Here is a 42,363-nt window from a genome sequence, read left to right on the forward strand (position 1 = left end):
TATATGTCTCGCAGATAACATCTCTTAATGGATTAATTTCTTTATAACGCCATCCTGGATAACTTGAATCTGTTGACATTGAATATTCAAACAAATCACATAACTCTTTAATTGAATATGTCATTTCATCAATGCTCTCATTATAAGCACTTCTTAATGATAGGTGAATTACAATTGACACTTCATTACATGAAATAACACCCACATTTAATGAAGTTAATGTAAGTCCTGGAATATTCATACTCTTTGAAATCAAACCATTTGGAAGTAAGTACAAGAAACGAATAAATTGTTTTGTATTATATTTTGACATGGATTGACTTACTGTCTCTTCTTCAACTGACAATTTAAAGCCAGCATCTGAAAATTCTAATAGCGCGAATATATCTTCTTCTTGTTTTTTGATTATCGCAAGAACTTGATCATGGTCTTTTTCATCATAGGCAATTACTGCATCATTTTCTCTAGGAATGGCATTGTCTTTAGAACCTCCCTCAATAGATACTAAGCGAATATCTACTGCCTTTTGGAGGTGATATAAAACTCTACCCATAATTTTATTACTATTTCCTAATTCTTTATCAATACTGCCACCACTATGTCCACCTTGTAAACCACGTACCATAATACGTAATCCCTTTGTGTGAACCGGTTGACAGCCCATTGGTATTTTTATTTCAACACGTCTTCCGCCAGCAGATGAAAGAAGTGTCTTTTCATCGCCACCATCTAAACTAATCGCATTCTTAGCTTTAAAATATTCTGCTTTTAGATTCATTGCTCCAAATAAACCAACTTCTTCTTGAACTGTAAAGACACACTCCAAAGCTGGATGTTCCAATGTTTTGTCTTCTAGAATCGCAAGCATATAAGCAGTACCTATACCATCATCTGCACCTAGAGTTGTTCCATTTGCTTTAATCCATCCATCTTCCATTTCGATAATTTCAATAGAATCTTTGGTAAAGTCATGATTACTTTCTTTATTTTTTTCATCCACCATATCCATATGTGCTTGAAGCATAAGTGTATCGTGATCTTCATATCCTGGTGTTGCATCTTTGTAGATTACAACATTGAACATATCATCTTGAATTACTTTTAAATCATTCTTTTTAGCGAACTCAACTAAGTAATCACTTAATTGTTTTTCATTATATGAACCATGTGGAAACTTGCATGTTTCCTTAAAAAAATCATAACAACGTGTCATTATTTCACCCTCACTAGCATCAATTCTTGTTGCGGAGGAACTAGCCATTCGCATCCATCTTTTGTAATCACAACCATTTCTTCAATACCAATACGTCCACGTGATGTTTCAACACCAGGCTCTATTGTGAAGACATTTCCTTCATCTAATGGTTGATCAATTAATTCTGGTCGGTTATAACGCGGGCGACGATTTGCAAGGATATATCCTCCATCATGTGTTTCATGTCCCACTTGATGTCCAAGTGCAGCATTCCAAGAATCATATCCTTCACTGACAACATGGCTTCTTGCAATCTTATCAATTTGATAACCAGTCACACCTGGTTTCATCGCATCTTTTGCCATTTTTATTGCATCACGCACAGTATAGAATGCTCGTTTCACTTCTTCTGGTGCATCATCTTCATCATCTTTTAAGATGTAATACATCCTTTGGATATCACTACAATATCCATCTTTTGATACACCATAATCAATATTAATTACATATCCTTTAACGATAGGTGTTTCAATAATTCCCATATGTCCTGCAGGTACATTTGGATCAACACTAACTCCTGGACATTGTGATGGTGTCCAAGACATTCCATATCCATCATTATATGCAACTTCATGTAAATAATTGAATATGTCTAATGAAGTTGTTCCATCTTTTAACATTGTTGGAACACTTTCTAAATATTTCAAAGCAACTTCAGCAGTATGCTTAATTTTCTTAATTTGTTCAGCGGTTTTTTGCCCACGAACTTTCGCAATTAAATTAACTGCACTTACAAGTTCACCTTCAAAGCCAACTTCTTTAAGCTGTCTTTCAAGTTTTAACTTCATCCCATAAGTTAGTCCATCAGCACTCGCATCATTTTTAGAGAAATTCAATCCTAGTTTCTTTGGATTTAATTCTTTTATCTTCTTCGCAACTGGAACCATAAGATCCCCTGTGTACGTTATAATTTCATCAATACCTTCAATTAATTTGTAGCCTTCTTCATCTAGTGTACTTACAACCGCAATTATTTTATCTTGAGTAAAAATTAATCCTGTAGCGATAATGAAATCCATATCCCCTAATACAGGAAGAATAGGTTCACTCTTCATAATTGTTTCTCGACCTAATACACACCACGCATCAAGTTCGTTTTCTTTTAAAGCATTTTTAATAATTGGTAATTTATCTTTATTGAGTTCCATCCTAACCTCCTATGAGAGAAGAGGTGTTAATATCATCAACTAACACCTCTAAAATTTTTGATTATTGTACTTTTGTGTAACGGAAGTTAACAGCTCCATCTGGAGAAGTTTCAATTCCAGTGATTCCTTGACGTAATAATTCTGGATTAGTATATCCAAATAAAGGAATAATATAAGCCATTTCATTAACGAAATAGTTTTCAGCTTCATGTAATTTTTCTAAACGTACTTTAGGATCACTTTCAGCATTAGCTGCAGCAATTAAATCTTCATATTTTTGATCATCAACTGCTTTTGTAGTTCCTTGTCCTGCACGCATATACATTTCTAAATAGATCATTGGATCTAGGTAGTCAGCAGAGTTTGCATGACGAGCAAGTTCAAAGTTTGCATTTGTACGATCATCAAAGAATACACGTACTTCAGCTGTTTTTAATTCAACATTCACACCGATACGTTTCCATTGTTCTTGTAATACTTGTGCAACTGTTCTATGTAAATCAGAATCGTTGTAGTAGTAAGTAAGTGTTAATGGATTAGTTTCATCATAACCCGCTGTAGCCATTAATGCTTTTGCTTCTTCAACATTTGTATCAGAAAGTTTTAATACAGCATCTTGTTCTTCACGGAAGTCACCATTTACACCAGCCATTCCTCTAGGAATGAAACCGTATAATGGATAATATGTGTCACCAGCATCAATAATTGCAATTAATTCATCTCTATCAACTGCCATTGATAATGCTTTACGTACATTTGCATCTTGCAATGCTTCTGGTGCATTGCTTCCAGCATTAACTGTTACAAAGTAATTAATTACATATGGATCAATTGTAAATAATTCTGGTTTACCTTCATAAGTTTTTGCAGTTTCAGGAGAAGGTGCCATTGCAAAATCTAATTCACCTGCTTTAAATGCATTTAATTGTGCAACACCATCAGGCATGATTTTGAAAGTAATTTTTTCTAAAGTTACTTGATCTGCATTACGATAGTTAGGGTTTTTAACCAATACAATTTCTTCATTGGCATTTCTTGATTCAAACATAAATGCACCACTTACTGGAACATCTTTACTATCTGCCCAAGCACTTACTTTTTCTTCCGCAAAATCAGAACGGATTGGGTAAGTTGCGCCTTGAACTAATAATTGATTGAAATAAGGAACTGGTTTTTCTAGAGTAATTTCTAATGTTTTATCATCTAAAGCCTTAATTCCTAATTCAGGTAGTTCTTCGATTAATACTTGTCCAGCTGCATCAACAACTGCACTTGCTTCAGCTCCACCCTTAACAGTTTTAGTTAAGAATGAACCATAATATGCATCGGCAGAACCGTAAGCAATTGAACGTTTCATACCATATACAAAGTCTTCTGCTGTAATTGGTTGCCCATCGCTCCAATTAGCATCAGTAAGTGTATATGTATACACTAGACCATCTTCACTTACTGTGAATGATTCACAAAGTTCATTTTGAAGTGATCCATCAGGTTTAACTGAGAATAAACCTTCATACATTTGTTTTGTTACATAGTTACTTACAGCATCACCTGCAATTGCTGGATCCAAATATGTTGGTTCTCCACCGATTGCAACAACTAATTCGTTAGCTGCTGTTTTACCTGTGTTTGTATTCGCGTCGCCAGCATCTTTTTTAGGTGCACTTGAACATCCTGTAAGAATACCAACCACTAATGCAAATACACCCATTAGTTTTAATAGTTTTTTCATCTTTCTTTCCTCCTAGTTTTTATCTCTCATATAAAAAGCAAGCAACTTCTCTTGTTCCTACCTTCGTTAACTTAGGCACTTCGTTTGCGCATCTTTCTGTTGCATGTGGACAACGTAAACGAAATGTACAGCCTGAAGGCGGATTGATAGGACTTGGAAGCTCACCTTCCAATACAATACGTTTCTTTGTTTTCGCAATTTTTGGATCTGGTATTGGTACAGATGACAAAAGTGCTCTTGTATATGGGTGAAGAGGATTACTGTATAAATCATCACTCTCGCCAAGTTCTACAATTCTTCCCAAATACATTACGCCAATGCGATCACTAATATGTTTAACCATACTTAAGTCATGGGCAATGAATAAGTAGGCAACATCCATTTCTTTTTGAATCTTTTCTAATAAGTTAATAACTTGTGCTTGAATGGAAACATCCAATGCAGATATTGGTTCATCACAAACAATAAATTCTGGATTAAGTGCTAAAGCACGTGCTATTCCAATACGTTGACGTTGTCCTCCTGAAAATTCATGTGGATAACGACGAATGTGATCTGGTTTTAATCCAACAATTTGCAATAACTCTTGAACACGCTTTGTACGTTCTTCTTTTGTATCATAAATCTTATGAATATCCATTGGTTCACGAATAATTTCACCAACAGTCATACGTGGATCTAATGATGCATATGGATCTTGGAAAATCATTTGTGAAGCTTTACGATAATCTTTTAATTCTTTATTTTTCTTTGTCGCAATATCAACACCGTTGAAGATGATACTTCCTTCAGTTGGATCATAAATTCTTACGATACAACGTCCAAGTGTACTCTTACCACAGCCTGATTCACCTACAAGTCCTAAAGTTTCTCCACGTTTGATTGAAAAACTTATATCATCAACTGCTTTGACATATTTTTTAGCTTGAAAGGCTTTTGAAACATCAAAGTACATCTTTAAATTTTTAACTTCTAAGATTGTATCACTCATGGTTCATCATCCCTTCCTTTTGTAGTAGCCAACATGAACAGAATTGTGTTTTTGTTATTTCTGTTAGTGGTGGTTCTTGATCCTTACAAATCTTCATCGCTTTTTCACAGCGGTCAACAAATGGACATCCTACTGGCGGATGCAATAAATCCGGTGGTGATCCAGGAATTGGTTTTAATTCCGTCTTCTCTTTATTTTCAGGATTATTTACACTTTCAAGTAATCCGAGCGTGTAAGGATGTTTTGCTTCATAAAATATTTCATTGTCTGTTCCTTGTTCAACAATTTTCCCACCATACATAATTACAATACGATCACACATATTCGCAACTACTCCTAAATCATGAGTAATCATAATAATTGATGTATTTTGTTCTTTTTGTAAACTTTGAATTAACTCCAATACTTGTGCTTGAATAGTTACATCAAGAGCTGTAGTAGGTTCATCTGCAATAATCAATTTAGGATGACACATTAAGGCAATCGCAATAACAATACGTTGACGCATCCCCCCAGAGAATTGGTGAGGATACTGACGAATTCTTTCTTGAGGATTTGGAATACCAACCCGTTCCATCATTTCTATCGCTTTTTGTTTTGCTTCTGCTTTTGACATCTTTGTATGATTCAACAAAGGCTCAATTAGTTGTGTTTCAATACGTAATACAGGATTTAAGAAAGTCATTGGATCTTGGAATATCATTGCCATATCTTTACCACGAATAGTTTGCATTATTTTTTCGTAGGCTTTCTTTTCTGCTTTAGTTTTATTAGTTGAAGAAATATCTTTTCCATCAAATACAATTTCACCATTTATTACTGCACCGTTATCGGCAAGTAATCCCATAACACTAAACATCGTTTGGCTTTTACCTGAACCTGATTCTCCAACAATACCTAATACTTCGCCACCATCGATATGAAAACTAATATTACGAACAGCTTGAACAGTTCCATCTTCTGTCTTAAATTCTGTTACTAAATTTTTTACATCAAGTAAACTCATTTCATATCCCCCTTACTTTTTCTTTGGATCAAGTGCATCACCCAATCCATCTCCAATAAAGTTAAGAGATAACATGGTAATACAAATTGCTGCAACTGGCCATATAACTTGAAGCGGATTCGTTTCAATCAAAGCCTTTGCATCACTCGCTAAAGTTCCCCATGAAGCCATTGGTGCACTAATACCAATACCCACGAAACTTAAGAATGATTCTGTAAAGATTGCTGATGGAATCATCAATGTTAATGAAACAATGATTGGTCCCATTGAATTAATAATCAAATGTTTGAATAGAATTCTTGTACGACTTGCTCCAATAACATAACTCGCAAGTGCAAACTCTTGGTTTTTTAATGTCATAACCTGACCACGAACTAATCGAGCCATACCAATCCAACTACTTACACAAATACCCAACAAGATACTTTGCATGTTACTTCCAAACACTAACATGATAAGAATGACATACAACATGCTTGGGATTGAATATAGAATATCGATGATACGCATCATAAACATATCTAATTTACCACCAACATATCCGGAAATACCGCCATACACAATTCCAATGACTAAACTGATTCCAGCTGCTGCAAATCCTATCGATAAACTAATACGCGCTCCATAAAGGATACGAATAAAAATATCACGACCAAATTTATCTGTTCCCATCCAATGCTTTAAACTAGGTAATGAATTTCTCATCGATGCATCCACACCATCATAGGAATACGAACTAAGAATTGGTCCGAAAATTGCGAAGAGGATAATAATTGTAATAACAACTAAACCTCCTAATGCTAATTTATTTTGTTTAAATCTTTTCCATGCATCTTGAAAGTATGTTTTACTTTCAACCGCAATGAAGTCACTATTTTTTTCACTATCATCTAATTTTTCAAATAGACTTTTATCATATACTTGACTCATAACTACCTCCTTAATCCGAAATCTTAATTCTAGGGTCAACTAGAGCACTCAAGATGTCAGATATAATATTCGCAACAATGATGAATACTCCTAAATAAATTGTAAGACCCATGATTAAGGTATAATCACGATTATTGATGCTATTAACAAATTCTGCTCCAATTCCTGGAATTGAGAATAAATTTTCTACAACGAAGCTACCTGTCATTAAGAAAGCAATTGTTGGACCAGCATAAGTAATTACTGGAAGTAAAGCATTTTTCAATGCATGTTTTACATACATCGTGAGTTTATTACATCCTTTTGCTTTCGCTAGTACCATGTAGTCTTGTTTTAAAACTTCAATCATACTACTTCTAACCAAACGCGTAATAACTGAAATTGGGTAGAAGGATAGGGCAAGCGCTGGCATTACATAATGCAGTGGCGTCTTCAGCCCTATTAGTGGAAAGATCTTCAATTGAACTCCAAACAGCATCATTAAGAATAATGCTAACAAGAAACTTGGAACACTTACACCAAGAGTAGCAATCGTCATGATTAAGTTATTAACCCATTTACGTTTTGTAAGGGCCGCTACCATACCAAATGTTATTCCCACAACCATCGCAATGACAAAGGCAACTGCCCCTAATTTCATTGTTGTTGGTGCCGCATTAGCAATAATGTCAGAAACCATTTTTTGTTTCTTTGAAATTGATTCCCCAAAATCACCTTGAATAACATTTTTCATATAAATCACATATTGTTCTGGAATACTTTTATCTAAACCATATCGTTTATTAAGTTGTTCCATGACTTGTGCCGATTTAAATTTTTCACCAGAGAATGGACTTCCTGGAATCATCTTCATCATAAAGAATGTGATTGTTGTCAAAAGCAACAACGTTACAATTCCCATGACTACACGTTTTGTCAAAAATTTTGCCATAGTTTTCTATCTCCCACGAATTACATACAATTCTGTCTGAGGTGGTACTAAGAATTCTGCACCATCCTTGCGACAAACAACATCTTCCTCAATTCCTACCACACCACAGCTTGTAGGTACACTTGGTTCTAATGTAAACACTGAACCTTCTTCAATTGGTGTGTGAATCTCTTCTGAACGATCAACACCTGGTTTTTCTGGTGCTAATGTTTGTCCCCCATCATGTGCAAATGCACCGATGCTATGTCCTAAAGCTGAACCCCAACTTGGATATCCTTTAGACATCACATAGTCACGTGCAACCTTATCCACTTCAAATCCTGTAACTCCCGGAACAAGCGCTTTTGCCGCTAATGCAATCGCATCACAAACTGTTTCAAATCCTTTTACGGCATCTTCACAAGGTGCTTCTTCATCATCTTTTAGAATGTAATACATTCTTTGCATATCACTGCTATATCCATTCACAATAATTCCAAAATCGACATTAACAAGATGTCCTTTTTGAACAACAAAGTCAGGTGCTCCCATATGTCCACGTGGACAATCCGCACCACTAAAGACACCAGGATTACATGATTTTGGCCATGAATATGTTAAATTTCTTTTTGTTACTTCATTTTGGAAGAAAGCAAATATTTCCTGACAATTAACACCTGGCTTAATAAAATCCTTTGCACTTTCAAAGATTTCCTCAGTTATCTTACACGCCTCACGAATACATTCGATTTCGCGTTCAGATTTCACGCCCTTAATTTTTCTAACAATCTTCTCCGCAGATACGATTTCAAATTTCTCACCACTTAGGTCAAATGCATCTTGTAGTTGCATGAAACAACCAGTAGACAAACCATCGCTTGCAGGATTAGTTTCAGAGAAGTTGAGGGCTATTGTTTTAGGCTTTTTTTGACCTAAGTAATTCCCTACACTATCTGCAAATGAAACTGGAAAACCTTCTACATCATCAAAGATAGCCGCATGCTCATAGCCATTTTTATCAATTGGGGTACATACACATTTGCTAGTGCCATCACTATTGAAAATAAGTGCTGTATATCCAATGAACTCATGATCACTGATTATTGTTAAAACTGGTTCAGTATTTGTTGCTGACTCTGTTCCAGCGATAATCCAAGTATCAATCCCTTGCTCCTTCATTACAGAAATCGCATTTTCAATTTTGTCCCGATAGAATGTCATTAATATTACCCCCATTATGTTTAATTATCGACAGTATATATGAATTTTCTGAAACAAGCAACATATTTTCATGATAATTTTACATTCTTTCATAAATGAAATATTTTTAATCGTGATAATTTTTTACTAAAACATTAAAAAAGCCTATTTTATTAGGCTTTTAAAGTTATTTTTGATATTTTATAAAAAATGTAAATATTTACATTTTTTACTATAGCGTTACAAAATTACCGCCACTAAATACTATTATTTCATCTGTCAAACGTGATTTCGCTGTTATTTTCATATCTTCACTACCAAACATGAAATCCACATGAATTGACGAAAAGTTAAGATTTACCTTTTTCCACGCTTCATAATCTGTTGCTGATAGCCCTTTTAATGACGAAGGAAATCCTTTGCCAAACGCCAAGTGACAAGAAGCATTTTCATCATATAGCGTATTGTAGAATAATAGTCCACTTTGTGATATTGGTGAATTATATTCAACCAATGCTACTTCTCCTAGATAATGGCTACCCTCATCTGTTTCAATTATTTTCTTGAGTAGATCAATATTTTTCTCTCCACCAACTTCAACAATTCTGCCTTTTTCAAAGCGAATCCAAAAGTTTTCAACAAGTGCCCCACCAAGTTCCAATGGTTTTGTGGCATAAACAATGCCATCCACTCGATACTTATCTGGTGACGTACTTATTTCTTCCGTTGGAATATTTGCGATGAAGTCTATTTCTTCACCTTCACCAATGCCACCATTCCATTGATGGTTTGAATGTAGCCCTATAACTAAATCGGTTCCTTTACTATTTTCAAAATGCAATGAATCAATTTGAAGTGTATTAAGCCACTTTGTATATTTACCCATTCTTCTAAAGTGTTCATACCAATCTTCATTAGGATTATTATCAAATTTAATACGACAAATATCATAAATTGCATCAAACATTTTATTCAGTGCTGTTTCTTCATCATCCTTTGGAAATAAAGCTTTCGCCCAACAAGGATTTGGGTAAGATGCTATACACCATTGAATTCCATCTGAAGCAATCTTCGCACGAATATGATTACGCAATTCATTTGTATAAGCTTGTAATGCTGAAGATGCATCTTCACTAACATCTTCAAACAAATAAGGATACGCTGATTTAATCAAGAGTGAACATGCACCTTGATTCAAATATTCATTTCTACTTTGTGCTTGCCATGTTGGAACAGTACGCAACTGTTCATAAGAAACATTTAATGCACGTTCCTTATCAACATAACTATCAGTATAAAAAACTATGACATCTTTTGCTTTTTTTTCAAATGCTACTTCGGTAATTTTTTGAACTAATGGATAAGCATCCACCGGTGCTTCGACAATGAGATATTGATTTTCTTTTACATGAACACCCATCTCAACTAATAAACGAGCATATTTTTCTAGTCTATCCATGTTGTTTCACCAAATCATTTAGCGCCATCTCCAAACGATCTAATCCTTCTTTTAAAATTTCAAAACTTGTAGAGAAACAAATACGAACATGACCTTCTGCACCAGGACCAAAGAACTTTACCGTCCCTGGTACTAAAGCAAGTTTTGCATGGTCTTTTAAGTAATCTACAAATTCTTCAGAACTCATCTTCGTTTCAGAAATATTTGGAAACAACAAATAAGTTGCTTCTGGTTTGTGACAATGTATTAATGGCATTTTCGCAATTCTTGCTAATGCATAATCTCGATTTGTTTTCAAATAGTCGACAAATTCATCTGTCCAGTAATAACATTTTTCAACACATGTTTGCATAGCTATTTGTGAAAGCGATGTTATACCACCTGCTGTACTCATCACAAATGAATTATCAATGCATTTTTGAAAAACTTCTTCATTGTGTGTATATAAAATACCAGCTCTAAGCCCGGCAATTCCAAATGCCTTTGAGAATCCATAGACACTCACAATCTTTTGATCCATTTCAGTATCAAGGTTAAGAATTGACTGAAACTGTTTTTCAGGATAAACAATATCTGACCAAATTTCATCATTCATAATCCATAAATCATATTTCTTCGCAAGTGCCAATAAAAACTCTAAATCCTTTTTAGTATACATATACCCTAATGGATTATGTGGATTACATAATGTAAGCATTTTAGTTTTACTTGTAATATAAGATTCAACATGAGATAAATCAATATTTGTTCCATCAAATTTCATTGGTACAAAAACCGGCGTAGCTTTCGCAGATAAAATTGCATCTTTGAATAAATAATCTTGTGGATCAAACACAATTGCTTCATCACCTTCATTCAATAATGTTTGTGTTGTCACAAACATCGCACGTGCTGCTGAATCGATCGGTAAAATGGCAGAAGGTGAAATAGTTTCATTTTTTCTTTCTTTAAGCGCTTTTGAAATAGCTTCACAAACACCTGGAAGACCTAACTTTGGTGTATATGATAAATAACCGTCTTGAATGTACTGAATTAAATCATCTTGAATTTCTTTTGCGATTGGAAAATCTGGATCCGCTGCAGTAAGTGGAATAATTCCATCTTCAACTTCTGCCCAACGGTAATTAAAAGCTTTCTTTTTCAATACATCTAAGTTTACTTTACTGTGATTAAATACATTCATTTACTTTTCCTCCACATAAATATATTCCAGGTTGCCGTGTTGTCAAATATACAGTTTCATCTTCTAAAATGATTGCCATATCTTCTTGTCCAATGTTTCCATCCTCAAAAAGAATATTGATATCCACCGTAAATACATTATTGACTTCTAAATTCGCTTCCACGCGACCTAAATATCGTTCCCATCGTGGACCCATCATAACTCCACCGTCATGTGTTTCGCGTCCAACTTGATGTCCAAAGCCAAAATTGAAATCAGGATAACCAAATTCCTTTATGACTTCACGCGCTCTTTCATCAGGTACATAAGCTGGTGTATTCGGCCTCATCATTTTAACTCCCTCATCTTGTGCATGTTGGATATTACGCAAGGCATCTTGATATTTTTTAGGAGCTTCTTTTTCATCATCTTTTAAAACATAGTATACACGTTGAATATCACTACAATAGTCATGCATCTTCACCCCAAAATCTAATGTAACTAAATTCCCCTTTTTAACTTGGTATTCTCCAGGTCCTGCATGACCACCCGGTACATTTGGTAACATAACACCTGGATTATGTTTTATCTCCCACGCATTATCACCTTGATAGAAAGCAATTCTTTCTTGGCAAAAACGATGAATATCAATCTGTGATTTGCCTTCTTCAATAAAATCCTTTGCTTCTACGAGTATCTTTTCTGTCACTTGAATTGCTTCTTTTATCGCCGCTACCTCGCTTGGCGTTTTTCTTCCTCTTAGCTTATTTACGATAGACGATGACGAAAGTATCTCTCCATCATAATTTGCCTCTTTAAAATATTCTTGAAACTCTAACCATAGTCCATGTGTCAATCCATCTGCCGCTACATCCATTGAATAATTCATCGCAATTGTTTTGGGTTGATATTTATTTAAGCATTCAAAGAATTTTTCTTTAAAGCTTTTATCATAAGTGATAACTTCATCATATATCCCCATTTGAGACATACCATAAGAATCCAAATGCCCTGCCAAACATACAACTTCATCTTTAGTCACAAAGACGCAAGTTAATCCTCCAAACTCAAGTGTCGAGATCAAAGGAAGTACTGGCTCACTATTCATCCCTGTTTCTCTACCTATGGTCAACCATAAATCTACATTCTCTTCTTGAACTATCTTTTTTGCTTGTTCAATTTTCTCTTTTTGTATCATTGTCTTCTCCATACCTTTCTATACAAAGAGCTATTTATCATTCAACTTATTTTATAAATTTATATGATAGTTTACGCTAAACTTACCAAACTATCTCTTTATAAAAATTATTTACGACAATAATACCCTATAATTTTATAAATTAAAAGAACTTAATTTTCCACAAATATAAAAAGTGAGCTTTCACTCACTTTTAAGTAACGATAAAAACGATTCTCCGTTTTGTGGTGCATTCACCCCAAAATAATCACATACAGTTGCACCTACATCACTTAATGATTTCCTTAAACCAATATCAATTGATACGATGTTTTTCTTATAAATTAAAAGTGGAACATTTTCTCGTGTATGCCTATTATGTCCAATATTTGGGTCATTACCATGATCTGCCATCACCAAGAAAATATCATCTTCTTCTAATAATTCAATGATTGTTCCAATCTTTTCATCCGCAATTTCTAACAATTCTTTGTACCATTTTGAATCTTGACTATGTCCCGCTAAATCCGTTTCTTGAACATTAGTACATATAAAGCCTTCTTGCATCACCTTTAATTCTTCTATCGTTAAATCTAAAACATCTTTTGTCGAAACACAAGAAACTGACTTTCCTTTTTCATTAATTACTACATCGGCTACTTTACCAAATAGTGAAACCGCAACTCCTTGATTCGTTAAAATTGTAGGTGCTTGAACTGAATTATCAACACCATATCCCAAGTGTCTACATTCATAGCCTTTTTCATATGATTTGGATTTTACTGCATGGATACCAATGAATTTATCCTGACGAGTTTCTTCCGCATTTAAAATATCGTCTAGAGTTGTTCCAGTTCCCCCAAAAGGTATGACGCGATTTACTTGGACTACTTCACGTACAGTTTTTGCGATTTCTAATTCTTCTTCAAATGAAAGAAAAGATAAGGGCGCTGTACAGTTATATGCCATACCTAAATCTGCATCAATATTGTCCGCAACTGTACAATACTTATCTACTAGTAAATAACGAAGATTTCCATTTACTCTTACCTCAACCTGATGTCCCGCTTGAATCAAATGTTCCTTTACTTCATCCACTTTTTGTTGAAATGGCATAGTCAAAGGAACTTTAGGAAGAGTTCCCATGATTTCTTGATGCCCCATAAATGTATCTGCACCATGATGCATTAATTCACTCTTGCCAAATACAGCACTAGCATTAAATTTCATGCATTCACTTTCTTTACCAAATGCATTCATGAGTCCTAGTCGTTCAAGGTTGGGAAGTTTTAATTTAGGATAATCTTTAAGAATACTCCCTAATGTACTACTAACTTCATCACCTGGTCTTGCCACCTTGGCATCTTTCATCGCACCAATTCCAAAACCATCTAAAACCAAAACGACAAATCTTTTTTTCATTATCGTATATCTCCTAAGCTATTATATCGTCCTACTATCTTAGGTTCATTTGTATGAATGCCGCTCACTAAAACAACATCACTTCTTGTCACAAATATTTGAAAACGAAATGCCATAATCACTGGATCACCTACATTAAACATTTGATTAAGTTCGAAGTGATAGTCAATACTATCCAGTGTTGGTGGATTAACTTCACATTGAATTAAGTCCTTTGTGATTAACGCATTTTTCATATGTGATCTACGATAATGTCCACCACCAAAACAATAAGAGTGTCCATCTAAGTTATGTGATATCTCACTGAGATATAAAACACTTGGTATTTCTACTTCATCTTTATATGCATGTAATGGCGTTGTACCCGTTAATCCATGTCCTGGTTCTCCACTTGTTGACCCAACGCTTGCCATTGCTTGTATTGTTGAAACACAGGTTGTACTTGGTGTATTCAAATTATCAATCTCAATGTCATGTTCTAATAAAATATCTTTCGCTTTTAACACCGTTGACAAATTCTCTGTAGATCTATTTTCACCTTTAAATTCATCATAAAGAAAACATGGGAAGGAGGTGACACCTTTTATAGATAAATTCTTAAATTGCTTTATTTCCTTTATGACTTCATCTAAATCATCTAACATGAATCCAGCAGTTTGCCCACTGTAAATCAAATCATCTTTTCCGATAACACGGATTAATATTTTTTGAATTTTATTCGCAGCTTTTGCGCATGCATTAATTTCTCTTGCTTTATCAATTGTATAAATAGTGAAATATTCACATCCATAATCCACAAGCTTTTGTATCATCGCCTTAGGGGGTTGAACTAAATGTCCCACATTACAAATTGGAACTTGATGTTTCATCATTACTTCTGCTTCTTTAAAATCAACGACCACAGCTCCATCATATCCTAAACGAATCAATTCTTTCGCAATGAATGGATTTCTTCCTAGCTGTTTCAACATGAAATACATATGCATGTTATTTTTTTTAGCTTCATCTAGAATTGCTTTTGCATTTTGAAGAAGCATATCCATATCTACCACATACGTATCTGGCATGATTTCATTCTTTGCATGTAAATCAAGTGTTGCATGTATTAATTGAGGGTTTCTTGCCAACAACTTCTCTACAAACATGATGTCACCGCTTGAACACTTTCTTCTAAAATTCGTAGTACTGTATTCTTTCCTGCTCGCATAGGATTAATACGAATCATTCTTTTCTTCAATGTTGGATCTGCCTTTAAGAATGTTCCTGAAACACGATAAAACATTGGTACCAATTCATATTTAGATTCTGCTCCTACTGGATTTGGAGCTGCTCCACGTTTCTCAGCTTCAATTAATACTTCCTCAGCAATTTCTTGATCAAACTCGACAAGTAAAACTTTGGATTGTGCATTCGCAAGAAACGCATTTTTTACATGTGGAATTTTTCCGCTATTCAGCGTTTCTACCAATAACTCATTTTGTTCTGCTTGTATCGCAAGTGCTACTGGAGCATAGACTAAACCACGCAGTACTTCCATCGCTTGCCATCCTTGAACTTTACTGCCACCTGAATAATTCATCTTTTCAACTCGATCAATATATACTTGTTTACCAACCAAAATCCCTACTCCTTCTGGTCCTAGTAGTTTAAATGATGAAAATCCTGACAAATCAGCACCACACTCAACACCAATTTTATTAACCTTCATAACTGCATAGTTATCATCTGTAAGTATTGGAACATCATGATGTTTTTTGATCATCTCAATAACATCTTTCATATCATAATGATCATCTAATTTTTGTCTTGTATATTGTACTAATGCACCATCAATTTTTTCTGTTGTTAAAACTTTTTCTAATTCTTTTAAATCATTAAAATCAGCTTCTACTATTCTTAAGTTCAATCCTTCAATTGATGTTTCTGTCGTAGGATAAATTGGTGCTTTATGAACTAATATCGTTTGATTCGGTTTGAGCATAGAAAGTAATCCCCAACGAAGTGCACCTGTTCCAGCACCAGTCACAAGGATACATGCTTCCGCATTGAAATATCGTGCTAATACTTTTTCAACTTTCTCTGCAGTCTTTGGTTTATTAATTCCCGCAACTACACCTAAATCACCTAAAGATAATATTTCTGTACCATTAAATTCCTTACAAATTTCATCTATCAAAGCGAATTGTTTTTCCTTTGCACTCTCCAATGAAATTGATTGAAGTGGATATGTTTTCATAGTTAAGCCTCCATTATTTCTGTAAAGTTATTACACATAATTTGTTGAAGCGAATTTTCAGTAATTCCTTTTTCTTTCAACAGGGGTACAAATATATCTATTAAATAAGAGAATCCATGACCACCATTCTTTTTTAAATGTGATTGTCTTGTACAATCCATTGACATTAATATTTGTTTTTCATACCCTAACTCTATAAGTCTTTTTATATAGTCTGCTTGAATATCATCAACGCAGTATTTTTCTTTTCCAATCGTGTCAAACGCAACATTCACACCTTGTTTTACCAGTTCTAAAATCATATCGAAATCTTTTGAAAGTGCTACATGACTAATGATGATTTTTCTAAGATTTATATTTCTATCCTTGAAAAATTGAACCTGTTCTTTTGCATAAGTTCCTAACGTTGTATGTGTAATAATAATACAATTAGTTTTCATCTGTGCTATGCATGCAGCTTCAAACACTTTGTTTTCATTATTAGTCATTTCATTTAGACTTGTGCCTATTTCTCCAATAATTTCAGCACCATTATTCAAATCAGAAATCATGATTTGTGATAACTGTTCAATTGTTTTTTCATTTACTTCAGACGGAAGGAATGGATCTTTATAATATCCAGTTGCATTGATAATTTTAATACCAATTTCTTCTTCTATTTTTTTATTGGTTTTCCAATCAACACCCATTCCATGATTAGAACAATCGACAATACGTGTGACTCCCTTATCCCTTAACATTCTCAATTCATCAAGTGCTTCTTCATACACATTTAAATAACAATCTTTGTTATTCTTGCCTTTTGATAAATCTAGAACAATATGTTCATGTGAATAAGTAATATTTTCAAGCATTATCCCACCTCTACTTTATTTGCTTAGTAAGTTACATAAATGAATCAAAATATACCCTTCTTCAAAATCCTTAATAGCGTGAATTGATTTCATTTCTGCAATGATTTCATCTGCTTCATTTCTTACTTTCTCTTCAACAGAATCAAATATGACTGCATCTAATTCAGCAATTTCTTGGTTACTTTTCTCTCTTGATAGCACCATTGCACTATGAGTCACAAACGTATCAACTTTAGTTAAATCAAATAATTCTCTTTTAACTATAAGTTCTAGCCATGCTTCAATTGTTTCTCTATCTGTAGAATCAATAATTCCAGATTCGACTAATAAATCTAATTTAATCTTAATTTCATTCATCTTAAAAATATCCTTTTTTTATATATTTACTTAAATCTGCAAAATAGTTTTCAATTAATTGATCTTCTTTATAATTAATGCTCTTTGCGATTGTCAGCATTTTTTCTATTTTTTCTTTCTTTGATTCACAAATCAAAATATATGAAGTAGCAAGCTTACCAGTTGGAACCACAATACTTGTAGCTTTAACCATATTCGCAACTTTACTTAAACACTTATTTGAATTTGCTTGAATTATTTTTGTCTTGTCATCGAAGTGCCCAAATACCGTATCACCAAAACCTTCAGTATCGATTGGCCCTTCAATATCAATTAAACAATCATAGTTACTTAAATGCTCATTCAAGAAATTAATCATTTCATTTCTTGAACTTGTAGAATTTGGGAATTCAGTAACATCCTTATATCCTTCAACTTTTTTACTCGCTAAAATTGCATCTGTTTCAACTTCTTTGAATTCAGTTTCTAGTAAAATGCTTAGTCCTTTTTCAATTAAATCTATTCTCTTCGAAATCAACCCAATTGATGGATAGAATTCAATTCCATCAGTTGATTTTCTATTGTATTTTTTCATTTCATCTTGTTCAATTAATGGACAAATTAAACCAAACAAATTCAAGGCCATAGAAGGAGCTAAAACTGATCCTCCTCCATCTGTGCCTATCCCTAAATCGTTAATACCTGCAAACACATTAATTGCTGTCCCGCTTGAAGAACCTGTCATAGGTCTTGCAGTGATTGGGTTCATTAAATTAACATCTATCGCTCTTCCACCTAATGAATGCGCATCTAAAGTATGTAATAAAAAATTGCTATTCGCTAATTTTGTTACAAGCGTTCTTGGTATTTGTTCTACATCTTTAACACCTATGTAGTGAACCTGATCAATATTTTTTTCATCCAATGTGTCAACGATATTTCTAAAGACATAGTTAACACTTTTATATGGATTTTCTATTGCGACTAGTGTTTTTTTGAAAAGTTCTTTACTTTTTTCTAATGAATTATTCTTGCACATTTTTAAGTAACTCTTTCATGATAACAGGTATTACTGTATGAGCCGCTTCTGGTACAAAGCCAAACGCAATTTTACCATCGGCAATCGCTTTAACTATTTCTTCGTCATCCAATACTTTACCAACCATCGCAACAGAAATACATTTGTCATAGCCAAGCATCGCAATCGCCATCGCCAACGCTCCCCCTGCTCCTGTTTGGCAAGAACCCAAATAGTAATCTGCAGTTTTGTTTTTAACTGCCATTGCTGCTTGTAAGTCTCCTAAAATTTTAACTTCAACTTTTCCTTCACCAAACTCTTCAATAAGTTTTGCATTTTCATTTTTACTCAATTGTCCGCCTACGACTATTTTCAACATAATTTTTCTCCTTTTTTTATGTATTTATTATACAAAGATAATGCAGCTCGTGCTGCATTATCCTTTATCCTACTAATGGAAATCCTATTAAGAATAATAGGTTAACTAAAATACCCATAGCTATTGTTACAACAGGACCTACAGCCAATGGAATCAAGAAAGGCTTTTTAGCAGTTTTATTCAACATCCATGTTACCATTACAGCCATTGATCCAACGTACCCAAGACCAATCATAGCCATGATTGAATTTGATGCGATAAATCCACCAACAAGTAATGCAACTTCAAGAATTTGACTCATTGCATTTCTAATATGATCACCCATCTCACGTAAAGCTGGGAATGTATCCAATAACTTACCAATACTTCCTAATACAAATGTTTCTAAGATTACTGTTAGTGCTCCAGCTACAAATGCCACAACCGCTAGAACTACTGGACTTAAACCAAATGATGCCGCGAAGAATCCTACCGCAATAACGAAATATGAACCTGCTGGTGAGAACACTCCTGTAACTATTGCTGTTGTATAAACTAACGGAATATATCCAATTGCTCTAACCAAAGCAACTAAAGCAGCTTCAGTATACTGACCATTTAATGCTAATGGACCCGAAATAACATCACTTGTTAATAATAATGTTGCAGCTGCAGCTGAGATTAATCCACCCATAACCGCAAATAATGGCCAACTTTTTTTAATACGCTCAACATTATTTGAAAACATATTTGATATACCTTCATCTGCTGAGGCACGATCTTTTACACTAGCACCAAAGAAAATCATTGTTAATGTACCCGCTAACATCGCCATACCATCAGCATTCAATGATAGTTTAGCTACATCACCAATTGAGATAATACCAAATTTCTTAATCAATAGATAAGTAACGAATGTGATAACACCTGTGATAATACCTTTTTTCAAACCATGTTGGTAACCTACTGCAATTACTGGGAAAACTGAGAATGTCGCAACTACAATTGTTGAAACATTTCCTAAACTACCTAGGAAATTAACTGGTAGCATTTGGAAGAATGAATTGATTGAACTCATTGCAGCTACTACTAAAATTCCATAAACTGCACCAATAACTCCAGATAAAATTGTTCCTGTTTTTGTGTCTGGACACCATGTCCCAATAATGTCACCCATCAATAAGAATGTGTGAATAATAATAATTCCCATTGCGATTGAATTTGTAAAACCAAATCCAACAATTAACCCAAAGCTGACCGCAAAAGAAGTTGCAGCTAACCCTTTTCTATCAATACCTCCATTAAAATATTCGGCAAATATCGGTCTAAAACCATCATTGTAAACTGCCAAACTCTTGTTTGCTAATATTGATGATAAAGCACCAATACAAGCGGCTAAAAAGTAATCCATACTATCCCCTTTCCAATATACCGTATTTAGTATATTCAACTTACATACATCATAGAGTACTTCTCCATCTTTGTCAACACGAAAAAATTACCCCTAATAACTAGGAGTAATTTTACCTTCTAAGACTAACTTTTGAATATTCATTACTGTTTCAATATCAATAATTTCATTCAATAATGAAATTATTTCTTCTTTATCTCTTCTTACCACAATAACCGCTTCAGTATCCGCCACGTTTTCCGTTTTCACCGATACATAATTAATATTAACAATTTTATCAGTTACTTCATCTTTATTCCATACAGCCGCATCAATGTCTCCCTCGATAACACGAGATAGAATTTGCGAATAATCAACCGGTATGAAATCTACCTTTTTCCCTCGACACACTTCTTCCGTCAATTCTTTTTGGTCAATTGAGTCCACGTCAATGCCAACTCGCATGCCATCTTCAATTGTCTTTGCCTTGGGATTATTGAAAATAACTACGTGTTCACTTAAGTAAGAATGAGGTCCAAACGATTTCACAATTACTATCGAATCATTTGTTTTCATGAATTCATCTGCAGCATATTTTGATACTACGGCATAATCATATCGATTCGTAAGTAACATTGAGATTCGGTTTCTCGCACCTCTCATATAAGCCATACTTACCGGAATATTATAATGATTCTCCATCGCTACAATTAATCCTGAAGCAAATCCCTCATATTTTTTAGAGTATGGAAGTGGCATAGCTCCAACGATACTTGTAATGTTTGCAATCTCTAATAGAATCAAAGTATTCTTCTTCACAAGGTATGTGCCCATATGACCTCTTGATTCAAGTTTAAGTGCACCTGTTGTTTGAAGTAAACTCAATGAACTTTGAAGAGTTCCTCTTCCAATATCAAGTTTCTCACTCATATCTGTTACTGTAGGTATTTTAGTTCCAACTTGGTATTTCAAAAATTCTCTCGCTAAACGAAGAGCTGCTAATCCATTTTTACTTAACAATAATTGTTGATAATCCATATATTTACCTATGCCTTGGTATCATTATAGCAAAGCAAATCTTCAAAAACAATTTTGTTATCTTTACTTTATACTCCAAATTCCTTTGTTTTGCTCTTTTGCAGTCTTCTCACCAATCTGCACAACATCAGTGTATTTATAGTCATCATAAAGATATTTCACTTCCGCAAGTCCTTCACGTACAAGTTTTTCTTGAAGCAATACACCATCTACCCAAATCCAAGCTAATGTTCTTCCATACTTGTCTTCTTTCGTTTCCTCATACTCTAATTTTATTTCTTGAGCACCTTTTAAAATATCACAAGCATAAACACTCGCTTCCTCACCAAAAGGATCGGCAGGTGTATTACCTTTCGCGATTTCAGGTGCATCAATCGCAAGAAAACGAACCTTTTTATCTTCACCACCAAGATTAAAATGTGCTGTATCTCCATCAATACAACTAATTAATGTAACTTGATCTTTTGGCGTTGTGTAGCCATTGTATATCTCATATGCAGAAAACAATAAAAATAGAATTAACAGTATTCCTAAATACTTACTATTTTTCTTTTTCATCATCTCTTTTTTTATTTTCTTACTTGTTATCATTTTATCACCATTGACTATTGTACACTAAATCAAAAATTTAATGTATCCTTAACAATTTAAAAACTGGATTTTACTCCAGTTTCTTACTAATCCTTTGTTTGTTGAATAATGTCTATCAATGTTTCTTTTGGTGCAGCTCCTGGTAAATACCCCAATAATGTTCCATCAGGTTTATACACAAATGAAGTAGGATATCCTGTGACACCATATAAACTAGATATCGCTCCATCTTCATCAAAGAGGAACGTCATATCTTCATAGCCATTCTCCGCAATAAACTTTTCAATTCCTGTTTGATCGGTTTCTTGACCATAATTCGGTCTTGTAACCACCAAGATTTTAAGCGACTCATCTTCTTTTTGAAGTTCCTGTAGAATTGGCAGTTCTTGTTTACAATACGTACACCATGTCGCAAAGAATGTTACAAAAACAGTATCTCCTTTGTAATCGGTTAATGTATGGCTTTCACCGTGTTGATCGAGTAATGTAAAGTTATAAACTTCCATTTCATTCTCAGCAGTTTGAGTATTACCTTCATTATCAGTTGTTGGCGTTGGTGCGACAACTGCACTTTGTTTCTTTAACGAAACAATTTCAGTTGATGCATTCACAACCATCCAGCCACCCATAATTAAGATTAAAACTCCACCAATTGTTACTGTGTATTTCATAATGTTTTGATTCTTTTTTAATAAATTCAAAATTTCTTCTGTAAATATTCCCAACAATAAAAACATTAGTATAAAGCCTAAGGCATATGCAAGTATATATAAATTTCCAATCCATACACTTGTTGCATTAGCAGCTAAGATAAATGCACTTGATAACATTGGGCCAATACAAGGAGTCCATGCAAAACTAAAGAAGAACCCTAATAAGAATGCCTTTAAAAAATTCATCTTACTCAAATCCATTTTAATTGGAAGACGATATTCACCTTCTAACAATGGAAATCTTAGAATTTTTAAATGAATACATCCAAACACAATTAATAACATTCCACCAATCATCGAAAAGACTAATTGATACTCTAAGAAGAATTCTTTAAACGTTGATATTGATAAACCAGCGATAAAAAATACCATTGATATCCCTAATACAAAGAATAAAGATGTAAATAATACTTTTGAACGCTTATAAACTATATTCCCATTTTCATCAGTTGTTTTTGCATCAGCAGTTAAATAACCAATATACAAGGGAATCAGCGGGATTACGCAGGGTGAAAAGAACGATAACATTCCTTCCACAAACAGCGTTACAATCGTTGCCTGTGAACCCATAAAATCACTCCTAACTAATTACTTCAAAAATGCGAAGTACAGTAATACAATAACACCTAATATAATTCGATAATAGCCAAACACTTTGAAGTCATGTTTACGAACATAACTCATGAATGTTTTAATCGCAATAATAGACACCACAAACGCAGTTACCATTCCAACAACCAAAAGCATGATACCTGCAAAATCCAATGCAACTTTGAGTTTTAATAGCTTTAACAAACTTGCACCAAACATCATCGGAATCGCTAAGAAGAAAGAAAATTCTGCCGCAACTGGTCGAGCACACCCAAGTAAGACCGCCCCTAAAATAGTTGCCCCACTTCTTGATGTACCTGGTATTAATGCTAAAACTTGGAATATTCCAATGAATGCTGCTGTCTTATATGTTAATTGGCCAAGTGAATTGATTGTTGATTTATTTTTTCTTGATTCAATCCATAGAAACGCAAACCCATAAACAATTAAAGTAATTGCAACTGTTACTGAATTATATAAATACTTATCGATTATATCATCAAATAAGAAACCAATTATTGCTGCTGGTACTGCTGCAATTGCAACTTTATACCATAAATTCATTGTATTCTTAAAATGCTCAGGATCTTTTTTACTCTTTGCAAAAGGATTTAATTTTGAGAAGTATAATAAAAGCACCGCTAATATACTTCCAAACTGAATTACAACCATGAACATATTCACAAATTCTGTACTCATTTGCATTGGAATAAGCTCATTCACAATAATCATATGCCCTGTACTACTAATTGGTAACCATTCGGTAATCCCCTGAATTATACCCAAAATAATAGCTTTTATTATTTCTATAAAAATCATATATTTCCTCCAATTCCTCGCCACATTATACCATATTCCATGTATTAGTTTCTTACAATTTAGTAATCTTCTTTGAATAAACTATCGTTATAAAAAGCCAACAATTCTGTTAGCTTCATCTATTTATCTATTATTTTCTATAGTTTTCAGTAAGTAATTGAACTCGTTTCAATAGAATCAACGCAATTACTGCTCCCGCAAATCCTTGTACAATATTTGCTGGTACGGCTGAAAGAGAAACAATAGCACTACCATACATAATCCACTCTGTCACAAAATAGCCACCTACCATGATAATAATAGCCAAAGCATAGGCAGTCCATTTAATCTTTGAACCAAATTTTGCAAATAAGATTGAAATCACAACACCTTCTAATCCTTTTATAATAAGTGTTGGTATCGCATATTGTGCATATCCACCAATTACATCAGCCAAAGCACTACCAATTCCACCCACAACAAATGCATGAAATGGATTCAATACGGAACAGAATAACATAATCATACTCTCTCCTAAATTGAAATACCCACCTAAACTATTTGGAACTTTAATATACATCGTTGTTACAAATACCAATGCCGCTGCTAACCCTGTAAGTGTAAATTCTTTTAATTGTTTATTCATTTTCTTCTCCCACACTATATTTGATAATTTTTTCTGCTACATCTTTACTACAAACTACACAAATTCTTCTACCTTTATCTTCATCTTTTAAAAACTCAACCGTACTTGTTTGTTTTAACATTTGAATGATTGATAAGTCTGAGTACGGAATAATACATTCTATTTCCTCTGTTGTTGGATATACCATTTCTTCAATGCGCTCCAACAACTCTTCAATTCCTTCATTTGTTTTAGTCGAAACATAAATACCATCATTTTTTGTTCGTTCATCAATTAAATCACATTTATTATAAACATTGAGTATTGGAAGTTGATTCGCTTCAATTTTTTTCAATACATCCATTGTCGCAATTTCATGATATTCAATTTGTGTACTACTTGAGTCAAATACTTGAACTAAACAGTCTGCTTCTTTTATCGCAGACAATGTACTTTTAAATGCTTCAATCAAGTCTAAAGGAAGATTTGATACAAATCCAACTGTATCAAATAACAAAAATTCTTTACCACTGGCAAACTGTACTCTTCTAACACTTGTGTCCAATGTTGCAAACAACATATCTTTCTCAAATACTTGTTTATCTTCTTGTGAATGATTAATTTTCAAAAGTGCATTCATCAATGAAGATTTTCCTGCATTTGTATATCCAATCAACGCAACCATTGGCAAATTCGATTTAATTCGTTGTGCTTTTTGAATATTTGTTTGTGTTTGGAGTGCTTTTAACTCTTTCTTCAAGTTGCTGATTCTTCTTTCAACTTCTCTTCTTTTGAGTTCTAAAGATGTTTCACCTTTACCCCTATTTTTGACTCCTGATCCACCACGTTGTTGATCACCATGATTATCTGAGTAAATAAGTCGTGGTAGTTCATAGCGCAATCTAGCCATTTCTGTTTGAATTTGTGCTTCACGTGTACGTGCACGAATTGAAAAAATAGTGAGAATCAATCCTGTTCTATCAAATACATCACAATTACAAATTGCAGCTATATTACTGATTTGTAATGGCGATAAATTATTATAAAAGACAATATTTTCTATTTCTAGTTTCTCACACAATTCATTGATTTCAATTAATTTTCCACTACCTACACACGTTTGCCGATCAACCGTGTCTAAATTTTGGAGAATAACTTCAATCACTTCATAATTACATGCTTCACATAGACGCTTACACTCTTCAATTTCTTCAGCAAAAATCGCTGTTGATTTAGAGGTGTTAACACCAACTAAAATAACTTTTTCCATTAACACACATCCTTTCAACTTTTTCTAGTATACTACTAAGTATTTCAAAAAACCACTTTAGTTATATACAAGTACCTTAAGAATTCAAAAAACCATAAAAACATGCATTTTCCTTTGTTTTTAAGCAAATTTACTGCTTTACTTTTCTAGAAATGTGCTAAAATTAAACCATGGAGGATATATTAATTATATGGCAGACATTACTAAAACAAAAAAAGTATTAGCTGAAGAATTAGCTACTGAAATGGGAGTAACAAAGAAAGCTGCAAATGATGCTGTTAACTTCATCTTTGCTCAAATGACTAAAACTTTGAAAAAAGGTGGAACTGTAGATATTAACGGTTTCGGTAAATTCACTGTTAAGAAAAGAGCAGCACGTGCAGGTATTAACCCATTAACTAAAGAAAAAATTAAAATTAAAGCTGCTAAGGTTCCTGGATTTAAAGCATCAAAAACTCTTAAAGACGCTGTAAAATAGTAAAATAAAATGATAAGTAGATTAACTCTACTTATCATTTTTTATTATATCGTTCCTCAAAATCTTTAACTGTCATTGGTTTTGCAAAATAATAACCTTGTATCAAGTCACAACCCATTTTTTTAAGTAAGTCCACTTGTTCTCTACTTTCAACACCTTCAGCTACTGTTTTCATATTTAGATTCTTTGCCATTTCAACAATACTTCTAACAATTGAATAGGCACGTTTGTTTTCGTCATCATTTATTTTAAAGAAAATACCATCAATTTTTAATGTGTCTGCTTGAATTTCTTTTAAACGATTCAAAGAAGAATATCCACTTCCAAAATCATCAACTGAACAAGTAATACCTAACTCATGTATTCGATTTATAAAATTTATTATGCGTTGGGTATCTTTATAAATAGCACTCTCTGTAATCTCGAATTCGATATATTCAGTAGGAACTTTATATTTTTGTATCATAAAAATATAGTCATCCAAGAAATTGGTTTTTTCAAAATTCAACTGTGATAAATTGACAGATATCTTAACACATTTTTTATCTTCTTCAATCCATCTACTAATTTGTTTACAAGTTTGTTCAAAAATATAATGATCCAGATGAAGAATAAATCCATTTCTTTCAAAAAGTGAAATAAACTCATTTGGATAAATCATTCCATATTTTCCATGCCATCGAACTAATGCTTCAGCTCCCACCATTTCTTCACTATCTGTTGAATATTTTGGTTGAAGATATAGTTTGAAATCTTCATTCTTAAGTGCATCTTCCATTAAATCTTCTATTTCTTTTTCACGCATTAATTCTAAATTATACTCTAGATTGTAAATACTATAGCGTGTTCGTGTACCTAGACTTATTTGATTACCCGAAAGACTGAATTTTGCACGGTCGATCATTAGCTGACAATTACTTTCAGGATCTTCTTCGACATTTACAATGTAGACGCCATAGTTGATAACTGGTGGACTAATTTCAAATTTGTTATCACGTAGACTATCAGAGAATTTATCGCCCCATTCTTCAAAGCGTTTTGCAAGTTCACTTTCATTTGTATAATTCAAAAATAATATGAAATGATCCGCAGACATTCGACCAATCAATTCATCATCCGCAAGACTCTCTTTAAAAATAGCGTTTAAAATTACAAGAACACCATTACCGACTTCTCTACCGAAAAGTTCATTTACTATCCTAAATTTATCAAGATTTGTATAAACAATTGCATGCCTAGAATTGTGTTTAAATCGCAAATGTTTTTCCACGGATAAAATAAAATGTTGAGTTGTGCTTGTTTTTGTAAGTGAATCAACAAACGCTATTCTTTCAATCTCTTTCTTACCTTTAAAATAACGATAATAAAGCATGATTGATAAACCCATTCCAATAAATATCACAAACCCTAAAAACATATAGGTACTTGTCATAAATAGTTTGGTTTGCGCATTTACAACATCAACTACTACGGATACTACAAAATACATCTTTTCAATGCCAATAGGACTGTATGACACATATTCGCGCTTACCATCAATTTCTAGGATTACATCACCGAATTTATTTTCACTAATATCCTCCTTCATTTGAACAATTGATTCCTCGTTTTGAGTTGCACTCTTCTCAGCCATTCTAAAAAAATTATAATCTCCCACACCAGTAACATCAGTAACATTTGAAACAACCAGTGTCCCATTTGGTGTCATAATATTTATCTTTGCCATCTTATCAAATGCATCGATATTAATATTTTTTTCAAAAATGTTTAAATCATATACTGTCGATATTCCTACGATTTTTCTACCATTTAACAAAAGATCATCAATCGCCTTAGAAAAAATTAACACTCTTTGATCATTAGAATCTGATGCTAAGTAAACGGAGTTAACTCTTTCATCTACTGTAGATGAAATGAATTTCTGTCCTGTCCCTATTACTTCATCACCTTCTGATGTATAAATTTCGCCATTTTCACCAATTACAAATACATCGATAAAATTCCATAAATCCTTTTCTCTTTCAGCTATCGCAAAGAATTTATCAAACGTTTCTATATTTTCGTCAATTGCACTCATATATAGAATTTCTAAATAATTAAAATTATATTTTATTTCTTTCGCAACACTACTACTCATTTGATTTGATAACTCATTTAAGTAGTAGCGATTTTCTTTCTCAAATGTCGTATTCAAATAAGAGAAATACATAAAGCTAATACCTGTTAAAATTAAGCCAAAAACAACAATAACTGCTAATGCAATCACTGTTGTTTTATTAGTTTTTATTCTAAAATTGTTTGGTTGTTTCATGGGTATGTTCTCTCTTCTTCTTTATTATAGAATTTAGTTGTATGAGAATCAAGGATTACGCTTTAGACCTACCAGCCACCACCAGATGAGCCACCAAATCCGCCACCCGAGAAGCCTCCGCCGCCGCCAAAGCCGCCGCCACCAAATCCACCACCTCCATTAGGAAATGATCCTCCGCCAGAAGATACTTTAACTGGTGGAATTGGGTTTTGAACAACATTCATATGACGTGTCATTGAATGAATCATATAGTAATTAAACATCATTGAGTTTGAACCTACATACCATGTTGGTGGTTCTAACTCAAAATCTTTGAAGTGATTACTCCATACATCACTTAATCCTAATGCATAAGCATAAGGAAGAATATGATAGAAATATTGTGGATCTTCTTTAACTAACATATCTAAACGATCTTTCTCTGCGACACGAATAAATTCTTTTAATCCTAAAACTTGACCGAAATATCGTACTCCTTTAGGCGTTCTTTTTAACATAAAGTTAGATATGAAACAAATTAAAGCAGTAATGACAAAAATCAAAATAAGTAATACATATTGAGAAACTCCTAATATCGTTATTGTAATGAAACATCCAAGGAATACTACTCCAATAACTACAATGCCCGCAATTAATAGACCAAATTTACTTGCACTATCATCATGCCAACGTTGCACACCAATATTTTGGATACTTGATCCAATAAGAATAAACACCATAACTAGTGCAAAGGCAAGAATCGCACCTAGTGAACTATAGGTTGTTGTATAAACCGCAATCGCCATGAATACTGATAACGGAATTGCCGCAAGTAATCCTACAATCGTTCGCAATGCAAATGATTGTGTTGTATAAATCTTATTTGCTTTTAATTGGAAATATTCTCTAACCGCAATCTTAGATTGTGAAAATTCATCATAAATATCACCAGATAGTTCTGAAGCTGTTATTTCTTCTTTATTTTTAAACATACCTTTGAATAAAATCTTTTCATAATGGTGTGCAGTTTCATCCAAGTCTTTAATTTTTTTAAATGTTAAGTCTTTTTTAGTTTCTTCAATTGTAATATAACCTTTATTCGCCCAATCAAAGATTAATGAAGTTACATCGCGATTATCGACACTACCATCAATAACATATCCAACTCCAGCACTACTCAAACCAGCAGGCGCTTTGAATTCAACAGTTTGAACAACTTTGTCATCCTTACCATATTTATAGAATAAAAGGATAGCCCCTAATAGAAGTACAACTCCAAACCCAACTGAGAAAATGTACCATTCAGAGTAGGTTGGAAATGCAAAATAATTTTCTGGTAAATCAAGTTTTACCGTGATCGCATTTCCACGAGGAAGTGTTCCTGTATAACTTCCTTCAATTACATTACCATTAACTTGGTATGTTAAATTGCTATCAACATTTTGTCCATCAGTATAGAAATAAAGTTTACTTGCATCAAAATCTTTAGGCATAGTTATCTTAAACGTAACACCATTTATATTCGTATCCCAATTATCAGAAATAATATTTTGATAAAATGATTGAATACCATTTAAATCCAAATCCTTCGCATGAATATCATATGAAATTTTATATGTTTCAACTGGATCAGCATAATAATCTCCACTTCCTAATCGAATCGCAATTCCATATTCTTGATTATCAATTTCTTTATCTTGATTTGATAAAACTTTTACATTGCTTATTGGAAACTTATAATCACGCACATAAGTCTTTCCATCAACATTCCACTTTACATCTTTATATACTGTCGGTATATGAATATAAATACCATGCAGTCTCTCTCTAAAACTTACATTCAATGTTTCCGTTACATGATACGTTCCATCTTCCTGTACAACAATTTGAACATCGTAATGATCGATATCAAATCCTTCTTCTGCATGCACAATTTGCGTTGTACAAAAGAACAAGAAAACAGATAAAATTGTGAATACTATTTTTTTTATTCTACCCATTGTTACCTCCTAAAAATAAAATATCGCATGCGCGATATTTTAAAATTGAACTTTCACGTTTTCACGTTGCGCTTCGTCAGTTACTTCGAACATAGGTTTTCTACGGAAACCAAATATTCCCGCAATTAAATTACTTGGGAACATTTCACAACGATTGTTGAATTCTTTTACTACACCATTGTAGTATTTTCTAGAACTAGCAATTTCGTCTTCCATTTGTTTAAGTTCTGTTTGAAGTTGAATAAAGTTTGTATTTGCTTTTAAATCAGGATAACTTTCAGTAAGTGCAAACAAACGTCCCATTACTCCAGCTAAGCCTTTTTCAGCATCAATTTTATCTTCAATTGTATTGGCTGAAGCTGCTTTATTTCTTGCGTTAATTACCGCCTCAAGAGTTTCACTTTCATGCTTTGCATAACCCTTTACAGTTTCAACTAAATTTGGAATTAAATCATAACGTTTCTTTAGGTAAACATCCATTGTGGAAAATGCTTCCTCAACTTTGTTCTTCCAGGTAATAAATGTGTTATAAGTTGATACTACCCAAACAAGTAATAAGACTACAATAACAATAAGTGCTATCCACATAAAATTTCTCCTTTTTTGTATAACACATATTATAGCACAACCATAATAGAAAAACTATTATATAAACTGGAGTACTATTTGATATAGAACCTCAAGAACACCGCAACAAATCATGACTAAAACAGGATCTTTTTTAAATTTACGTAATAAAATCATAGCTAGTACGAAATAAGCAATTGACCGTACCTCAATATTATTCAAGGCAAAGAGAATTGTTCCACTTGTGAAAATTGTTGGAACTAAGATAATAATTCCTGCTGTCGCAATCATCGCAACTACCGCTGGTCTTAACACCTCTAAAACACCTTGTAAAATAGATAGATTCTTATACTTGTTATAAAGCCATGCAAGAATTGTTACGATGATACATGAAGGTAAAACATTACCTAGGGTCGCAACGATTGATCCTGGTATACCTGCTACTTGATTACCTACAAATGTTGCGGCATTAATCGCAATTGGACCAGGAGTCATCTGAGAAATGGTAATTAAATCTGTAAATTCTTGTAATGTGATCCATGCAAACTTATCCACAACTTGTGCTTGAATAAGTGGTAGTGCTGCATATCCACCACCAAAACTAAATGCCCCAATTTGCAAGAAGACTAAGAAAAGATCAAATAATATCATACTTGTATACCTCTTTTCTTTTCGCGAATAATTGTACGCACTACACCAAATAATCCTACTGTTATAATGATATAGACAACATTTAATCCAAATACATAATTAGCTACAAACGCCAAAATCATAATTCCAATAAGTACAAGATTCTTTGTCTTTACTACATCATTGCCCATATCATAAACAACAGAAACAATTACCGCTGCCACACCCGCTTGCATTCCTTTAAGTACTGCTTGGATATAGATATTTTGTTTAAAAGACTCATAAAAAAAAGAAATTGTCGTTAATATGATGAAGGGCGGTAATACTGCCCCTAATATTGATAATAGTACTCCTGGTATTCCACCTAATTTAAAACCTACTACAATTGCACCATTTATTGCGATTGGACCTGGTGCTGATTGTGCAATCGCAGCCAAATCTAACATTTCTTCTTCATCTATCCAATGCAATTCATCTACAAACTTACTTTTCAACAAGGTGATAATGACATATCCCCCACCAAAAGTGAAAGCACTCAAATATAATGTTGAAATAAATAGTTTAAAATAAACATTTTTTTTCACGTTGAACTCCCCCATCTGTGCTAATTATAGACCTTGTACTTTAATAATTAAAATACTATAATTCTATTATATTAATAGCCAATTAGCTATAAGGAGAAAATCATGACTATCCGCCATATCGAAATATTCTTAGCCGTATGTTCTGCCGATAATAATATTACAAAAGCATCCCATAAATTATGTATTAGCCAGCCCTCTGTAAGTGTCGCAATACAAGAAATTGAAAAGGATTATGGAATCCTCTTATTTGATCGAATTGGAAAACGTTTATTTCTAACTGAAGCCGGACAGAAATTCAAAGACTACGCATTAAGAATATCTTCCATCATTGATGATATGGACAAGCAATTAAGAAATTGGGATTCATTTGGAATATTACGAATTGGGTCTAGTATTACTATTGGTTCACAATTCATGCCTTACTTTGTAAAAGAATTTTCATCACTTCATCCCTACGTAGATATTAGAGTATCAGTAGAACCTTCTAATTTACTAGAAGAAAGATTATTACGAAATGAAATCGATTTAGCTTTTGTAGAGACTCCCATCCATGCATCCAGTCTAGTTGCAGTACCTTTCTCTGATGATGAATTGACAATCATCTGTTCAAAAGATGCACCATTTAAAAACAATCAAGTATTATCCCTTGAAGAATTTAAACAACAAAAATTCTTATTGCGTGAACTAGGAAGCGGTACTCGTGAAGTATTTGATCAAGCTTGTAAATTCGCAAAAATTGCAGTTACCCCTACTTGGGAAAGTACAAGTAACACTGCATTGATTAACGCAACAATTAAAAATCTTGGTATAGCGATTATCTCCAAGCGATTAATTCACGAGGTATTATCTAGGGATGATATCAAACAATTAATAGTAAAAGAACTTCAACTAAAACGTTCTTTCTTCATCATTCAACACAAAGATAAAGTACTTGCAACTTTGCAAAAAAACTTTATTGAAATATGTAAATCTTCCCATCTCTAGATATTCAATTCAATTGCACTACTACCAATATTGATATATAATAAACATGTTTCAACTGGGGTTGTCATGGTTTCGACAGGTTTATGTTTGATTTAAACTGCAGTGGAGTGGTGACCTTATCACCAAACAAAAAATAACTGGAAATAATAACAGATTATCTTTCGCTGCATAGTTGCCTAACAACAGGCCGCAGCGCCCTATCTTAAAATTGTCATTAGTTTTAATTTAGTGTACTCTTAATGAATAAGGTGAAGTCTAGCTTGGCGATGGATCCCGACAATTCTTACAAGCAAATTCAATCATCGTTGGCTTGCTTCGTTGTGATTGTCTTACTAATAGCAAGATAAACTGTAGACGTTTAAATGTGGGACTACTCTTGGACCGGGGTTCGACTCCCCGCAGCTCCACCAATTTAAGAAAATGCGATAGTTCTCATATCGGTTAGCCTTTATATTAAAGGCTTTTTTTTATGTTTAAATTACGCCACTTTTCTTTCATTCTTTGATTTATCTCTCTTATTTGATATAATACTAAAAAGTATAATATATTATAACGGAGAAATTATGAACGATATAAATCACAAAAAAAGAGGATTTACATTAATAGAGCTAATAGTTGTTATTGCAGTATTAGCTGTTTTAGCTTTACTTATTGTACCTAACATTACAGGCTACATTGAATCTTCTCAAAAAGTAACGTGTCAAGATAATATAAATACAATTATGCGGGCATACAAACAGGAAACTGCACTGGATACAAAAGTTTCTCTTGAAGAAATTGTGAATAATACAGATGGTACCTACTTTGCTGGTGCTGCTTCTTGTCCAAAGTCTCATAAAAAGTATGAAGTACTTTATGGCTATGGTATATATTGTGATGAACATAAGATTAGTTCCTTTGGAACTCTCACCATCTATGATGAATACATTGCAAAAGAAATGGCAGATTTAAACAAAAAAATAAATGCGTGTGGAACTGATAAGCAATGTATAAAAGATTTACTCGGTGTAGAATTTAAAAATAATGATATAATGCGTGAATATATTTTCAAAAAGAATGGTAATACTTGGGGGATGATTGATCCTGAGACACTTAAAAATGCTGGAATGGCTGGCACATGGTACTATCAACCATTCTATGCAGAAGGAAGTTGGACTGAAATATTATTTGCTTCAACAAACAACACTTCATCTGCAGGTTGGAACTCTGACTTATATTTCTTTGAAGGACAATGGTATAAGAAAAAAAGAGAATATAGATTCTCTCTTCCTTCACTGAATGGATTATCCACTGAGGCAATTCGCAATACATTTAATAACTCAAGTAACTTTGAAAAAATTAAGTAAAGAATCAACTCGCGTTGATTCTTTTTTTCACTTCATTTTGTGTCCAATATATAATTGCGCCAATTACTAAGATAAGTAATCCCACCGCAACAATTTGGAATGTAAATCCTGTTAATAGATATGCACTTGATACTAATGCAAGAATTGGTACAGTATATCCAAGTGGAACTTTAAATCCTGTGTCTCCACCTTTTTCGCGCAACTTCATCATTGCCAAAATACTTGGAACATTATGTAGGAATGATATAAATACCGATAACGAAATAAGATACATAAAGTCACCACTCACCACTAAAATTATCGCAAAAGCAAAGGTAACAATACTACTGATATAAGGTGCTCCATATTTATTTTTCTTTAAGAAACAACTTGGTAATAGTTCTTTTTCAGCCATGGATGATGCAATTACAGGAGCATCAAACGCAAACGAAATCGCAAGACCTCCAATTGAAACTAACATACCAATAATAATGATATTATAACCAAACCCGCCCCAAATTTGCTTGAAAGCCATCGCTGCTGGTAAAGTTTCCCCAGATAATGATGTACCAAGAATTCCAATACATACAAATGTGATTAGGCCATAAAGAACCGTACTTGTTAAAATTACAGTAACTAATGCTAGTGGAATATTACGTTTTGGATTTTCCATTTTAGCAGCTGCGACGGGTAGAAATGAAAAACCAATAAAAGCGTAGAATATAACGCTCAAGGCTTTCGCAAAATCAGTAAATACTGTTGAAAATGTATGTGTTCCTGCTGGCAAAATAATATTTAAATTCTCTGGTCTAACAAAAAATAGCCCTACTACAATGAATAAAATGATTATTGCTAACTTAGTTGTAGAAGAAATATTATTGAGTACTTTCATAATCAATGTTCCAAACAAATTGGCAATAAACAATAAAACCAATATGCCAATACCTACTAGATTATAAATCATTGGGTCTTTTAATGCAGGCATTACTCCTTGTAAAGTAGTCAAAAAGGCTGATGTTTCTGCAGCTAGAATTGTCACTGATAGAAACCAAATACTAAGTCCTACTTCAAATCCTGAAAACTTGCCAAATGCTTTATATACATACAACCATGCCGCACCATCTTCGCTATATCGCGATGCCAGTTCAGCATAACACAAGGCAATCATCAATACCATGAAACTAGTAAATAAGATAACTAAGAGGCTTGAAACCGCCATATCTTGGTATAACTTGCCTGGTAATAAAAATATCCCTGACCCAATGATTCCATTTATTCCTAACAAAAATATACTTGTAAATCCTATTTTCTTCGTCATGTCATTTCCCTTAGTCATTTAGGTACCACCCCTATGTATCTTTCTATAAAAAATGATAATTTCTTTATTCCTACTTTACAAGTCTAACGATTTTAGGTTTAACTTATATAAAATCTTGCCACAATACATGAAAGCAGTTAGTATTGTACAAGTTCAAGATAAACATAAAATAAAGTTAGGAGAACAGTTATGATATCACTCTCAAGTAGGCAAATTGAAATTGTGCAGTTTCTTATGCAAAAAACTGATTACATAACTATTGATGTTTTATCATCAATGTTTTCAGTAAGCCCTCGAACAATTCGATATGATTTAGACCAAATTAGAGCTTTTCTAGACGAAAACAAAATAAGCTTTGAAACTAAACCAAATCGTGGTTCCAAAATCAATGTATCCCCTGAACAACTGTCACACCTTAAATCAATTTTATTTTCATCAAAAGTTTTAAGTCGTGATGATCGTGTTTTGGTTCTCTCACTTTGTTTACTCATCCACCAACAAGTAACTTATGATTCACTCGCAGAATTATGTTCTGTTAGTAAGCAAACAATAATCACTACATTTGTACAAGTTGAGAAAAACTTTGCAGATTATAATATTGATTTGCAAAAAATCAAAGGACAAGGAATTGTCATTGTAGCTGATGAGTATACTATTAGAAATACATTTATCCGTCTAGTATCAAAACTATCATTTGAAAAATGGTTATTTGATTCAATACTTTCTACTTTATACAAAAATCCAGAGTTAACAGAAGCTATAGAAATTATTAAATCAATTGAAAGTGAAATGAAAGTTAGTTATCTAGACCATGAGAAAATCAAAATTATTCTTTGCTATTGCATTCATCGTTTCAACCATGGCTACTCTTTCACACAAGGTAAAACTGAAAGTGATTTTCAAAAAATTAAAAATCAGCCAGACTTTAATTCAATGATGAAATCTCTATCCCCTTTCCATTATAGCGAAGATGAAAAGATTTACTTCTGTTGGCTATTTATGAATGAAAAGAATACTCAACTTGATAACAGTGAATACAACGAAGATAAAGAAGCAAATGAAATTGCTAGATTCTTAATTGATAAACTTCGACAACTACAACCATTGGATGAAGAAGTTCGAACTTATTTTACAAAAGGGTTATCTATGCATTTAAAAGTAGCAATCTATCGTATTAGAAATAATATTGCTATACAAAATGAGCTTCTTGATCAAATTAAAATTAGTATTCCATTGATTTATGAATATACCAAGAATCAATTAATTGTTTTAGAGAAAACATATAACTTAGAATTTGATGAAAATGAAATCGCATATATTGCTATGTATATTGCTTCTGCCTATGAAAATAGTTTAAAAGTTGATATGCAAGTCAATGTATTACTTGTTTGTTCATTTGGAGTTGCAACATCCTCTATACTACGAACACGAATTGCTCAAATCATTCCTGAGTGTAACATTATAGGTCCTTTATCAAAAACAGATGCCGAGAAATATATTCAACTAAATACTGTGGATATGATTATCAGCACCAATGAAATGAATTTTAGTTCTGTACCTGTAATCTCAGTTAATCCACTCTTGTATCCCGATGATGTTGACTATATTAAGACAAGACTATTTCAGTTGTCTTATTCACAAATGTGTAATCACTTTCTACAGTCCTATGCAGATATTGATAAAGACAATTTCTCAAAAACGTACATTCATGATTTAGTTGATGCGGAAAATATACAAATTGTAGAAGACTGTGCTAGTTGGGAAGATGCAATTCAATTAGCTGCAAAACCATTATTAGATAAACATATTATTGAACCTAGGTACGTTGCAAAAATGATTGATGCTGTAAATAAATTAGGAACATACATGGTATTGGTTCCTGAAACTGCCTTTATTCATGCTGGAACTGAAGATGGAATTAAACATAACTGTACTTCTATCTTAATTCTTAAAAAACCACTTACCTTTGGAAACAAGAATTCCAAGATTGTACGTAACTTAGTCATTCTTGGCATAAAAAATAAAGATGAGAATTCTCTACTTGATCTTGTCTATATTTTTGAAAAGAAAACAAATTTAGAAATTTTAAAATCTGACCATATCACTAAAGATATTGTCTATGACTTACATGATTAGGAGGGTATTTATGCAAGAAGTAATTAACATGAGAAATATTAGAAATCATATTGAGGCTAACACTTGGCAAGAAGCTATCCAAGAAGCTGGTAATCTTCTTATTGAAGACAATAAAATAACACAGAATTATGTTGAAAGCATGATTCATAGTGTCTATGAAATGGGACCTTATATGGTCTTAATGCCGGGTTTTGCATTAGTACATGCGGCACCAAGTGAAGCAGTTAAGGAAAGTTCTATTTCACTGATTACACTTAAAAACCCTGTGACTTTTGGAAGTCCAAATGATCCTGTATCTGTCATTCTTTGCTTAGCTTGTGTAGATAAAACATCACATATGAATAGTCTACAAGTAATTGCAGAGAAGCTGATGGTTGAAGGTATGATTCAAAAACTAGCGAATTGTAATTCGAGCGAAGAATTATATTCGCTTATTAATCACAATTAGAAAGGAGGATGTCATGGCTACTATTAAGATTCAAACTGTATGCGGATTTGGATGCGGTTCTTCACTCATGTTGAAAATGAAAGTTGAAAGTATTATTAAAGAACAAAATTTTGATGCTGAAGCATTCTGTAGTGATGTCGGAACTTGTTGCTCCAATGACTGTGATGCTATTTTCATTTCAAAAGAATTAGCCGAACGCATCGAAGGCCGTGCAACAGTACCTGTAGTTGTTATCGAAAACTTCATGAATAAAACTGAAGTTGAAGAGAAAACTATTAATTTTCTAAAATCATTCATTAAATAAGGGAGGAAATTCAAATGATGAGTATATTTAATTTTATTATTAATGAGATCTTCAATCAAGGCGCAATCTTCTTAGCATTGATCGCTTGTATTGGACTAATTCTTCAAAAGAAATCATTTACTGATGTTGTTAGGGGTACAATGATGACAGCAATTGGTTTCTTCGTATTAAACGCAGGTACAGGACTAATTACTGGAAATTCAATTAATGGTATTGCAACTGCATTTAATACTATACTTCCTCAATCAGCTACACCAGCTTCAGTTGATATTGGTGGTATTTATGGTACTCAAATCGGTATCGTAATGGTATTGGCATTCGCAATCAACTTATTATTCGCACGTTTCACAAAATGGAAATCTGTTTTCTTAACAGGCCATATGTTATATTGGTTCCCATTTGTATTTATCGCTGCAGGTGTTAATGCAGGATTAACAGGAACTAAACTAATTGTTCTTGCAACTGTATTTACTGCAACTTATATGATTGTATCACCTAACTTAATGCGTCCATTTGTTAAAGAAGTAACTGGTGATGATTCATTCACAATTGGTCACCCAACTACTGTTCTTTCTATAATTTCTGGTCTTCTTGGTAAAGTGGTTGGTAACAAAGAACAATCTACAGAAAAACTTGTTTTCCCTAAATCATTAGGTTTCTTACGTGAAGTATCAATTACAGGTTCAATCGTTATTTGTTTAACATATATTGTTATTGCGATTATTCTTCAAGTAAATGGATTTGATCCAGCAGTTGTTTGGGGATATGCAGATGGTACAACTGGTATCTTCACATACATCTTCACTCATTCAATCTACTTTGGTGTTGGTGTAACTGTAATGCTTCAAGGTGTTCGTATGTTAATCGGTGAAATCGTTCCAGCTTTCAAAGGTATTGCTGAAAAAGTGGTACCAGGTGCTATTCCTGCATTAGATGCTCCTGTTATTTTCGGATATGCTCCAAATGCATTAATTCTTGGATTCATTGTTGCGATGATTACTTCAACAATTACAATTATCTTAACTGCTGGTATGTTCCCAACTGTTATCATTCCACTCACATTCACTTGTTTCTTTGAAATTGGATGTGCAGCAATTATTGGTAATGCTACTGGTGGTATCAGAGGATGTGTCATTGGTGCAGCTGTTTCAGGAATTATCATGGTATTGCTTGTTGGATTTGGATCTTACTTCTTCAACAACACAATTCAATCTTGGATGCTAGTTTATGGTGGACAAGACTTCTCACTATGGGGAATTCTTGAAGGCTTAGTGGCTTCATTTATTCGTTAATGAAAAGAAAGCATTCCTTCGGAGTGCTTTCTTTCTTAGAATTTTCCATTGATAACTTATTACACAAGGAGGATACTTATGAATTTTGATTATTTAAAGGAAATAAAAAACTTAATTGCTACAATTGAAAAAGATGAAATGCAACACATGGAAGAATGTACACAATTATTAGCTGATGCCGTCTTAAATAAAAAATCTATTTACATTTTCGGTGCAAGTCACGCTGGAATATTAAGCCAAGAAATGTACTATCGTGCTGGTGGATTAATGTTGATCAATCCGATTTTCGGTAGAGAAGTTCTACTTGATATTTCACCAATTACTCATACAAGCAAAATGGAAAGACTTGTAGGTTATGGAACATCCATCGCTGAAACAGTTGATTTCAAAAAAGATGATGTATTACTTGTTCACTCTGTGTCAGGAAGAAATCCTGTTACTATTGAGATAGCAAAATATGCAAAAGAAAAAGGATGCAAAGTAGTTGGTATTACAAACCTATCCTATTCTAAGTCTGTAACTTCACGTCATCCTTCTGGAAAAAACATGTATGAATATTGTGATGTTGTTCTTGATAACCATGGTGATATTGGAGATGCTTGTGTAAGTATTGAAGGACTTGAACAAAAAGTAAGTCCAACTTCCACAGTCATTGGTTCTATTATGCTCAATACAATTGTAGCTGCAGTAACACAAGCACTCGTTAATCGTGGTATGGAACATCCTCCTATTTTCTATAGTGCTAACTTAGATGGCGGAGATGAACTTAATCAAAAACTTTACGAGGAATATAAAGATTCTATTCATTATAAATTCTAAAATAAAGCTCAGTTTAGTTTTTAACTTAAACTGAGCTTTTACTTACTAAATTACTTGAGTATGTGTGGCACCTAAACGAATTGCTAATTTACATAATTTATTTGCCTCTTGTTCAGAGGTAATTGTATTCCCAATTTCTTTTATGCCTTCTTCTCTTACACCGAAAGGACGATACCGTAATAGTTTATAAATTGTTTTGTCTTGAATTATTTTACTGACCTCTTCCACTGTTTTTTTATTTTCTTGCGGACTATTAGGCAATAAAACAGTTCTTACTTCTGCTAACTTATTTGCCTGAACTAAGTATGTCAAATTACTTAAAACACTTTCATTAGATACTCCTGTTAAATATTCATGAAACTTATTATCTACTGCTTTCACATCCAACATAACCCCATCGCTTATATCCAATAATTCTTTATAATCTTTAAAGTCATGAAAACCATTGGAATCAATAAGACATGTTAAGCCCTCTTTTTTGGCTTTTTTGAATAACTCTAAGAGAAAATCTGGATGATTCATACATTCCCCACCACTTACAGTTATTCCTCTGATAAACCCTTTTTGTTTACGTATTTCTTTCATCAATTCATCTGTTGACATCATTCTAATTTTAGGCGATGCCATATGTTTGCATATCTTTATGCATGTATCACAATCAACACATTTAGTTTGATCCCATACAACTTTTTTCTTTACAACTGTTAATGCCTTTGTAGGACATGTTTTAACACAATCCCCGCAATGAATACACATGTGTATTGTTTCTGGATTATGGCAATATAAACATGTAAAAGGACACGATTGTAAGAAAATAGAAGTTCTATTCCCTGGACCATCTACATTTGAAAATGGAATAATTTTATTTACCGGCGCTTTAATCATATTTATTACCTCCACTCTATTTTATCATCTTTATAAATTAAGCGTACATACTTTTTATTTAACTAAAAGTATAAAGTACTATTTTATGAAGTT

General features: G+C 33.2%; 40 protein-coding genes and 1 other RNA gene. 9 read left to right on the forward strand and 32 right to left on the reverse strand.

Going from position 1 to position 42,363, the window contains the following annotated elements:
- The 25 genes from pepD to hflX all read right to left on the reverse strand — a co-directional run.
- The coding region (gene pepD, locus RSB60_RS02500) for a beta-Ala-His dipeptidase (protein WP_332614373.1) at positions 1-1,261 on the reverse strand (1,261 nt) is incomplete at its 3' end.
- Positions 1,213-2,403, reverse strand: coding sequence for a M24 family metallopeptidase (locus tag RSB60_RS02505; protein WP_332614375.1), 1,191 nt, complete (start codon positions 2,401-2,403; stop codon positions 1,213-1,215). The genes RSB60_RS02505 and pepD, both read right to left, overlap by 49 nt.
- Before the next feature lie 61 nt (positions 2,404-2,464).
- On the reverse strand, positions 2,465-4,135 hold the full coding sequence (locus RSB60_RS02510; protein WP_323381066.1) for a peptide ABC transporter substrate-binding protein: 1,671 nt from the start codon (positions 4,133-4,135) through the stop codon (positions 2,465-2,467).
- A gap of 19 nt (positions 4,136-4,154) precedes the next feature.
- The gene (locus tag RSB60_RS02515; RefSeq protein ID WP_323381065.1) at positions 4,155-5,126 is read right to left on the reverse strand and encodes an ABC transporter ATP-binding protein; all 972 of its coding nucleotides are present in this window, start codon (positions 5,124-5,126) and stop codon (positions 4,155-4,157) included.
- Positions 5,119-6,132 carry an ABC transporter ATP-binding protein gene (locus tag RSB60_RS02520; protein WP_323381064.1) on the reverse strand — a complete coding sequence of 338 codons (1,014 nt, stop codon included), beginning with the start codon at positions 6,130-6,132 and terminating at the stop codon, positions 5,119-5,121. The genes RSB60_RS02515 and RSB60_RS02520 overlap by 8 nt, the downstream gene beginning before the upstream one ends.
- Positions 6,133-6,144: 12 nt before the next feature.
- Complete coding sequence (locus RSB60_RS02525; RefSeq protein ID WP_323381063.1) at positions 6,145-7,062, reverse strand: ABC transporter permease; 918 nt, start codon at positions 7,060-7,062, stop codon at positions 6,145-6,147.
- A gap of 10 nt (positions 7,063-7,072) precedes the next feature.
- On the reverse strand, positions 7,073-7,993 hold the full coding sequence (locus RSB60_RS02530) for an ABC transporter permease (protein ID WP_323381062.1): 921 nt from the start codon (positions 7,991-7,993) through the stop codon (positions 7,073-7,075).
- A gap of 6 nt (positions 7,994-7,999) precedes the next feature.
- Complete coding sequence (locus RSB60_RS02535; protein ID WP_332614379.1) at positions 8,000-9,193, reverse strand: M24 family metallopeptidase; 1,194 nt, start codon at positions 9,191-9,193, stop codon at positions 8,000-8,002.
- 211 nt (positions 9,194-9,404) lie between these two features.
- The gene (locus RSB60_RS02540) at positions 9,405-10,631 is read right to left on the reverse strand and encodes an aminopeptidase (RefSeq protein WP_323381060.1); all 1,227 of its coding nucleotides are present in this window, start codon (positions 10,629-10,631) and stop codon (positions 9,405-9,407) included.
- Positions 10,624-11,814: a pyridoxal phosphate-dependent aminotransferase gene (locus RSB60_RS02545; protein ID WP_332614382.1), complete on the reverse strand. Its 1,191-nt coding sequence runs from the start codon at positions 11,812-11,814 to the stop codon at positions 10,624-10,626. The genes RSB60_RS02540 and RSB60_RS02545 overlap by 8 nt, the downstream gene beginning before the upstream one ends.
- Positions 11,801-12,991 carry a M24 family metallopeptidase gene (locus tag RSB60_RS02550; RefSeq protein WP_332614384.1) on the reverse strand — a complete coding sequence of 397 codons (1,191 nt, stop codon included), beginning with the start codon at positions 12,989-12,991 and terminating at the stop codon, positions 11,801-11,803. Before RSB60_RS02550 ends, RSB60_RS02545 begins: the two co-directional genes overlap by 14 nt.
- Before the next feature lie 183 nt (positions 12,992-13,174).
- A complete protein-coding gene (locus tag RSB60_RS02555; RefSeq protein ID WP_332614386.1) occupies positions 13,175-14,392 on the reverse strand; it encodes a phosphopentomutase in 1,218 nt (405 codons plus the stop codon).
- A complete protein-coding gene (locus tag RSB60_RS02560; RefSeq protein WP_332614388.1) occupies positions 14,392-15,537 on the reverse strand; it encodes a YhfX family PLP-dependent enzyme in 1,146 nt (381 codons plus the stop codon). The genes RSB60_RS02555 and RSB60_RS02560 overlap by 1 nt, the downstream gene beginning before the upstream one ends.
- Complete coding sequence (locus RSB60_RS02565; protein ID WP_332614390.1) at positions 15,528-16,628, reverse strand: aminotransferase class V-fold PLP-dependent enzyme; 1,101 nt, start codon at positions 16,626-16,628, stop codon at positions 15,528-15,530. Before RSB60_RS02565 ends, RSB60_RS02560 begins: the two co-directional genes overlap by 10 nt.
- Positions 16,629-16,630: 2 nt before the next feature.
- A complete protein-coding gene (locus RSB60_RS02570) occupies positions 16,631-17,482 on the reverse strand; it encodes a phosphotriesterase family protein (RefSeq protein WP_332614392.1) in 852 nt (283 codons plus the stop codon).
- A gap of 15 nt (positions 17,483-17,497) precedes the next feature.
- On the reverse strand, positions 17,498-17,839 hold the full coding sequence (locus tag RSB60_RS02575; protein WP_332614394.1) for a hypothetical protein: 342 nt from the start codon (positions 17,837-17,839) through the stop codon (positions 17,498-17,500).
- A 1-nt stretch (position 17,840) separates the two neighbouring features.
- Entirely contained in the window at positions 17,841-18,857 is a 1,017-nt protein-coding gene (locus tag RSB60_RS02580) for an amidase family protein (RefSeq protein ID WP_332614396.1), read from the reverse strand.
- Positions 18,844-19,215, reverse strand: a complete 372-nt coding sequence (locus RSB60_RS02585; RefSeq protein WP_323381051.1) for a DUF2620 domain-containing protein — start codon at positions 19,213-19,215, stop codon at positions 18,844-18,846. The genes RSB60_RS02580 and RSB60_RS02585 overlap by 14 nt, the downstream gene beginning before the upstream one ends.
- A gap of 64 nt (positions 19,216-19,279) precedes the next feature.
- Positions 19,280-20,605: a YhfT family protein gene (locus RSB60_RS02590; protein WP_323381050.1), complete on the reverse strand. Its 1,326-nt coding sequence runs from the start codon at positions 20,603-20,605 to the stop codon at positions 19,280-19,282.
- Between the two features lie 93 nt (positions 20,606-20,698).
- Positions 20,699-21,622, reverse strand: coding sequence for a GntR family transcriptional regulator YhfZ (gene yhfZ, locus RSB60_RS02595; protein WP_323381049.1), 924 nt, complete (start codon positions 21,620-21,622; stop codon positions 20,699-20,701).
- A 63-nt stretch (positions 21,623-21,685) separates the two neighbouring features.
- Positions 21,686-22,213: a thermonuclease family protein gene (locus tag RSB60_RS02600; protein ID WP_332614399.1), complete on the reverse strand. Its 528-nt coding sequence runs from the start codon at positions 22,211-22,213 to the stop codon at positions 21,686-21,688.
- Positions 22,214-22,299: 86 nt separating this feature from the next.
- Positions 22,300-23,496 (reverse strand): cytochrome c biogenesis protein/redoxin, encoded by a 1,197-nt coding sequence (locus tag RSB60_RS02605; RefSeq protein WP_332614401.1) that lies wholly within the window; start codon positions 23,494-23,496, stop codon positions 22,300-22,302.
- An 18-nt stretch (positions 23,497-23,514) separates the two neighbouring features.
- Entirely contained in the window at positions 23,515-24,336 is an 822-nt protein-coding gene (locus tag RSB60_RS02610) for an undecaprenyl-diphosphate phosphatase (RefSeq protein WP_323381046.1), read from the reverse strand.
- A gap of 130 nt (positions 24,337-24,466) precedes the next feature.
- A complete protein-coding gene (locus RSB60_RS02615) occupies positions 24,467-24,961 on the reverse strand; it encodes an ECF transporter S component (RefSeq protein WP_323381045.1) in 495 nt (164 codons plus the stop codon).
- Positions 24,954-26,210, reverse strand: a complete 1,257-nt coding sequence (hflX, locus tag RSB60_RS02620) for a GTPase HflX (protein ID WP_332614403.1) — start codon at positions 26,208-26,210, stop codon at positions 24,954-24,956. The genes RSB60_RS02615 and hflX overlap by 8 nt, the downstream gene beginning before the upstream one ends.
- Positions 26,211-26,400: 190 nt before the next feature.
- Between hflX and RSB60_RS02625 the strand changes: the two genes are divergently transcribed.
- Complete coding sequence (locus RSB60_RS02625; protein ID WP_323381043.1) at positions 26,401-26,688, forward strand: HU family DNA-binding protein; 288 nt, start codon at positions 26,401-26,403, stop codon at positions 26,686-26,688.
- 34 nt (positions 26,689-26,722) lie between these two features.
- Here RSB60_RS02625 and RSB60_RS02630 read toward each other — a convergent pair whose 3' ends face one another.
- The 5 genes from RSB60_RS02630 to RSB60_RS02650 form a co-directional block, all read right to left on the reverse strand.
- Positions 26,723-28,999 carry a bifunctional diguanylate cyclase/phosphodiesterase gene (locus RSB60_RS02630; RefSeq protein WP_332614405.1) on the reverse strand — a complete coding sequence of 759 codons (2,277 nt, stop codon included), beginning with the start codon at positions 28,997-28,999 and terminating at the stop codon, positions 26,723-26,725.
- A 68-nt stretch (positions 29,000-29,067) separates the two neighbouring features.
- Positions 29,068-30,978 carry a DUF2207 domain-containing protein gene (locus tag RSB60_RS02635; protein ID WP_332491207.1) on the reverse strand — a complete coding sequence of 637 codons (1,911 nt, stop codon included), beginning with the start codon at positions 30,976-30,978 and terminating at the stop codon, positions 29,068-29,070.
- A gap of 39 nt (positions 30,979-31,017) precedes the next feature.
- Positions 31,018-31,566 carry a LemA family protein gene (locus RSB60_RS02640; protein ID WP_323381040.1) on the reverse strand — a complete coding sequence of 183 codons (549 nt, stop codon included), beginning with the start codon at positions 31,564-31,566 and terminating at the stop codon, positions 31,018-31,020.
- Positions 31,567-31,623: 57 nt separating this feature from the next.
- Entirely contained in the window at positions 31,624-32,196 is a 573-nt protein-coding gene (locus tag RSB60_RS02645; RefSeq protein WP_332614409.1) for a chromate transporter, read from the reverse strand.
- Positions 32,193-32,759: a chromate transporter gene (locus RSB60_RS02650; protein WP_323381038.1), complete on the reverse strand. Its 567-nt coding sequence runs from the start codon at positions 32,757-32,759 to the stop codon at positions 32,193-32,195. The genes RSB60_RS02645 and RSB60_RS02650 overlap by 4 nt, the downstream gene beginning before the upstream one ends.
- Positions 32,760-32,861: 102 nt before the next feature.
- On the opposite strand from RSB60_RS02650, the gene RSB60_RS02655 reads away from it, so the two are divergent.
- The 3 genes from RSB60_RS02655 to RSB60_RS02665 all read left to right on the forward strand — a co-directional run bounded on the left by RSB60_RS02655 (position 32,862) and on the right by RSB60_RS02665 (position 35,089).
- Complete coding sequence (locus RSB60_RS02655) at positions 32,862-33,743, forward strand: LysR family transcriptional regulator (protein WP_332614411.1); 882 nt, start codon at positions 32,862-32,864, stop codon at positions 33,741-33,743.
- 57 nt (positions 33,744-33,800) lie between these two features.
- Positions 33,801-34,153: a transfer-messenger RNA gene (gene ssrA, locus RSB60_RS02660) on the forward strand.
- 153 nt (positions 34,154-34,306) lie between these two features.
- Entirely contained in the window at positions 34,307-35,089 is a 783-nt protein-coding gene (locus RSB60_RS02665) for a prepilin-type N-terminal cleavage/methylation domain-containing protein (RefSeq protein ID WP_332614413.1), read from the forward strand.
- Between the two features lie 4 nt (positions 35,090-35,093).
- Here RSB60_RS02665 and RSB60_RS02670 read toward each other — a convergent pair whose 3' ends face one another.
- Positions 35,094-36,404, reverse strand: coding sequence for an APC family permease (locus RSB60_RS02670; RefSeq protein WP_332614415.1), 1,311 nt, complete (start codon positions 36,402-36,404; stop codon positions 35,094-35,096).
- Positions 36,405-36,575: 171 nt separating this feature from the next.
- Between RSB60_RS02670 and RSB60_RS02675 the strand changes: the two genes are divergently transcribed.
- From RSB60_RS02675 to RSB60_RS02695, 5 genes are all read left to right on the forward strand, one after another.
- Positions 36,576-38,522 carry a BglG family transcription antiterminator gene (locus tag RSB60_RS02675; RefSeq protein WP_332614417.1) on the forward strand — a complete coding sequence of 649 codons (1,947 nt, stop codon included), beginning with the start codon at positions 36,576-36,578 and terminating at the stop codon, positions 38,520-38,522.
- Between the two features lie 10 nt (positions 38,523-38,532).
- The gene (locus RSB60_RS02680) at positions 38,533-38,970 is read left to right on the forward strand and encodes a PTS sugar transporter subunit IIA (RefSeq protein WP_323381772.1); all 438 of its coding nucleotides are present in this window, start codon (positions 38,533-38,535) and stop codon (positions 38,968-38,970) included.
- Positions 38,971-38,983: 13 nt separating this feature from the next.
- Entirely contained in the window at positions 38,984-39,274 is a 291-nt protein-coding gene (locus RSB60_RS02685) for a PTS sugar transporter subunit IIB (protein WP_323381774.1), read from the forward strand.
- A 14-nt stretch (positions 39,275-39,288) separates the two neighbouring features.
- Positions 39,289-40,566: a PTS ascorbate transporter subunit IIC gene (locus tag RSB60_RS02690; RefSeq protein ID WP_332614419.1), complete on the forward strand. Its 1,278-nt coding sequence runs from the start codon at positions 39,289-39,291 to the stop codon at positions 40,564-40,566.
- Positions 40,567-40,644: 78 nt separating this feature from the next.
- Positions 40,645-41,385 (forward strand): SIS domain-containing protein, encoded by a 741-nt coding sequence (locus RSB60_RS02695; RefSeq protein WP_332614421.1) that lies wholly within the window; start codon positions 40,645-40,647, stop codon positions 41,383-41,385.
- A 45-nt stretch (positions 41,386-41,430) separates the two neighbouring features.
- Here RSB60_RS02695 and RSB60_RS02700 read toward each other — a convergent pair whose 3' ends face one another.
- A complete protein-coding gene (locus tag RSB60_RS02700) occupies positions 41,431-42,270 on the reverse strand; it encodes a YjjW family glycine radical enzyme activase (protein ID WP_332614423.1) in 840 nt (279 codons plus the stop codon).
- Positions 42,271-42,363: the final 93 nt, after the last annotated feature.

The organism is Anaerorhabdus sp. (genome assembly GCF_036657415.1).
In the GTDB taxonomy this organism is placed as follows: Bacteria; Bacillota_I; Bacilli_A; order Erysipelotrichales; family Erysipelotrichaceae; genus Anaerorhabdus.

What these genes read in the sequence shown, in the direction of transcription:
- RSB60_RS02645 (WP_332614409.1), bottom strand. Translation starts at nt 32,196, where the DNA reads ATGATATTATTTGATCTTTTCTTAGTCTTCTTGCAAATTGGGGCATTT.
- RSB60_RS02675 (WP_332614417.1), top strand. Translation starts at nt 36,576, where the DNA reads ATGATATCACTCTCAAGTAGGCAAATTGAAATTGTGCAGTTTCTTATG.
- RSB60_RS02700 (WP_332614423.1), bottom strand. Translation starts at nt 42,270, where the DNA reads ATGATTAAAGCGCCGGTAAATAAAATTATTCCATTTTCAAATGTAGAT.
- RSB60_RS02695 (WP_332614421.1), top strand. Translation starts at nt 40,645, where the DNA reads ATGAATTTTGATTATTTAAAGGAAATAAAAAACTTAATTGCTACAATT.
- RSB60_RS02515 (WP_323381065.1), bottom strand. Translation starts at nt 5,126, where the DNA reads ATGAGTGATACAATCTTAGAAGTTAAAAATTTAAAGATGTACTTTGAT.
- RSB60_RS02585 (WP_323381051.1), bottom strand. Translation starts at nt 19,215, where the DNA reads ATGTTGAAAATAGTCGTAGGCGGACAATTGAGTAAAAATGAAAATGCA.
- RSB60_RS02560 (WP_332614388.1), bottom strand. Translation starts at nt 15,537, where the DNA reads ATGTTTGTAGAGAAGTTGTTGGCAAGAAACCCTCAATTAATACATGCA.
- RSB60_RS02625 (WP_323381043.1), top strand. Translation starts at nt 26,401, where the DNA reads ATGGCAGACATTACTAAAACAAAAAAAGTATTAGCTGAAGAATTAGCT.
- RSB60_RS02550 (WP_332614384.1), bottom strand. Translation starts at nt 12,991, where the DNA reads ATGATACAAAAAGAGAAAATTGAACAAGCAAAAAAGATAGTTCAAGAA.
- RSB60_RS02580 (WP_332614396.1), bottom strand. Translation starts at nt 18,857, where the DNA reads ATGTGCAAGAATAATTCATTAGAAAAAAGTAAAGAACTTTTCAAAAAA.
- RSB60_RS02600 (WP_332614399.1), bottom strand. Translation starts at nt 22,213, where the DNA reads ATGATAACAAGTAAGAAAATAAAAAAAGAGATGATGAAAAAGAAAAAT.
- RSB60_RS02615 (WP_323381045.1), bottom strand. Translation starts at nt 24,961, where the DNA reads ATGAATAAACAATTAAAAGAATTTACACTTACAGGGTTAGCAGCGGCA.
- RSB60_RS02680 (WP_323381772.1), top strand. Translation starts at nt 38,533, where the DNA reads ATGCAAGAAGTAATTAACATGAGAAATATTAGAAATCATATTGAGGCT.
- RSB60_RS02510 (WP_323381066.1), bottom strand. Translation starts at nt 4,135, where the DNA reads ATGAAAAAACTATTAAAACTAATGGGTGTATTTGCATTAGTGGTTGGT.
- RSB60_RS02575 (WP_332614394.1), bottom strand. Translation starts at nt 17,839, where the DNA reads ATGAATGAAATTAAGATTAAATTAGATTTATTAGTCGAATCTGGAATT.
- RSB60_RS02565 (WP_332614390.1), bottom strand. Translation starts at nt 16,628, where the DNA reads ATGAAAACATATCCACTTCAATCAATTTCATTGGAGAGTGCAAAGGAA.
- RSB60_RS02630 (WP_332614405.1), bottom strand. Translation starts at nt 28,999, where the DNA reads ATGAAACAACCAAACAATTTTAGAATAAAAACTAATAAAACAACAGTG.
- RSB60_RS02635 (WP_332491207.1), bottom strand. Translation starts at nt 30,978, where the DNA reads ATGGGTAGAATAAAAAAAATAGTATTCACAATTTTATCTGTTTTCTTG.
- hflX (WP_332614403.1), bottom strand. Translation starts at nt 26,210, where the DNA reads ATGGAAAAAGTTATTTTAGTTGGTGTTAACACCTCTAAATCAACAGCG.
- RSB60_RS02665 (WP_332614413.1), top strand. Translation starts at nt 34,307, where the DNA reads ATGAACGATATAAATCACAAAAAAAGAGGATTTACATTAATAGAGCTA.
- RSB60_RS02590 (WP_323381050.1), bottom strand. Translation starts at nt 20,605, where the DNA reads ATGGATTACTTTTTAGCCGCTTGTATTGGTGCTTTATCATCAATATTA.
- RSB60_RS02570 (WP_332614392.1), bottom strand. Translation starts at nt 17,482, where the DNA reads ATGCTTGAAAATATTACTTATTCACATGAACATATTGTTCTAGATTTA.
- RSB60_RS02540 (WP_323381060.1), bottom strand. Translation starts at nt 10,631, where the DNA reads ATGGATAGACTAGAAAAATATGCTCGTTTATTAGTTGAGATGGGTGTT.
- RSB60_RS02505 (WP_332614375.1), bottom strand. Translation starts at nt 2,403, where the DNA reads ATGGAACTCAATAAAGATAAATTACCAATTATTAAAAATGCTTTAAAA.
- RSB60_RS02670 (WP_332614415.1), bottom strand. Translation starts at nt 36,404, where the DNA reads ATGACTAAGGGAAATGACATGACGAAGAAAATAGGATTTACAAGTATA.
- RSB60_RS02610 (WP_323381046.1), bottom strand. Translation starts at nt 24,336, where the DNA reads ATGATTTTTATAGAAATAATAAAAGCTATTATTTTGGGTATAATTCAG.
- RSB60_RS02655 (WP_332614411.1), top strand. Translation starts at nt 32,862, where the DNA reads ATGACTATCCGCCATATCGAAATATTCTTAGCCGTATGTTCTGCCGAT.
- RSB60_RS02520 (WP_323381064.1), bottom strand. Translation starts at nt 6,132, where the DNA reads ATGAGTTTACTTGATGTAAAAAATTTAGTAACAGAATTTAAGACAGAA.
- RSB60_RS02535 (WP_332614379.1), bottom strand. Translation starts at nt 9,193, where the DNA reads ATGACATTCTATCGGGACAAAATTGAAAATGCGATTTCTGTAATGAAG.
- RSB60_RS02525 (WP_323381063.1), bottom strand. Translation starts at nt 7,062, where the DNA reads ATGAGTCAAGTATATGATAAAAGTCTATTTGAAAAATTAGATGATAGT.
- RSB60_RS02690 (WP_332614419.1), top strand. Translation starts at nt 39,289, where the DNA reads ATGATGAGTATATTTAATTTTATTATTAATGAGATCTTCAATCAAGGC.
- RSB60_RS02530 (WP_323381062.1), bottom strand. Translation starts at nt 7,993, where the DNA reads ATGGCAAAATTTTTGACAAAACGTGTAGTCATGGGAATTGTAACGTTG.
- yhfZ (WP_323381049.1), bottom strand. Translation starts at nt 21,622, where the DNA reads ATGGATTATCAACAATTATTGTTAAGTAAAAATGGATTAGCAGCTCTT.
- RSB60_RS02605 (WP_332614401.1), bottom strand. Translation starts at nt 23,496, where the DNA reads ATGGGTTCACAGGCAACGATTGTAACGCTGTTTGTGGAAGGAATGTTA.
- RSB60_RS02545 (WP_332614382.1), bottom strand. Translation starts at nt 11,814, where the DNA reads ATGAATGTATTTAATCACAGTAAAGTAAACTTAGATGTATTGAAAAAG.
- RSB60_RS02640 (WP_323381040.1), bottom strand. Translation starts at nt 31,566, where the DNA reads ATGTGGATAGCACTTATTGTTATTGTAGTCTTATTACTTGTTTGGGTA.
- RSB60_RS02555 (WP_332614386.1), bottom strand. Translation starts at nt 14,392, where the DNA reads ATGAAAAAAAGATTTGTCGTTTTGGTTTTAGATGGTTTTGGAATTGGT.
- RSB60_RS02685 (WP_323381774.1), top strand. Translation starts at nt 38,984, where the DNA reads ATGGCTACTATTAAGATTCAAACTGTATGCGGATTTGGATGCGGTTCT.